Below are 57,671 nucleotides of genomic sequence, written 5' to 3'. Positions count from 1 at the left end.
GCGTGGATTTCCCGACATTCGGACGCCCGACAATCGCCATTTTAATCGGCTGGTCAATCGGGTTGAAATCATCTTCCTCTTCACCGTCTTCCGTTTCTGCTGTCTGAGCCAGGGCTTCCTGCTCTGCCCAGTACGCGGCGTTAGCCTCTTCTTCGGTTAACTCGCGATCATCATCCTCACTTTCCGGCTCGCCGTAGAACGGTACCAGTGCGCGGGTGATCAACTGACTGACACCACGTCCGTGCGAGGCGGCGATAGGCACCACTTCACCCAGACCCAGGCTGTAGAATTCACCCAGCGCCAGATCCTGATCAATACCATCGATTTTGTTCGCCACCACAAAGGTGGTTTTGTTATCGCGGCTGCGCAGATGTTTGGCGATACCGCTGTCCGCCGGCATCAGACCCGCGCGGGCATCCACCATAAACAGCACGATATCGGCTTCTTCAATCGCCAGCAGTGATTGTGCGGCCATATGGGTTTCAACACCCTCTTCCGTGCCGTCAATACCGCCGGTATCGATAATAATAAATTCCTGTCCCTCAACCTCTGCACGACCGTACTTACGATCCCGCGTCAGGCCGGGGAAATCAGCAACCAACGCATCGCGCGTACGCGTTAAGCGGTTGAATAATGTGGACTTCCCGACATTGGGACGCCCGACCAGAGCAACGACAGGTATCATGCTTTTACTGCCTCATAACACTGAAAAAATCCCCTGCACCATACAGGAGATTAAAGACGAAACGGCCCCTGTCATTCAGGAGCCGTTAATGAAACCACCCCGCAGTCAGCTGCCCTGCCGGAGTGATGCCGGAAACAGCGGTTTACTGTCAGCGGCGGAGCAGATACAGGCGTCCGTCACGGGCCTGCACCATCAGTTTATCACCGGCAATCGACGGACGACTGAGAATGCCGGAACTGTTGAGCTTATTCTGTGCCACAAACTGTCCGTTGGACGTATCCAGCCAGTGGAGATAACCTTCGCCGTCACCGACCACCAGATAGCCGTTAAAGAGTTCCGGTGCGGACAGATTGCGGTGCAGCAGTTTATCCTGTGACCACATGGTAACGCCGTCTGCGGCACGCAGACCATAGATGTTATCATTCTGATCAACAACATAGAGGGATTCACCATCCAGCACCAGTTCGTTGACTGAGCCGAAATCACGTTTCCACAGGATTTGGCCGCTGCGCATATCCATCGCCACCAGATTGCCGTTATAGGCGATAGCGTAAACACGACCATCCGCAACAACCGGGGTCATATCCACGTCATTCAGACGGCTGATTTCGGTGGTACCGGTTGTCTGGGAAATACGCTGCTGCCAGATAATCTGACCTTGTCCGAGCATAACCGCACTGACACGGCCATTATCACCACCGACAAATGCCGCGCCCATGGCCACGGCCGGTGCGGATTCACCACGGACTGACAGGCTCGGGGTATCCAGGTTCAGGCTCCAGCGCTGTTCGCCGGACGCAGTATCAAATGCCTGTAACAGGCCGTTACCGGTATGCACCAGCACCAGACCGTCACTGACTTCCGGACGGGACAGCACTTCACCACCGGCGTTAGCGGTCCATGCGATTTCACCGTCATTCGCGTTCAGGGCGATCAGCGTACCGCGCTCTGTACCCACATAAACGTGTTCACCGGAAACGGTCAGGCCGCCGGATAACATCGCCGGGATATTGGCGGATAAGAAGCCGGTTTTTTCCGCCAGATTCACTGACCAGATTTCAACACCGGAGTCGGCATCCAAGGCTTTGACCAGGCCATTGCGGTCAGCCGCATAGACACTGGATCCTTCCCATGCCGGGGAAAGGTGAGAATAATATTTACCGATACCGTCACCGACAGATTTATCCCACACGGTTTCCGGGGTGAACTGACTTGTCACTTCCGGCAGTGGTGACATCACGATAGTATCCTGTTCACTTGAACAGCCGGCCAGCAGCACAGAGGCGACTAATCCTACCAGCAGTGTTTTACGCAGTTGCATTATCGAGAGTCCCCTCACCCGGCTAAGTTATCGAGTTTGAATGTCATAACGGATTTGATAGTCCCGGCACCTTCACTCTGAATACCGGTGGTGTAGGCTTCCTGCGCGCCTTTCACATCCCCTTTCTGTAACAGGGCATCACCGCGGATATCCTGTGCGTAAGCCGCCCAGCCTTTCCCTTTCACTGCCGCAACGGTTGCCAGCGCGGCATCCGGTTTTTTCTGTCCCAGTTGTACACGGGCCAGACGGGTATTAATCAGATCTTTTAAATCTTCATTATCAGTTTTTGTCAGCGCCTGGCTCAGGGCATTTTCTGCCGCCGGAAGGTCGTTGCTGTCAACCGCTTTCATCGCCAGATCAAGACCGGCGATAGCACCGTAATTGTTATTGGCTTCTTTCGCAAACGCCTGCAGACGGGCTGTCTGCTCCGCCGGGGTGCCTTTCGCTGCGATCGCCGTTTCATAGGCAATCGCCGCATCCTGTAATTTGGTGACCTGGTGAGACTGATAGTAGTTCCAGCCGGCAATACCGCCGATACCGATGATCAAACCTGCCGCGATTGCTTTGCCGTTTTCAACAAAGAAATTCTTCAGCGCTGATACCTGTTCATTTTCTGTGGTATAGACTTCCACACGTCTCTCCTTAACCTAAAAGTTCGCTCAGACGAGCGGAAAGCCCGCTCTGTGCCAGCGTCTGCTGCTCACCGCTGGCCAGTTCTTTGACAGTGACTGTCCCGTTGGCAATTTCATCCTCACCTAAAATCAGGGCGATGCGCGCACCGTTTTTATCCGCACGGCTCAGCTGGCGCTTAAAGTTACCGCCGCCGTAGTTGGTCATGATACGCACATCCGGCAGGCTGTCACGGATCTGTTCCGCCAGCATCATTGCCGCGACCTGGCTGCCTTCACCGAAGGAGGCCAGATAAATATCGGTCACTGCGGTTTCGTTCACAAAGTCAGGATTGACGGACTGAACCAGCAGTACCATACGCTCCAGACCCATGGCAAAACCCACCGCCGGGGTATTATGACCGCCGAGCTGTTCAACCAGCCCGTCATAACGGCCGCCCGCGCAGACTGTCCCCTGCGAACCCAGTGCGGTGGTCACCCACTCAAACACGGTGCGGTTATAGTAATCCAGACCACGGACCAGACGCTGGTTGATGCGGTACTGAATACCGGCGGCATCCAGGATGGCGCACAGGCCGTCAAAGTGGACTTTTGATTCTTCATCAAGATAATCAAACAGTGCCGGTGCATCATTCAGGAGTTCCTGAACAACTCTGTCTTTGGAATCCAGCACGCGCAGCGGGTTGGTGTACATCCGGCGTTTGCAGTCTTCATCCAGTTTATCTTTGTGCTGCTCCAGGAAGGCCACCAGCGCTTCGCGGTAGTTTGCGCGCGCCTGTAACGAACCGATTGAGTTCAGTTCCAGCGTGACATGTTCCGCAATGCCCAGCTCACGCCACCAGCGGGCGGTCATCATAATCAGTTCGGCATCGATATCCGGCCCGCTCAGGCCGAAAATTTCCGCACCCAGCTGATGGAACTGACGATAGCGCCCTTTCTGCGGACGCTCGTGGCGGAACATCGGTCCGATATACCAGAGGCGCTGTTCCTGATTATACAGTAAGCCTCTTTCAATCCCGGCACGAACACAGCCCGCTGTTCCTTCCGGCCGCAGTGTTAAACTCACATTTTCTTCGCGGTCCTGAAAAGAGTACATTTCCTTTTCAACAACATCGGTCACTTCGCCGATGGCGCGCTGAAACAGGGGGGTATGCTCGACAATCGGTGTACGGATTTCACTGATCCCGTAGCTTGTCAGAATGCGTTTAAGCGTGTTTTCAATACGCTGCCATACAGCAGTATCAGCCGGCAGATAATCATTCATACCACGAACAGATTGGATTTTTGTCGCCACGTTAATTCTCTTAACTCAATGAAATATGTTTCCGATTATAAAAGCGACCCGGTGCGGGTGCAATATCGGGAGGCGGATATATCGTCCTAAAACCGCATATCCGCCAAAACAGACAATACCGGCCCGTTAATCATGAGCCGGTCCGTGATTATTCTTTCTCAACCAGACTGATATCAATCCGGTTATTCTGATCCAGCATGGCCGCCTTGGCACGGATTTTCGCTTCTAACTGATCGATCATATCCGTGTTATCCAGACGCTCTTTCTGACGGACTCCGTCTTCGTAGAACCCGCTGCGGGTTTTCGCCCCGGTCACGCCCAGTGTGGAAACCTCCGCCTCACCCGGACCGTTGACCACACAGCCGATAATCGACACATCCATCGGTGTGATGATATCTTCCAGCCGCTGTTCCAGCGCATTCACGGTGCCAATCACATCGAACTCCTGACGGGAGCAGGTCGGACAGGCGATAAAGTTAATGCCGCGCGAACGGATACGCAGGGATTTCAGGATATCAAACCCGACTTTCACCTCTTCCACCGGATCAGCCGCCAGCGAGATACGCAGCGTATCACCAATCCCTTCCGACAGCAGCATACCTAACCCGATCGCTGATTTTACAGAACCGGCACGGGCGCCGCCCGCTTCGGTGATCCCCAGATGCAGCGGCTGATCAATTTTCTGCGCCAGCAGACGGTAAGCACCGACCGCCAGGAAGACATCAGACGCTTTAACACTGACTTTAAACTGGTCAAAATTCAGGCGATCGAGAATATCCACATGGCGCATGGCGGATTCCACCAGCGCTTCCGGGGTCGGTTCGCCGTATTTTTCCTGGATATCTTTTTCCAGCGAGCCGCCGTTCACCCCGATACGGATAGGGATATTATAATGACGGGCGCAATCCACTACCTGACGGATGCGCTCCTCACTGCCGATATTGCCCGGGTTGATACGCAGACAATCCACACCGTACTCCGCCACTTTCAGCGCAATACGGTAATCAAAATGAATGTCCGCCACCAGCGGTACAGAGACCTGCTGTTTAATCAGTTTAAAGGCTTCCGCCGCATCCATGGTCGGCACTGACACGCGGACAATATCCACGCCGACACGTTCCAGGGATTTAATTTGTCTGACGGTCGCCTCAACATCCGTTGTCCGGGTGTTTGTCATTGATTGCACGGCGATAGGTGCACCATCACCGACCGGCACATTTCCCACGTAAATTCGGGTGGACTTGCGTCTTTTTATCGGGGATTCATTATGCATATGTCTTTCTCCGGAACATCCTTGTGTCCTTAATCATTGCTGTGTTTATTGTGTAGTAAAGATTTAATTTAAAAACCAATTATTCACCGGCTTTCGGCACACTCAGGTTTGCAACCCGGTTTGCCTTAACAAAATGGCTCAGATCCACACTCTGACCTTTGAACTGCACATCCACGGCAGCCGGTGCGCCGATTTTCAGACGGTAAGGTTCTGCGCCCGCAAATTCCAGGGTATCCCCTTTTTGTTTGGTGCCGCTGAAAATTTTAGTTCCTTTGTTATCGGTCACTTCCAGCCAGCAGGTGTTTTTGAAGGTCAGAACCAGACCATCCTGTGTCTGTGTGGTGGTCGGCAGTGTGCCGCCTTCGCTGTCCACGGCGCGGTTAACAACCGCCGGTACACGATCACTGCCCGGCAGCGGCACAATCTTGCTGCTGTCAATTTCCTGATCCTGCGGGGTGGCTGCCGATAATTCCAGTGCAGCGGTATTGGTATTGCCCGCCGGTACGGCATCCGGTGTTCCTGCCGGGGCATTCAGTGTCTGCGGCGCATCACTGTCTGCCGGATCGGTACCCGGCGCATCTGCCGCGGCATTCACGGTGACATCATTCTGCTGTGCCAGTGAGGCAATATCGGCCTGTTGTGCCTGATACTGCTGCCACCACCACACCCCCACCAGCGCCAGAACCACCAGCAGCACCAGCCAGGTGAATTTCATCAGCCAGCCTTCGCGTTTTTTACGCTGACGGCCGAGCGTCACACTTTTCATCGGCTGGACTTTGGTCATCTGAGCGGGCGCGATGTTATCAAGATAAGGCATGATTGCAGATTCAGGGAGCTGCAGCAGCTTGGCATAGGTGCGGACATAACCGCGGATAAAGGTCGGGTTGGCTTCTTTCAGTGCATCTTCTTCGATTTCACGCACTGTAGTCAGTTTAAGACAAAGTCTGTCGGCGACTGTTTCCCGTGATAACTGAAGTTGTTCCCGACGTTGTGTTAAGAATTGGCCAAGAGTGAGTTGGAGATTATCTTGAGATTGAGAGTTATTCATGAGTTTCAGGACACAAACAGTTCTGGTTACGAGAAAGCGCGGAGATCTGCCTTTCCGCGCACCGAAGTTCCGTATTCCGGCATACAGCATGCCACCCGTAATAATAAAATAACCCTGAAAACAACATCACTTTTATATTGTTTTACAGACTCTTATCCGGCGGACACTCATAAGCCAAAATGTACTTTACCACACTATCACTGCCTGACGGGGAATTCACGGCTAAATTCAGGTATTTTTCCGCAATTTCAGGCTGCTGATCGCATTTTGCACTCAGCGCCGCGCCTGTCAGCGCACCGGTATGCTGCGGCTGTGCTTTCAGTATCCGGTCAAAATGATACCGCGCGGCATCATACTGACCGGCCTGAAGATAAGCCTCACCCAGTGCAAGACGGGTACCGGTCGCAGCCGGTACTGTCTGTGTCACAGGGGCTGTCCGGCATCCTGCCAGCAGCATTACTGCAATTAAGCCCGGGGAATACGTCCTTATCATACTGCCTCCTTGTCTGTAAGGCAGGTATATTAACGTAAAGTGTCACCCGGGAGTGTTACTTAATATTACTGTCAGACTGCTTTGACAGCGATTGGTTCACCGGCCATACGTTTTTTCAGTGTCCGTTTGGTCCGGTCGATAACATCCCCGGCCAGCTGTCCGCAGGCAGCGTCAATATCATCACCCCGTGTCTTGCGGACAATGGTGGTGAAACCGTATTCCATCAGAACCTTGGCAAAGCGGTCAATCCGGCTGTTTGAGCTGCGCCCGTAAGGGGCGCCCGGGAACGGGTTCCACGGGATCAGGTTGATTTTGCTTGGTGTGTCTTTCAGACAGGCCGCCAGCTGATGTGCCTGATCAGTACTGTCATTAATATGATCCAGCATGACGTATTCCACGGTGACACGGCCGCCGTTCGCATTGGATTTTCCGAGATAACGGCGCACAGATGCCAGGAATGTCTCAATGTTGTATTTTTTGTTGATCGGCACGATTTCATCACGCACATCATCGGTCGGTGCGTGCAGGGAAATGGCGAGCGCCACATCGATCATATCGCCGAGTTTATCCAGCGCCGGAACCACGCCGGAGGTGGAAATCGTCACGCGGCGTTTGGAGAGCCCGAAACCGAAGTCATCCAGCATGATTTCCATCGCCGGAACAACATGGGTCAGGTTCAGCAGCGGTTCACCCATCCCCATCATCACCACGTTGGTGATCGGACGGCGGCCGCTGGATTTCAGGGAGCCGATGATTTTCGCGGCACGCCAGACCTGGCCGATAATTTCAGATACCCGCAGGTTGCGGTTAAAGCCCTGCTGCGCGGTTGAGCAGAATTTGCATTCCAGCGCACAACCGACCTGGGAAGAGACACACAGGGTGGCGCGATCTTCTTCCGGGATATAGACAGTTTCCACTTCCTGGTCGCCGACACGGATAGCCCACTTGATGGTGCCGTCCGCAGAACGCTGTTCTTCTGACACTTCAGGGGCACGGATTTCCGCCACCGCTTTCAGTTTGGTGCGCAGCACTTTGTTGATATCGGTCATCAGATCGAAATCATCATAGCAATAGTGGTAAATCCACTTCATCACCTGATCAGCACGGAAAGGTTTCTCACCCATATCGGCGAAAAACTGGCGCATCTCTTTGCGGGTCAGATCGAGTAAATTAATTTTTCCGTTGATTTTTTCAGGAGCAATCGGTGCGGAGCCTGTTGCACAGGCGTCCCGGGTGGTCAGTTCTGACATTGTTAACATTGCCTCGTTGTTACACTTTCGGCGGTGACACGCAGCGCGCATCACAGATACAGGAATAAGGATAGCCGCTGAAACGGACTGCGTCACGGATACGGCGGAAATATAAAAGCCCCGTATCATAACGGGGCGCGGCATTGTACAAATATTAATGGTGATATGGCAAATGAAAAAACCGGATACCGCATTTCAGTAATAAGATAATAAATTATCCCACTCTTTACTGATCCGGGATCGGTTTGAATCCGTTATTTTTTCAAACTGCGGGTCACCGTGGCGGTAGCTTATTTTATAAAAATCACCGCCGATATGACAAACCACGATATTGTTCAGATAACATTGCTGATCTGCCGTTACCGGAATATCCGCAGCGGTTGACACGGCAACATTATCATCGGAAAACAGATATAACGCTCCGGTCTTACTGCCTTTTTTCAGGGTAAAACAGCTGTTATCGTCAACAGCACGGTTCCCCCTTAATACGATCCCGCTCATCACGGTTTTCCAGTTCACTGACACCGGGATAATACGGATATCGGTCAGGTCATCCCATGATTCATCGGCTATTTTCCGGTAATCGAGATACAGATGCTGATTATCGGTGTACAGTTTTTCCGGCAGCTTTTTATCCGGATTGCCCGTGATCACACGGCGGAATGTGGCAGGATCCGCATCGTCCGAACGGTAAAAGCCATTGAAATAAACATGTTCTTTATCATACGCATAATTGTAATAGCGTGTATTTTCGGGGAATAACCTGAAACTGTCCGCGTCCTCACTGACCAGGTCCAGCCGGATATTATATTCACGGATATTATCACCAAACCAGCAACGCGGTGTAACCAGCGGCGTAATTGAAAAATCCCCGCTGCTGCCCTGACAATCCGGGTCACGCAATGTGTCCATCGCGACATGATAAACCTTGCCGTTCTCTGCCAGAAAATGAACCATGGTATTTTCGCTGAAAAAGAAATCGTTTAAATCCGCTTTGTCGTATTTTACTTTTCTGACAGCGTCATTATCCGCAGATTGCCCGGCATTCTGCTCCCACAAAATAACATCTTCTTTCGGTGTGCATATTTTTCTGACGTTATTACCGTAATCTTCAATACAGTCCGGCCCGCCGGTCATCTGTGCGATAAAAAAAATACTGACGAGCAGTATACCGGCAATATAACAATATTTTTTCATACGGGTTCCCTGACAGCATAAAATATCCACATTAATTTTAATGTTTATAACACAGACTCAGCGGAACAAAAATATAAGAGAGGACAGGGACGGGAGCAGCCGGAACCTGCGGGAGGCTCCGGCTGAAATGCGTGATCAGCGCGGGCAGATTTCATCTTCAGTGAAAAAATACGCGATTTCACGGGCGGCGGACGCTTCCGCATCAGAGCCGTGTACGGCGTTTTCAGTGAAGCTGTCGGCGTAATCCGCACGGAGTGTACCGGCCAGGGCGTTATCCGGATTGGTGGCGCCCATCAGGTCACGGTGACGCTGCACGGCATTTTCCCCTTCCAGCACCTGTACCATAATCGGGCCGGAGGTCATAAATTCCACCAGACCATCAAAGAACGGACGGCCTTTGTGCTCAGCGTAGAATCCTTCCGCCTGTTCGCGGGTCAGGTGCAGCATTTTGGCGGCGATAATACGGAAACCGGCGCTTTCAAAACGGTGATAAATGTCCCCGATAGCATTTTTCTTTACGGCGTTTGGCTTGATGATTGAAAATGTGCGTTGTACAGACATGAATTGACCTCATTGTGCGCTTGTGCGCTGTTGTCATTGTTATTTGCGGCTGACGGCAGACCGGTCCACACCTTGTGGTAAGGCGATGATTATACGGGCTCACCTCTGTTTCGCCTACAGTTACGCAACATTTTTGCAAAGTATTCCGCATGACAGATCACAGATTTTCCGTCTGTATCACACTTTTTCCGCTGCTGCTCCCGCCGTTTCTGCTATTTCAGGGTAAAACTGACTGAACTGACCTGTCCGCTGAGATCCAGCACTGTCAGCTGATAACGTCCCGGGGTATCCAGGGTCAGTAACAGCGGGTCACCGGATTCTGTACTGCCGGCCTGGTCACCGTTGAGAAACCACCACTGAGTGCCCTCTCCGCCCTGCGTCACGACCCGCAGATCAAGGGTTTTCGCCAGCGGCAGACGGCGAAGCACATCCCCTTCGCGGATCCCGGAAATCAGCAGCGGCGCGGCTTCCACCCGCAGCGGCGGACAGATTTTACTCACCGGCGGCAGGCGGTGGCTGCGGCGTTCACCCGGCGGCAGCCAGCTCTCCAGTGCAATCGGCCACAGCGCCACGGTTTTCTCCTGTGCATCCGGACAATTCGGAGACACCCGTTCCCCCTGCCCGTTAACCCAGATCACGGCATTGGTGCCGGACAGGCTTTCCTGCCCTGCGGACGGCAGTGTCGGCGGCACAGTATTATCCAGCACCAGCGCTATCCGCTGCTGACGGCAATTCGGATCCTGCTTATCCGCCACCAGTCCTGACGGCCAGCAAATCATTTTACTGCTGACACTGATGGGTTTCGGATCCGGTAATTTTTTGCCACCGCGTGCCCGCAGATAACTGTCCACCTGATACAGAATCGGGATCGCGGTTGCGAACCCGGCCTGTCCGGCCACCGGCGTGCCGTCCGGTCGTCCGACCCACACCCCGATGGTGTAACGGTTATTCACCCCCAGCGCCCAGGCATCACGGTAACCGTAACTGGTGCCGGTTTTCCATGCCAGCGGCACGTCCTGAGCCAGCCGGTCATCCGCCAGCGGCCGCGTCTCTCCGGCCATCACCCGTCGTGTGATCCACGCCGCGCCCGGGGAGATCAGCTGCCGCTCTGCCAGCGGATCCTCCGGACGAAAACGCACCGGTGCCACTTTGCCCTGACGGGCAAACGCGCTGTAGGCGGCGATCAGCTGATCCATCCGTGCCCCTGTCCCGCCCAGGATCAGCGACAGATTCGGATCACTGCCGAGCGGAAAGCGCAGCTCCAGGCCGACATTGCGCAGTTTGGCACTGAACCGTTTCGGACCGTACACATCCAGCAACTGAACCACCGGCAGATTCAGAGAGCGGCGCAGTGCCTCACTGACACTCACCGGCCCGCTGAATCCGGTATCAAAGTTACCCGGCCGGTAATCATTAAAGCGGCGCGGTACATCCTGTAACAGGGATTCACTGTGGATCAGCCCCTCATCCATCGCCAGGGCATATAAAAACGGTTTCAGTGTGGAACCGGGCGAACGCCAGGCGCTGTTCACATCCACATGCCCGAAACGGGTGTCATCAGAGAAATCGATAGAGCCGACATAGCCCTTCACACTCATATCGCGGTTATCCACCACCATAATGCCGAGTGAGGTTTTTTCCGGCAGCTGGTATTTGCGGTTACGGGCCATCTCCTCCAGCTGACGCTGAATGGCGGGATTGACAGTGGTGCGTATCACCGGATCTTTCACCCCCTGCGCCACACGCCGTGCCAGCAGCGGTGCGGAATGCGGCACCTGGCGCGGTGCCAGCCAGATACTCTCCTGCTTTAAATCGTCCACTTTTGCCTGCGGCCACACCTCAAATTCGGCCAGCCGGTCAAGCACCTTATTACGGGCCGCTTCCGCGCGCTGCGGATAACGATCCGGGCGCAGACGGCTCGGTGCCTGCGGCAGGACCGCCAGCAGTGCCGCTTCCCCGGCGGTCAGTTCCGACGGTGGTTTACCGAGATACATCCAGCTCGCCGCACCAATACCTTCTACCGTGCCGCCGTACGGAGCGCGGTTAAGATACATCTCCAGAATATCATCTTTGGAATAGTGCCATTCCAGCTGAATGGTGCGGAAAACCTGTTTCAGTTTGCCGGTCAGCGTGCGGTCATGGGGGTCGAGCAGACGGGCGACCTGCATGGAGAGCGTGCTGCCGCCGGAGACAATGCGTCCGGAGGTCAGATCCTGCAACGCCGCACGGCCGATAGCCACCGGGTTGATGCCCGGGTGCTGATAGAAATAGCGATCTTCGTATGTCAGAAGCGCTTCAATAAATTCCGGTGATACATCCTTCAGTGTGACCGGGTAGCGCCACACACCGTTACTGTCGGCAAAACGCCACAGCGGTGATCCGTCCTCAGCCGTAACCGTACGTGCCATCACCACTTCATCCAGCGGTAACGGCCAGATTTTATCAGCCAGCCAGAGCAGCGGCGGTGTCAGAACAATTGTTATCAGGCCGGTCAGCGCGAGACGTTTAAACCACACTTTCATGTATCAAACCGCATTATCAGAATTCTTAAGATAAGATGCCCTTATAACAGATTATAAGGGCATCAGGTCGTTGACAAACCCGCAGGGATTGGCGACGACCGGCAGGAGTTGTAAAAATAAACCAGGAAAATCAATTTATTGATTTTCGGCTGATAACACAAAGCAGGAAAAACCACGTTTTATCCTGCTTTGTATACAATTTCATGCCCTTATAACAGACTATAAGGGCATAAAACCTATTTTGCTGCCGCAGCCCGGAGGCTGCGGACAACAAGCTGTACTGTTAACGAACCACTTCCAGTGTTGCCGGTGTCACACCGGTGGCGCGCCAGGACGGAATATACATCGATTCCACCTGTGGTGCCGGCACACTGTATTTACCCGGAGTGACCGCGCGGGCCAGATAGACCAGCGTCACCGGACGGTACTCTTCCACCGCCACCTGGGAGACAAAGCGATCATCACGGTATTCGGTATGGCGGATATTGGCCTGCTGCATATCCTGGATAGCTTCGGCCAGGTTCGGCGCGCTGTCCGCCAGACTTGCACTGGCTGCCGCCAGGTTCTGGTTTTCCAGCTCCAGACCGGCCGGTAACAGATCCACCACCAGCGCATCCGGTACGTTGCGGTCAGCCTGAATATCCAGACGGACAGCCACCAGATCACCGCTGCTCAGGCGGTCAATACTGATCGGATTACCGTTCAGATCCATATACGTCCGCTTGATCTTCAGCACTTCCGATGACGGAGCCGGTGCCTGTAACGGATAACCGGTGATATTCACACGACCAAACAGCTCTGCATCCCCGCGGTTCGCGACACTGATGCCGTTATTCAGCTGTGCCGCTGTGAGAGTCTCACGCAGCGCGCTGTCACGGCTGACTGCCGGGGCCTGCCCGTTGATCAGGGCAGACCACGGTTTTTCGCTCTGATTAATGTACTGACGACCTGCCAGATACAGAGCGTTGCTCTCCTGAGTGGAGAAGTAACGGTTATTCTGTATCTCCGCAGAGAGTGCCTGCAACTTCCCGTAACGCTGATCCGCATTGGAATCCGCCTCACTCAGCAGGGCAATAATCATGGCATCATCACGGATAGTGCTGCCGTAATCGCCGGTGTAGACACTGTCACGGTTCTTCATCACACCCAGACGGATGGCTTCATTACCGCGATCCGCATCCCCCATTTTCTTCAGGGCGATACCCAGCTGTACCAGTGCCAGCCCGCTTGCGGCATCGTCACGGCGCTGATAGACCTGACGCAGTGCGCCGAGCGGTGCTTTCTGCTGCTGTGCCAGCACATAACCGGCATACGCCTGTACCGCAAAGCGCATCTGGTCGCTGTTGCCGTAATAGTTGCTGCTGATCACCGAGCGATCCTGCAGATAGCGCAGCAGGCGGTTATTGGCGTTGCTCAGAGCATCCGCCGGAACGTCAAACCCGCGCTGTCCGGCACGGAACAGGAAATCTGTCGCGTAAGCGGTCAGCCACGGCTCTTCCGCGCCGCTGTTATCCCACAGGGAGAAACTGCCGTCACTGCGCTGCATGCCGAGCAGATGCGGGATACCGGTCATCACCGCCTGACGGCGTCCGGCATCAGTCTGGGTTTTAATGCCCAGTTTTTTCAGTTCCGCTTCAGAGGAGTACAGGGACGGATACAGCCCGCTCACCGTCTGTTCCAGACAGCCGTACGGATAGGCATAGAGTTCACGGATGTAACGCGAGATATCCAGCGGCGGACGGCTGGTCAGCGTCATTTCACCGGACACGGTACCGGCATCCAGATAGCCGATCTGATCTGCCGGTAATGCCCATTCCCCGCCATTGCCGAGTGACATCGAGTAAGAAACGGTTTCAGCCGGATACGCCGGACGGACACCGATTTTCCAGCTGTTTTTGTAGGTGTTGCTGCTGTCATCAGGCAGTTTCAGTCCTTTGACCGTCATAAACACCTCGCCCTGACCAAAGCCGTTGGCGGCTTCAACCGGGACATTCACAGAGGTGCGCTGACCTTTCGCCAGGGTGATTTCTTTCTCTGCCGCCCCTTTGAGATGCACCATGCCGTCCGCGCTGAAATTCACGGTCAGATTCTGTGTTTCATCGGTCAGGTTGGTCAGATCCAGTGTCAGCTGCGAACGGTCACCGCCGGCCATAAAGCGCGGCAGCGCCATCTGGCTGATCACCGGTGCGGCAACAATGACTTTATTCTGCGCATGACCGAAATCTTCATCCGTCCAGGCCTGAGCCATCAGGCGCAGTTCGCCGTTGAAATCCGGAATTGACAGAGTCACCGTTCCTTCGCCCTGCGCATTCAGTTCCACCGGTGCCGCCTGCTGTGCGACAATCTGCACTTCGGTCAGCGGTTTCAGGCCGCCGCGATCGAGGTCATCACCGCCGTCGCCCCCGAACCTCAGTGTGCCGAGACGACCACTGCCCTCAATCAGCTGACCATAGACATCATACTGATCCACGCTGTAGCGCTTGCGGCCAAAGAAGGCATCATACGGATCCGGTGTTTTGTAATCGGTGATATTGAGCACACCGGTGTCCACGGCGGAAATCAGTACATTCACTTTTTCCGGTGCCGCTTTGCCGTCCTGTGCTTTCGCGTTGATTTTAACGGTCAGATCCTGATTCGGACGGATGCGGGCCGGGGTATCCAGTGTCACATCAATCTTACGGGCCGGATCAGCCATCGGAATATGCAGAATGCCGACCGCGCGTTTGACGGTAGCCTGACGGGAGCTGTCACCCGGACGGACAACCACCGCTGTCGCATACAGGTCGTGACGTGTCCACTCTTTGTTCAGCGGGATTTCCACATCGGTGCCGCCTTCCGGCACATCCACTTCCTGCCACCATAACGGGCCGTCACTGGATTCCAGCAGCACATAACCTTTACCGGCCTGCGGTGCGGTCACATTCAGTTTTACTTTATCACCGGCGTGATAATTTGGTTTATCCAGTTTCAGTTTCACCTGGTCCGGGCGAACCGCACCGGTGCCACCGGTGTTATCCTGCCAGGAATAACCCGCCCAGAAACGCACACTGCTGGTCAGCCCGGTGGACGGATCCACCACTTCCAGACGGTATGCACCCCAGGAGACCGGGACGGTCACTTTTGCCGTGCCGTCTTTGGCAATACTGATTTTGTCATCAGACATCACGAGGTCTTTCTGATCATACCCGGATGACCAGCCTTCGGAGTCAGACCAGCGCCAGTAATAATCACGGCGCTCATAAATCAGACGCGCATTCAGGTCATCTGCTTTTAACTTATTCCCCTGACGATCGGTATAGACAATTTCAAATTCAGCCAGTGAATCTTCATCCATACTGTACTGCGACACATATTTGTCAGTGCGGTAATCGTAAACCTCTTTTTTGGCGAAGAGCGGACGGATACCGGCCATTTTCGCAGCAGGCCATACCGCAACATCCGCGCGGCGGGTCACCGGACGGCCGCCGGTTTCCATCAGGCTTGCCTGGAGGATCAATTTAAACGGCGATTTCACCTCTTTCCAGTAATCATTACTGATGGTGAATGCCAGCTCGCCGCCGTCATCCATGGTTTCGTCGAACTCATCCAGAGTGCGGGTCAGGCTCGCTTCCTGAATATCACCGAATTCAAAGCCCGGCAGTTTGGCGGACGCTTCGCGATCCGGACGCATAAACAGCTGTCCGGTCAGCTGGTTACCGGCTGCCGGTGCACCATAAAGATAATGACCTTCAATCTCAAAGTCGGCGGACTGCTGTGTGGTGATCGGCTGTTTATCAGTTTTGATTTCCATTGCCATGCGCTCAGGCATGAAATCTTCCACATTGACGCTGTAGAAGCGCGGCGTGTTATCCCCGAGATCAAAACGCAGTGTCAGCTTACCGGTCTCGATATTTTCCGGAATCGCATACTGATACTGATAAAGACCGTTTTCCGGCTGCCAGACGAAAGTGGAGGCCACCTGACCGTCGTTTTTCAGCACATCCACTTTGACAGGCTGATCTTTAACCGGATGACCGTCACCGTCACGCAGCAGGCCGTTGATCACCAGAGTTTCCCCCGGACGGTACAGATCACGCGGACCAAAGACGAAGAATTGTTTTGCATAGCCCTGCGGACCGGCGATATCAAACTCTGCCAGGTCAAGCGCCGGGTTTTTCAGGTCGATCATACTGGTCTGGCCGTTGTTAATCGCCAGTAACAGCGCGGCATCCGCCCCGCGATCCAGTCTGGCATGACCGCTGCTGTCGGTTTCTGCTTTGCTGAGAAGCTGGCCTTTACTGTCGAGTAAACGGATTTCCACGCCTTTCAGCGCGCTGCCTTTCGCCAGCGACTGGGTAAAGACATCCAGCTCATTCAGGTAGCTGTGCATGGACACGCCGATATCACTCAGGGTAAAGAGTGTGGCAGGCATGGTGTAGCTGTAGCGCCCGGCCTGCTGCATCACCGCCAGATACACGCCTTCTTCCTGTAACGGCTTGATATCCTTCAGCGGGATCTGCATATTTTCGCGGGTGTTTTTCTGCGGATTGAGATCAAAACGCCCGGTATAGACCAGATCGGTATTATTCAGCAGATCATCCGAATTCCAGTACTGGAGATTGTTGCCGTACTGCCAGCTTGCGAGGAAAGACGCCAGGGAATCCGGTTTGATGCGGTAGAAATTGACATCAATACTGTCCACGTTCAGCGCGAATACCGGCAGTCCCTGTAAGACATCTGCCGGGAACAGTGAACCGCGGCTGGCAAAGCCGACACTCGGCACCACATCCGCAGTGGTCAGTTTTAAATCGTAACCGTTAACCAGTGTGCGCTCATTGATACCGCGCACGCCGCGATCGATACTCAGCTGCAATTCCCGTGACGGCGGCAGATGGCGCATACGCAGTTCCATCAGATTATCCGACAGCTCCCAGGCCCCTTCCAGCTTACCGTTTTTCACGTCCACCAGACGGGCAAACTGACTGAAATCCTGGTTCGGATCCAGCGGAACGGAGAAGGTCACCACCATCGCATTTGCACCATCAAGCTGGATCTCAGAGGCGTCGATGATAGTCACATCTTTCCCGGCATAGCGCTTGCTCAGCTCTGCCAGTGATGCGGTGTCCTGTGTTTTTTTCGCAGACGGGGAGGAAACAGATGAGGAAGACGGGTTTTCTTTATTATTGGCTGACGCGCTGTCATTACTGCCCGCAGCCGTGGTGTTACTGCCGGTGTCATCACAACCCATGAGCGCCAGCGCTGATGCAAGAAGCACTGCAATGCAGCGTTTTTTGCCGGGAGCCTGTCCTGCAATCGGAGAACGCATAATCAATCCTTTCTGGTGAGCCCGGAAAACGGGCACTTGTTCGGTATTATTTCACGAAGTGTAAACAAAGCCTAAACAAGCGTATAGTGCATTATTCTGAATATCTGCACTATACATATTCACCATCCGGATAAATTGTTGTTATGCTTCTGTTACCGGAATGGCATTGCGCAGCCAGCCACCAAGGCGGCGCTGATAAAATGCCTGAATGTGTTGTGTAAGGAAGTGTGTCAGTCCGTCATTCTCATCCGGATTTAACAGACAAAAATCAATATGTTCCCCGTCAGCGAGGTGATCCATCGCTGCCTCTGCCGCCTGACGGATCACGGTATCCGCGTCCTGTTCTTCACTCAGTTCCAGCACAATCAGCAATACCGGTTCATCCGGGACAGTGTTGTTTTTTTCGGCTGCCATTACCCAAAATGCACGGCGCACCGGTTTGTGCTGTTTAAACACACCGGTCAGCGCATCAAGCACCGCATCCGGTTTGTTCTCCGGCACACTCAGCAGCAGTGCGCTGCCCTGTTCAATCATCACTTCCTGCACCGGGAGTGTATCCGACATTACAGAACTCCTTATTTCAGTCTCTGTCTTCGTAAATGTCACAGAAAAACGGCCACATATGATGTGACCGTTTTACAGCAGAATCAGCAGGGCAATGCCCGGTTACTGTCCGGCTTTTTTCAGCAGCAGTGCCGCCACGGTGCGCACACCATAGCCGGTGGCTCCCGCAGACCATAAGTCTGACGGCGCTTTGCGGTAAGTGGCTGCACAGTCAATGTGCAGCCAGTTTTTGCGGTAATCTTCCACAAAGTGAGACAGGAATGCCGCTGCGGTACTTGCCCCGGCAGTATTCGGTGCCCCGGTGTTGCTCAGATCAGCAAAGGAGGACGGTATCTGACGACGGTGGAATTCTGCCAGCGGCAGGCGCCAGAACATCTCTTTTTCCTGATCAGCGGCTGACATCAGTTCATTGTACAGCGCGTCATCAAAGCTCATCACCGCGTGATAGTCGTTACCGACGGCCGTTTTCGCCGCCCCGGTCAGGGTCGCTGCATCGATGATAAACCCGGCGTTATCTTTGTCCGCTTCAATCAGACCATCGGCCAGTACCAGGCGGCCTTCAGCATCAGTATTCATGATTTCAACAGATTTACCGTTGCTGTAACGGATAATATCACCCAGTTTGAAGGCATTGCCGCTCACCAGGTTATCCGCGATACACAGATACAGTTTGACGCGCTTTTGCAGGCCGCGGCTGATAGCCATTGCCAGTGCGCCGGTCAGGGTGGCAGCGCCGCCCATATCGGATTTCATGGAGTCCATGGAAGAAGACGGTTTCAGGCTGTAGCCGCCGGAATCAAAAGTGATCCCTTTACCGACCAGGCTGGCAAACACCGGTGCGTTTTCCTGTTTGCCCGGATTGTAATCCAGCGCCAGCAGTACCGGCGGACGCACAGAGCCGCGACCGACTGTGTGGATCCCCATATAGCCCTGCTCGCGTAAATCGTCCCCTTTGATGATACGGTAACCGACAGAATTGCAGGAAACGCCGCACAGCAGATCAACCGCACGTTGCGCCAGCTGTTCCGGGCTCAGTTCTTCCGCAGGGGTATTGATGATATCGCGTACCCAGTCGATGATACGGATACGGTGTTCCAGTTCGGTTTTATCCGCTTCCGGTAATTCCGGCCATTCAATCGAGCGTGCGCCTTTCGGACCACGGAAGCCCTGCCAGAATGCCCAGCTGGTTTCCAGATCCCAGTTGCTGCCGCTCAGCACCACATTGCGGATGCCCTGACCGTCGATTTTGCGGCCTGCGCTCTGCACGGCGCACAGCATCCCTTTGCGGCTTAAATGAACGGTCATTCCTTTGTCAGTCGCGCTGACCAGGGCTTTCTCTCCCCACGCCGGAGAAGCAGGTTCATACGATAAGGTTACAGGCATGATGAGTTGCGTCATTTCGTTCTCTCTTTTAACTTTTAGACTGCCGTAACAGTCAGATTTTTTTGAGGAATGCACGGCGTGCCGGTCTGCACAGGAGGCGGTAACAGCATACGCGCATCAGAGACCGCACGCTAACACAATTGTGCGGCCTGATGCGCGTAACAAAAGACATCATTCAAATTCGCTGAGCCAGACTAACAAAATTGCTTCTAACACTTTTTCGTTAGATTTTTCAGGTGCATCGTCAAATTCTTCCAGTTCGCAGATCCACTGGTGCATATCCGTGAAACGCACGGTTTTCGGGTCCGTGTCCGGGTACAGATCATACAGTGCTTCGCCGATTTCACGGCTGTCCTGCCATTTCAGTCCCATTTCAGGCTCCTTTATCAGTGCTCACGCGCGTGGTTGATGGTGTATTTCGGAATTTCCACCACCAGGTCTTCATCCGCGACTTTCGCCTGGCAGCTCAGACGGCTTTCCGGCTCGAGACCCCAGGCTTTGTCCAGCATGTCATCTTCCAGCTCACTGCTCTCTCCGAGGGAGTCAAACCCTTCGCGGACGATACAGTGACAGGTTGTGCAGGCACATGATTTCTCACAGGCATGTTCAATTTCGATACCGTTACGCAGGGCAACATCCAGAATTGACTCACCTTCATTTGCGTCGTATACCGCACCTTCAGGGCATAATGACTCATGCGGTAAAAAAACAATCTTAGGCATAATCTTCCCGTTATATCTCATCCACAGAGTGACCCGCGAGTGCCTTGCGGACAGAATTGTCCATCCGGCGCGCCGCGAATACCTGTGTTTGCTTGTCCAGTTGTTTAATTGCGTTTTCAATGGCGGCTGGTGAGTCGCCTTCAACGCTCTCAATAAGCACACCGACTGCCGCATCAATAGCAGCATTTTCGTCGTCGCTCAGTAAATTGCCATCCTCTGAAAGCGCCTGAGTCAGGCTTTCCAGCAGGCGGGCAGCTTCCACTTTTTGTTCCGCCAGACGGCGGGTGGATAAATCATTTTCTGCGTTTTCGAGCGAATCTTTGATCATCCCTGCGATATCGGTATCGCTCAGGCCGTAAGACGGTTTGATCTGGACGGAGGCCTGCACGCCGGTTGATTTCTCCAGTGCGCTGACACTCAGCAGCCCGTCCGCATCCACCTGGAAGGTGACACGGATATGGGCGTTACCGGCGGCCATCGGCGGGATACCGCGCAGGGTGAAACGCGCCAGGGAACGGCAGTCGCTGACCATTTCCCGCTCGCCCTGCAGCACATGAATGGTCATGGCGGTCTGGCCGTCTTTAAAGGTGGTAAATTCCTGGGCACGGGCTGCCGGAATGGTGGTGTTGCGCGGAATGACTTTTTCCACCAGGCCGCCCATGGTTTCCAGCCCCAGCGAGAGCGGGATCACATCCAGCAGCAGCATGTCGCTGTCCGGTTTGTTACCGGCCAGAATGTCCGCCTGAATCGCGGCACCGATAGCAACCACTTTGTCCGGGTCAATCGAGGTCAGCGGCTCTTTGCTGAAGAACTCACCGACCAGCTCACGCACCAGCGGTACGCGGGTTGATCCGCCGACCATCACCACCTCGCGGACTTCATCCTGATCCGTCCCCGCATCTTTCAGGGCACGGCGGCAGGTCATCAGGGTTTTTCTGACCAGCGGACGAATGAGTTCCTCAAAGGTCTCGCGGGTCAGCACACCCTGCCAGCCATCCAGGGAGAGGGTGGTTTGTGCGGCATCAGACAGTGCGATTTTGGCTTCCGCCGCCGCATTTAATACTTCGCGGTGCTGCGAATGCCCCTGTGACTGAATGCCGCGCTGCTTATAAATCCAGTCTGCAATCAGATTATCGAAATCATCACCGCCAAGCGCGGTATCACCGCCGGTGGCCAGCACTTCAAATACACCACGGCTCAGACGCAGCACAGAGATATCAAACGTACCGCCGCCGAGGTCATAAACCGCAATCACCCCTTCCTGACCGGAATCCAGTCCGTAGGCGATAGCTGCCGCTGTCGGCTCATTCAGCAGACGCAACACGTGTAATCCGGCAAGACGGGCAGCATCTTTGGTGCCCTGACGCTGCGCGTCATCAAAATAGGCAGGGACGGTGATCACCACGCCATCCAGCTCACCGCCGAGGGTTTCCTGCGCGCGCTGTGCCAGCACGGACAGAATATCCGCCGAAACACGGACAGGATCTGTCAATCCGGCTGCGGTGCGGATGATTGGCAGGCCGTTTTCGCCCGCCTGTAACTGATACGGTAAATCAGGGTAGCGCTGCGTGATATCGGTCAGTGAGCGTCCCATCATGCGTTTGACAGAGATAATGGTATTCTGAGGATCTGCCGCTGCGTTTGCACGGGCATCCCAGCCGACCAGGCGGCTGTCCGCACTGTACTGCACCACGGATGGCAGTAAATAACGCCCTTCGTGGTCGGGCAGTACATCGGTTTCACCACTGCGTACAGTGGCGACCAGTGAATGGGTGGTGCCTAAATCAATACCCGCAGCAAGGCGGCGCTGATGCGGGGCGGGAGCCTGTCCCGGTTCGCTGATTTGTAACAGTGCCATATTTTCCCCTAGAAACTGTCGAGCAAACGTTCTTCAAGATTTTCAATTTGTTGCGTCAGTTTACTTAAAAATCGTAATTTACGCACGCTGTCCGCCGCAGCGGCCCACTCTTCGTCATCCAGCTGACGAATCATCTCTGCCATCCGGGTTTTTGTCATTTTAGTGATAGTGGCAGCAAAACCGGCCAGTGCATCACTGTCCTGTTTTTGTTCAATGATATCGAGGGCTTCGCGCAGCTCCAGCTGCTCCATCAGAAATGCGGTATCATGCATTGTATGCTGTTCATTATTGATATCAATATCATGTAACAGCAGCATGTATTCCGCGCGTTTCAGGGGATGTTTCAGGGACTGGTAGGCGTCATTGATGGTCGCGGCCATCGTCAGTGCCTGCGCTTGTTCTTTCGCATCACCGGCAGCAAATCTGTCCGGGTGATACTGGCGCTGCAAATCCTGATAACGACCGGCAAGTACCTGTGTGTCAAGGTCATAACGCACAGGCAGGCTGAACAGGGAAAAATAGTTCATCGTATTCTCTTCGCGGATAAATGGATCAGTTAAACGTGGAAACTCTCGCCGCAGCCGCATTCGCTGTTGACGTTCGGGTTATTGAATTTAAACCCTTCGTTTAACCCTTCCTTCACGAAATCCACTTCCGTACCGTCAAGATACACAATACTTTTTCCGTCGATGATCACTTTTACGCCGTGATCTTCAAAGACGACATCATCTTCATTAATGACATCGGCAAATTCAAGTACGTAAGCCATACCAGAGCAACCGGAGGTTCTCACGCCTAACCGCAGACCTACTCCTTTACCACGGTTTGCCAGAAAACTGGTGACCCGGTTTGCCGCACTTTCTGTAAGAGAAACGGACATTACACACCTCGCTCTATAAACCAGTATGGCGGATGACCGATGAGATCAGTATCCGCCATTATTTTATTGTTTTACCTGCTGCACACCGGCAGCGGCGGGCTATTAGTTGCCCCGGCGTTTACTTTTGTAATCCGCAATTGCTGCTTTGATCGCATCTTCAGCCAGAATCGAGCAGTGAATTTTCACCGGCGGTAATTCCAGTTCTTCCGCAATCGCGGTATTTTTGATGGCTTCCGCTTCATCCAGGGTCTTCCCTTTCATCCACTCAGTCACCAGTGAGCTTGACGCAATCGCCGAGCCGCAGCCGTAGGTTTTGAAACGCGCGTCTTCAATCACGCCGTTGTCATCCACTTTGATCTGTAACTTCATTACGTCACCACAGGCCGGCGCACCCACCATGCCGCTGCCGACAGTCGGATCTTCGTTGTCGAATGAACCGACATTGCGCGGGTTTTCGTAGTGATCGATTACTTTATCGCTATAAGCCATTGTTTATACTCCTGAAACCGTCTGATTAGTGGTGTGACCATTCAATGCTGTTAATATCAACACCTTGCTTGTGCATTTCCCACAGCGGGGAAAGATCGCGCAGGCGGCCAATTGCGTTATGGATAAGTTTGATAGCATAGTCAATCTCTTCCTCCGTCGTGAAACGACCCAGAGAGAAGCGGATTGAGCTGTGCGCCAGTTCGTCGGTCATACCCAGGGCGCGCAGAACATATGACGGCTCCAGGCTGGCAGACGTACAGGCAGAACCGGATGATACCGCGAGATCTTTCAGCGCCATCATCAGGGATTCACCTTCAACATAGTTGAAACTGACGTTAAGAATATTCGGTGCGGAATGCTCCGGGCAACCGTTCAGATAGGTTTCTTCGATATCTTTGATACCGTTCCACAGACGCATACGCAGTGCGGACAGACGCTCAGCTTCCGCTGCCATCTCTTCTTTGGCGATACGGTAAGCTTCACCCATACCGACAATCTGATGCACTGCCAGAGTACCTGAACGCATACCGCGCTCGTGACCACCGCCGTGCATCTGCGCTTCAATGCGGATACGCGGTTTGCGGCGGACATACAGTGCACCGATACCCATCGGGCCGTAAATCTTATGGCCGGAGAAGGACATCAGATCCACTTTCAGTTTGCTTAAATCAACCGGCACTTTACCGACGCTCTGGGTGGCATCCACATGGAAAATGATCCCTTTGCTGCGGCACAGTTCACCGATTGCTTCGATATCCTGAATCACACCGATTTCGTTATTCACATGCATGATGGAAACTAAAATGGTGTCCTCACGCATTGCGGCTTCGAGTTCAGCCAGGTCGATCAGGCCATTACGCTGCGGCGCAAGATAGGTCACTTCAAACCCTTCGCGCTCTAACTGACGGCAGGTATCGAGTACCGCTTTGTGCTCAGTTTTGCAGGTAATAATGTGCTTGCCTTTTTTCTCATAGAATTTGGCTGCACCTTTAATCGCCAGGTTGTCAGACTCGGTGGCACCGGAAGTGAACACGATTTCACGCGGATCAGCACCGACCAGATCAGCAATCTGGTTACGGGCAATATCGACGGCCTCTTCGGCCTGCCAGCCAAAACGGTGGGAACGTGAGGCCGGGTTGCCGAAGATGCCGTCCATTGTGAGGCATTGCATCATTTTTTCAGCAACACGCGGATCAACCGGGGTGGTTGCTGAGTAATCTAAATAAATCGGTAATTTCATCGCTCAATTGCTCCATGAACTACGGTTGCGTTGTTAACGCAGGTTTCTGCTTATGCTTGCAGATTGATAATCGTTTCGTTAATTGCCAGATTATGTGCACGACGTTTATCATCCTGGCGATCAGCAACATCAATCACTTCTTTATGATTTACTAACTCTTCCAGACTGATACTGCTTAAAAAATCAGTAATACGGTCACTCAGGTCACGCCACAGCGCGTGTGTCAGACAGCGGTCACCGCCCTGACAGCCTTCCTGAGTTCCCTGACAGCGGGTCGCATCAACGGATTCATCGACGGCCGAGATGACCTGAGCAATGAAAATCTCACCGGCACCGCGTGCCAGCAGATACCCGCCGCCCGGCCCGCGAACGCTGGAAACCAGCTCGTTTTTACGCAGACGGGAGAAGAGTTGCTCAAGATAAGAGAGGGAGATACCCTGACGTTCAGAAATGTCAGCCAGTGGTACGGGCCCCTCATGGGAGTGCAGCGCTACGTCGAGCATAGCGGTTACCGCATAGCGCCCTTTTGATGTCAGTCTCATAACCGGATCCCCGTGATAAATGGTGAAGAAATTGTGTCATTCCTGAGTAATTTAGTCAACTATTTAACCCAGTAATTTACTCAACTATTTTTTCGCCCATTTCTCAACAGAAGTCAGGATACCACGCAGGATATTCAGCTCCTGTGTTTCCGGATGCGCGCGGGTAAATAAGCGGCGCAGACGGTTCATAATCTGACCCGGGTGTGCTTTGCGGATAAAACCGGATTCATTGAGAACCGATTCCAGATGCGTGTAAAACCGCTCCATATCATCCGCCGGCGGATAGTGTACCTCATCTGCCTCATCATTATTTGCCGGTTCGCTCTCATTCTGAGAGGCAAGAAATGCCATCCGGATCTCATAACTGACCAGCTGCACCGCCATCGCCAGGTTCAGCGAGCCGTATTCCGGGTTGGTCGGGATATAAAGATGATAATTACACTTCTGTAATTCGTCGTTGGTCAGCCCGACACGTTCACGGCCGAAAATAATCGCAACCGGTGCGCTCTGTGCGATTTTAACACTTTTTTCCCCGCATTCACGCGGTTCAACCATCGGCCACGGCAGTGTGCGTGACCGGGCACTGGTGCCGATCACCAGTTCACAACCGGCAATCGCCTCATCCAGGGTACTGACAATCTTTGCATTGCCGATAACGTCACTGGCACCGGCAGACAGCGCGATGGCGTGAGAGTCCGGCTGTACCTGCGGATTGACCAGATAAAGGCTGGATAACCCCATTGTTTTCATCGCCCGCGCAGCGGAGCCCATATTGCCTGTATGTGAGGTTTCCACCAGGACGATTCGGATATTTTCGGACATAACACACTTTCTTTGAGAAATTATCGCAATATCTTAACACAAGAATAGTCAGATTGACGATCACCTGTTATACTCCGCCGCGTTTATTTTCGTTCTTTAACATCCCGGTGGACAACCCCATGCATCCGATGCTTACCATCGCCATACGTGCTGCACGTAAGGCCGGCAACCTGATTGCCAAACACTATGAAATGCCTGACACTGTTGAGACTACTCAGAAAGGTTCCAATGACTTTGTGACCAACGTGGATCGCGAAGCCGAGCAGATGATTATCGAGATCATCCGCAAATCTTATCCGAAGCACACTATTATCTCCGAAGAGTGCGGTGAGTTACCCGGTGAAGAATATGATATGCAATGGGTGATTGATCCCCTGGATGGCACCACCAACTTCGTCAAACGTCTCCCGCACTTCGCGGTATCTATCGCATTCCGTATCAAAGGCCGCACTGAAGTGGCGGTTGTTTACGATCCGATGCGTAACGAATTATTCTCTGCTGTCCGTGGTCAGGGCGCGCAATTAAACGGCTACCGTCTGCGCGGTGCCACCGCCCGTGATCTTGACGGTGCGGTACTGGCGACCGGCTTCCCGTTCAAAGCCAAACACCACGCTGATACCTATATCAAAATGCTCGGCAAACTGTTCACCCGCTGCTCAGATTTCCGCCGTACCGGCTCTGCCGCGCTGGATCTGGCGTATCTCGCTGCCGGCCGTGTGGACGGTTTCTTCGAAATCGGCCTGAAACCGTGGGATTTCCTCGGTGGTGAACTGCTGGTCCGTGAAGCGGGCGGTATCGTCACTGACTTCACCGGTGACCACCGTTATATCGACAGCGGTAACATCGTTGCAGGCAGCCCGCGTGTGGTCCGCGAACTGCTGGCAGAACTGCGTGATGAGCTGACTGAGTCACTGAAACGCTGATTCTGTTCCGCCAGATGTAAAAAAGGGTGATGACTTTCGTCATCACCCTTTTTTATTATGCGTTTTCCGGGGTCTGCGGCCGGACTTTCGGCCTCAGGAACAGAGCCGGAAGCACCGTCAGTGCCATCAGATAAAAGATGCCGCCGTGGATATCCTCATACAGATACCCCGCCACCAGCGTCATCACCGCAATCGCCCCGCCCATTGCCAGCGCGGAATACGCCGCCTGCAACGGAATAATTTCCGCGGATTTGCGGGCACCGATAAAGCGCATCGCCGCCAGATGGCACACGGTATAGGTGCCGCTGTGCAGAATTTGCGCCACAATCAGCACCGGCAGTGCCGCCGACATGCCCAGCAGTGACCAGCGCAGAATACCGCAGATACCGGAAAGCAGTAACAGGCTGGCCGCACTCCAGCGGCGGAACAGTTTATTACTGAAGGTAAAGACAATCACTTCCGCCACCACACCCAGTGACCAGAGATAACCGATCGCGGCATCAGAATACCCCACCTTCTGCCAGTAAATCACACTGAAGCCGTAATAGGCGGCGTGTGCCCCCTGTAACAGACTCACACACAGCAGAAAACGAACAACGGCATTATCTTTCAGCAGAACACGGAAACTCACCTGCGGCCCGCGCTGTTTCATTTCCCCGGACGGCATAATGCGCGGACGCAGCAGCGATGTCAGCAGCAGTGAGCCGGTACTGACCACTAATGCTGCCAGGATCACCTCATGCTTCCAGATATCCATCAGCATCCCGGTAACCGAGGTGGCGATGATAAATGCCACCGATCCCCAGACACGGATCGAGCCGTAATCCATCGGGAACTGTTTTTGCCAGGTTGCGGCAAGGGAATCCCCCAGCGGGATCATCGGCGAGAAAAAGAGGTTGAATCCGGCCATGACAAAAAAGAGCCATAGCCAGTGCGAGCCGAAATAAAACGCCACCGCGAACAGAAAAGCGCAGAGTGCCATCAGTCTCAGGGCAAAAATCAGCCGTGACGGGTCTTTAAACAGCGGCGTGATAAACAGACTGCCGATGAACCGCGCCACCAGCCCCACACTGAGCAACATACCGACCGTTGCCACATCATGCCCTTCACCTTTCAGCCATGCGCCCCAGTAGGGAAGAAAAATCCCGTAGGAAAAGAAATACGTAAAATAATCAAGCGCCAGCCAGAGCGATGACGGAACAAACATCTGCCTCTCCTTTCAGGAATACAAAAAACCCGCTCGCGGCGAACGAAGCGGGTTTTGGTTACATCAGATTGGTAACGCGATTATGCGTAAACCGGATATTTCGCGCAGATAGCCAGAACTTTTTGTTTCACAGCTTCAATGGTCGCTTCATCATTGAGGTTATCTAACACGTCACACATCCAGCCGGCCAGTTCACGGGCTTCTGCTTCTTTGAAGCCGCGGCGGGTAATCGCCGGGGAACCGACACGGATACCGGAGGTCACAAACGGGCTCTTCGGATCGTTCGGCACACTGTTTTTGTTGACAGTGATGTTAGCACGGCCCAGTGCCGCATCCGCATCTTTACCGGTGATGTCTTTATCGACCAGATCCACCAGGAACAGATGGTTCTCAGTACCGCCGGACACCACTTTATAACCACGGTTCAGGAAGACTTCAACCATTGCTTTGGCATTTTTCACAACCTGAACCTGATTTGCTTTAAATTCAGGCTCCATTGCTTCTTTTAACGCCACCGCTTTACCGGCGATAACGTGCATCAGCGGGCCACCCTGGTTGCCCGGGAATACGGCTGAGTTCAGTTTTTTGTACAGATCTTCATCACCGCCTTTCGCGAGGATCATCCCGCCGCGCGGACCCGCCAGGGTTTTGTGCGTGGTGGTGGTGACAACGTGAGCATGCGGAACCGGGTTAGGATAAACACCTGCGGCAACCAGACCGGCAACGTGGGCCATATCAACAAACAGGTAAGCACCGATGCTGTCAGCGATTTCGCGCATTTTCGCCCAGTCAACCACACCGGAGTAAGCAGAGAAGCCGCCGATGATCATTTTCGGCTGATGTTTTTTCGCCTGTTCAGCGACATCGTCATAATCGATTTTACCGGCAGAATCGATACCGTAAGGGACGATATTGTACAGTTTACCGGAGAAGTTTACCGGAGAGCCGTGAGTCAGGTGACCGCCTTCCGCTAAATTCATCCCTAATACGGTATCGCCCGGTGACAGCAGTGCGGAGTACACTGCAACGTTAGCCTGGGAGCCTGAGTGCGGCTGAACGTTGGCATAATCTGCGCCGAACAGTTCTTTTGCACGGTCAATCGCCAGTTGTTCCACGATATCCACATATTCGCAGCCGCCGTAGTAGCGTTTGCCCGGATATCCTTCCGCATATTTGTTGGTGAGCTGGGAGCCCTGAGCTTCCATAACGCGCGGGCTGGTATAGTTTTCAGAGGCAATTAATTCAATGTGCTCTTCCTGACGACGATCTTCGTCTTTCATCGCCTGCCAGAGTTGTGGGTCGTAATCTGCAATATTCATTTCACGCTTTAACATTCGCTTCTCCTGACTCGCCTGATGCCGATAAAAAAACACCCCTTTCCGGGGACGAATGCCCTACAGTGTAAACCCTTTTTCTGAATTGAGATAGCCCCGGAAACAAAAAATACGCAAACGATTGCATGCCGGTAAAATCAGGTAATTACCGCACTTATTATTTCATAAGAATATCCTGTCCATCGGACACAATACCGGATTTGTGATCCCCCCTTACCCACGCTCACTGATCAATTTCGCTATTTTCAGCGGATTTTCAGAAACAGCAGAAAAATTTGCGCTTTACAAATTCTGCCCTGTATTATAAGTTGCATAAAAAATACATGTTATAAATTTCACACTGATGTGATGCTTTTTCAGGAGCCCTGCTATGCTCGATGCACAAACTATCGCCACCGTAAAATCCACTGCCCCGCTGATTGCCGCCACCGGCCCGAAACTGACTGCTCATTTTTATGACCGCATGTTTCGTCAGCATCCGGAATTAAAAGATATCTTCACCATGAGCCACCAGCAGAACGGTGCGCAGCGTGAAGCGTTGTTTAATGCGGTCTGCGCCTATGCCATGAATATTGATAACCTCGGTGCGCTGGGTGCGGCAGTGGAAAAAATTGCCAATAAACATGCCAGTCTGATGATTAGACCTGAGCATTACCCGATTGTCGGGGAAAACCTGCTGGCCACCATTGAAGAGTTGCTCAATCCGGGTGAGGAAGTCCTTACCGCCTGGGGGAAAGCATACGGCGTGCTGGCGGATATCTTTATTCAGCGCGAAGCCGGACTGTATCAGGAAAAAGCGGCGTCACAGGGCGGATGGGAAGGACTGCGTGAATTCCGTGTGATCCGCAAACAGCCGCAGAGTGAACTTATCACCAGTTTTGAACTGGCACCGGTTGATGGCAGGCCTGTCGCGGATTACCGTCCGGGGCAGTATATCAGTGTCTATATCAGTGATGAGGCGCTTGAAAACCAGGAGATCCGCCAGTACTCCCTGACACAGGCACCGGACGGTAAAACCTACCGGATTGCGGTCAAACGTGAGGATAAAGGTACAATTTCCGGCTGGCTGCACGCCAATGTGCAGGAAGGTGATGTGGTCAGACTGACGCCGCCGCTGGGGGATTTCTTCCTGGAGGCAGAAAAAGAAACGCCGGTGGTTCTGATTTCCGCCGGTGTCGGCTTAACACCAATGATGGCTATGCTGCAAACACTCGCAGCGCAACAGCATCCGGCAGACGTGACCTGGCTGCATGCGGCAGAGCACGGCGGTGTGCATGCCTTTGCGGATGAAGTAAACCGGTTTGGTGCTCAGCTGCCGGCGTTCAGCCAGACCGTCTGGTACAGAGAGCCGCGTGCAGATGAAGCGCATCCGCACCTGACCGGGCTGATGGATTTAACCGCTCAGCAGGATGTCCTGCTCAGTAAAACCCGCCATTATTACCTGTGCGGCCCGGTGGCCTTTATGCAGCACATTGCACGTCAGCTGACGGCCATGGGCGTCAGTGCAGACCAGATCCATTATGAATGTTTCGGTCCGCACAAAATTTTATAATCGCGACAGAATAACAATAACAACACGCTGAGTATTCAGCGTATGTGCTGAAGTAAATGCACATTTGAGTAACAGTGACATAACCGCCGAATTTATATCTATCCCATCCTTTCGCCCGGTTTGCTGTTACTCTTTTTTTTGCCCGTCAGTTTTTATACCGCGCCCGGTTCACACATTTTTTGACTGCCTGTGAGAAGTACATCACCTTGGCTGAATGAATACACGTTTCCAGCTCGTCACGTTCTTCTTTATTTAAATTCATTCCGGAAACCTGCGCAAACAGCGCCGGTAATTCATGCTGACCGGGGTCTTTCAGTACTGACTGCAGGATAATAATACCGGCCATAACCAGAATAATCACCACAGCACATACCGCAACGATCCATTGTATTACCCGCACATGTATTGCCCGCACAGTCTTCTCCTTTTACTGACAGATAAAAAAATCCGGCGGTATCAGAAATGACAGCCGCCGGATAAGAATGATTTGCAGGGATGCTCAGCAGGACTCAGATAGCATCTTCATCCTGTTCCCCGGTACGGATCCGGACAACCTGTGCCACATCAAACACAAAGATTTTACCGTCACCGATTTTACCGGTCTGCGCCGTCTGCATAATGGTTTCCACACAGGTTTCGAGAATGTCATCGGCGACAACAATTTCAATTTTCACCTTCGGCAGAAAATCCACCATATATTCCGCGCCGCGGTACAGTTCGGTATGCCCTTTCTGACGACCGAACCCCTTCACTTCTGTTACGGTCATCCCGGTGATCCCCACTTCAGCCAGAGCTTCGCGGACATCATCGAGTTTAAACGGCTTAATAATTGCCTCAATCTTTTTCATTGTCAGATCCTGTTACCAATTTTTGCGGCCAAACCCGGATGTAATCGGGTAACGGCGATCTTTGCCAAAGTTCCGGGCGGTAATGCGCGGTCCCACCGGTGACTGGCGGCGTTTGTATTCATTGATATCCACCAGCCGGATAACCTTGCGGACCACCGCTTCATCAAACCCGGCGGCGATCAGTTCACCGGCGGACATGTCTTTTTCAACATACCCGGCCAGCAGAGCGTCAAGGATGTCATACGGCGGCAGACTGTCCTGATCCAGCTGACCCGGCGCCAGTTCTGCTGACGGCGGACGGGTAATAACCCGCTCCGGAATCGCCGGAGAGAGCGTGTTGCGGTATCTTGCCAGTTCAAACACCATGGTTTTCGGCACATCTTTCAGAACGTTAAAGCCCCCGGCCATATCCCCGTACAGTGTGGAGTAACCCACCGCACACTCGCTTTTATTACTGGTGGTCAGCACAATGCGGCGGCATTTATTGGACATCGCCATCAGGATCACCGCCCGGCAACGCGCCTGTAAATTCTCTTCGGTGGTATCAACCGGCGTTCCGGCGAATTTCGGCGCCAGTTCGTGCATAAAGGCGTCAAACATCGGCTCAATCGACACCACATCAAATTCCACACCCAGCAGCTCTGCCTGCTCACGGGCATCGTGGATACTGATATCCGAGGTGTAACGGAACGGCATCATCACCGCCTGCACTTTGTCTTTACCCAGCGCATCAGCGGCAATGGCGACCGTCAGGCCGGAATCGATCCCGCCGGACAGACCCAGCAGCGCTCCCTGAAAACCATTTTTGCGGACATAATCCCGTGTTGCCAGCACCAGCCCCTGATAAACCTGAGCCAGAACAGACAATGACGGTGCCGGATCCGCCATCGGCGTGATGGTTAAATCGGTAAACTGACACTGCGCAATTTGCTCTGAAAACGCTGCAAGACGATGCGTTACGCTGCCATCTGCGGCGAAAACAGCAGAATCACCATCAAAAATCAGCTCATCCTGCCCGCCGACCTGGTTGAGATAGACCAGCGGCAGCCCGGTACGGCGGCAGTGCGCCTGTATCAGTACATCCCGGGTATCAATTTTATCAGTGGAATACGGTGACGCATTCAGTGTCAGAATGATTTCCGCACCAGCCGCTTTCAGGGCATCCACCGGGCCGTCAGTCCAGATATCCTCACAAATGAGTAACCCGAGGCGATAACCGCGAAAATCAATCACACAGGTTTCTGTCCCTGCCGTAAACCAGCGTTTTTCATCGAACACACCGTAGTTCGGCAGTTCCTGTTTGAAATAGCGGGCGCGGAGTGCCCCTTTCTCAAAGAACGAGAGGGCATTATAGATGTGACCGTTTTCCTGCCACGGGTGCCCCACCAGCACAGCACAGTCACCGCTGGCCTGTTGGATCCGGGTGAGGCTCTGCACTATCCGCTGATGAAAATCAGGACGGAAAACCAGGTCTTCCGGTGAATACCCGGACAATGCCAGTTCGGAAAACATGACCAGATCAGCCCCTGCCGCCTGCTGCTCCGCCATGGTTTTCAGAATACGTTCACCATTGCCTTCGATATCTCCGACCAGAAAATTCAGTTGAGCCAGGGCGATATTAAGTGTACGACGCATAAAATCCTGTTCTCCCGGGATAGATCTCACCGTATGTAAAAATTAATAATAAAACAGCTAATAATGAAGATGATAGCAAAATGTGCCGGTTCGCACCGATTCTTTGCTTATTCTTTAAAGTCGGCCGCATCCAGCTCATGCCGGGACAGTAATTTATAGAACTCTGTCCGGTTACGCCCCGCCAGACGGGCCGCATTGGTCACGTTACCTTTGGTCATCTGGAGAAGTTTACGTAAATAGTTGAGTTCAAACTGGTTACGGGCTTCCGCAAAGGTCGGCAATGCCGTGTTTTCCCCTTCCAGCGCCTGAGCCACCAGCGACTCACTGATCACCGGTACGGTAGACAGCGCCACGCACTGCTCGATAACGTTAAGCAGCTGACGGACGTTGCCCGGCCAGCTCGCACCCATCAGGCATTTCATGGCATCCGGAGAGAAGCTGCGGACAAACGGCTTATGTTTTTTCGCCGCTTCGCGCAGAATATGATTGGCCAGCAGCGGGATATCTTCAGCCCGCTCATGGAGTGTCGGAATTTTCAGGTTAACCACATTGAGGCGGTAGTAGAGATCTTCACGGAATTCGTGTTTTTCCATCGCCTTGGGTAAATCGCGGTGTGTCGCGGAAATGACGCGGACATCAATATCAATGTCGCGGTTACTGCCGAGCGGGCGCACTTTGCGCTCCTGGAGAACACGCAGCAGCTTGACCTGCAGCGGCATCGGCATATCTCCGATTTCGTCGAGGAACAGTGTGCCGCTCTCTGCCGCCTGAAACAGCCCTTCCCGGCTGCTCACCGCACCGGTAAAAGCCCCTTTGGCATGACCGAACAGCTCTGATTCCAGCAGCTGTTCCGGCAGTGCGCCGCAGTTAATGGCAATAAAGGGCTTTTTCGCTCTCGGGCTGGCTTTGTGAATGGCCTGTGCCAGTACCTCTTTCCCGGTACCGCTCTGGCCGTTGATCAGCACACTGACGTCGGATTGCGCCACCATACGTGCCTGCTCCAGCAGACGCAGCATCAGCGGGCTGCGGGTAACAATGCTCTCACACCAGGATTCATCACTGACCGTGGTGGTGGAGAGTGCCAGCGCATCGTCAATCGCTTTATATAACGCATCACGATCCACCGGTTTGGTCAGGAAGCTGAACACCCCCTCACGGGTGGCAGCCACCGCATCCGGAATGGAGCCATGGGCCGTCAGGATGATTACCGGCATACCGGAATGGGTTTTCTGGATCTCGGCAAACAGCGCCATACCGTCCATTTCATCCATCCGCAGGTCACTGATAACCAGATCGATTTTTTCTTTATTGAGTACCTTCAGCGCGTCAGGGCCGCTTTCTGCCGTTGATACCCGGAAACCTTCACTGCTCAGGCGCATCCCCAGCAGTTTCAGTAAGCCCGGATCATCATCAACCAATAATAAGTTTGCGCTGCGGCGTACTGTCATGCCGGGGTTACTCCTTTTTATCCTGTGCCGGTTTGGTTTCTGCGGCTTTCGGTTCTGCCGGTTTGGCTTCTGCCGGTTTAACATCAGCAGGTTTTGCTTCCGCCGGTTTCGGCTCTGCCGTACCTGCTGCCTCTTCTAATGCTTCGCGGCGCTCTTCGAGGGCACTTTCCAGTTCCGTATCGGCTTTGGTCGGTTGTTTACGACCGGCCAGCTGGCGCTCGATGTTGCTCAGATTTTCCAGCTTGCGGGTGGTATTCTGCAGTTCAAACTGCAGCCGGGCATTGACCGCACGCAGCTGATCAATCCGGCCGTCAGTATCACTCTGCAGGCGGCGGTAACGCTGGCGTTCATCACTCAATGTAATCGCCTGTTTCAGCTGAGCACGCCACAGGGTCATCAGCGGGCGCAGTGATACCGGGAACCGGGTACTGTAAGTATTCAGGGTCTCAAGCACCTTACGTTTATCATTGGCCGGGCTGCCGGTGTTATTGAGTAAAATACTCTGGCGCAGCGCGGAATCCCAGCTGTCAGGGGTGATTTTTCCTGCCATAATGCGGGCTGTATCACTGCTGAGCAAATCAGCGCAATCCATCATCCGCAGCCAGTAAAGCGCATTTTCTGTCGCAGCCGCAGAGTTGAGTTCCCAGATAGCGTGACAATCCGCAATCCGGTAATCTGTTGTCCGCTCCTGCGGCAGGACGACAGACGCCAGCGCGGAAAGATCCGGCGGCGTTGCGGTTTTTACACAACCGGCCAGCAACAGCGGGACGGCGGCAATCAGGGACTTAAATGTCATTTTCAAGTTAATGCTGACCTGTTATTCCAGTAAGGTGTGGAACGGAAGCTGAATACGGAAGCACACATCCGCACCTTCAGAACCGACTAATATCAGTTCGCCGCCCATCCGGTTAATACAATCCCGGGCAATACTCAGCCCCAGCCCGCTGCCTTTGACCGCACCTTTGCGCTGCAGAGAACCCTGGTAGAACGGTTCGAAGATCATTTCCTGTTCTTCTTCCGGGATCGGCGTACCGGTATTGGCGACATCTATCTGTATATGCTGACCGGCTTTCCGGCTGGTTATCCGGATCTTACCCGATTCAGCGCCATAGTGTACCGCATTTGAGTACAGATTATCGAGTACACGTGTTAATAAGACCGGTTCAGCCCAGACACTGGTTTCATCCAGCCCGACTTCCGTCGTGATTTCTTTGCTTCTCGCCGGTAAGCTGTGGGCGCTGACCACCTCGTGTACTACCGTATCGAGATTAACCCATTTGGCTTCTGTCGGGCTGTCCACCAGGGTGCGGTTATACTCCAGCAGCTGTTCAATCAGTACCTGTAAATGGCGGCTGCTTTCACTCAGTATAGATACCACCTCTTTCTGATCCGCCGTCAGCGGTCCCGCCACTTCATCTGCCAGCAGTTCAGTACCTTCCCGCATACTGGCCAGCGGTGTTTTCAGTTCATGGGAAATATGGCGCAAAAATTCGTGACGCTGGGATTCCAGCCAGTCAAGACGCTCACTCAGCCAGACAATCCGCAGCGCCAGCGAACGCAGTTCTCTCGGGCCGTTAAAATTATCAAGGCGGTGTATCAGGTTGCGCCCTTCTCCCAGACGGTTAACCATCCGTTCAATCACCTTCACCGGCCCGATAATCATACGGGTAAACAGAATAATCAGTCCGGTGCTCAGAACAAATACCAGCAGGCTCTGCCAGCCGAATGACTGACCTTTGCGCGCGATAGCATTCTGGAGTTCCTCACCGCGCCGGAAATTCGCCTCACGGATAGCCTGCACCAGGTCAGCATTACTGCGGGCAAAGGCTTCCAGGTGGGTGGTCATGGCGGCAACCGGCTCACCATTTTCACACTGCAGGACAGATAACTGTCCGAGACTGCCGGCGATGTCATCAGTATAGCGCGGATCGGGGGTGGATTGTTTCTGGCGGGCGAGATAGTCCTCATAGCGGAGATACTGTTTGTGCCAGACATTTTTCAGGGTTTCATTTCCCAGCACACAATACTGACGGTAGCTGCGCTCCATTTCCAGCGCCAGGCTCGACATTTCCTCACTGCGCCGCGCATCCTGTACGGTTGAGATACTGATTTGCGCCGCCTGATTACTCAGTTCATCAAGACTCTGATACGCCTGCCACGCCAGTCCCAGCAACGGCAGCAATACCAGACAGAATGCCACCACGACCAGCTGACGCAGCGAACGCGGAAATAATCGCCATTTTTTCAAGATTGTCATCTCTTAACCTGTTGTCATGTGCATGATGCTAACCGGTTCCGGGATAAGAGAAAAGTCTCAGCATGCATCAGTGCGAAAAAGAGAACAGAAAAGACGCAGGAAGGTATAAAATGATGACGGGACGACAGTTTCCTGCCGTCCCGTCAGTGAGATTAAGGTGGTGCCTCACTCAACGTGTCGCCCTGTGTCTGATAAAGCTTGCGCAGTTATCGGTATTAACGGACGGTAGGCACCTTACTCTGGCATCATTCCCGGGCTTATGTGGCATGTTTCCGCCTTATTTGCGGGCCGACATAAAAAATTGAATGAGCAACTGAAGAAGATATTGCAACTGCTGTGCCAACTTTTTAAAATAAAAACCAAGACATTGTTATTAAAGTAAAAATATTTTCAAAGATAGCTTTAATCTTTTCAGGATACGGCCATAACCACATAAGAACCCGGCTTTGCCCCTATTTTATGAAAAACCGTCTCTGATTTGCGACAGTCTTTTTTGTTCTTTTTTACCTCTTTAAATATCAATGTGTTGCATGTCTCTTTTTGGCGACATTAAAAATACCGACTGTCGTTATTTTATGACAAAGACGATTTTTTATACCGGAACAGACAAACAAACACGCTGTTTACTTAATAAAATCCACCGTCAGGACAATGCTTTTGTCTAATCCCGGCGGAGGGATCCCCACCGGCTGATATTGACTGACCGCACCGAGGGCAATTTTATCCAGTATCCGGTTCCCCGAACTTCTGATCACCACTGGATCAGAAAGTGCGCCGGTTGCGGAAATACTGACATTAATATCAACAGCCGCGCTGATCTTTCTGATTCTGGCGGGATAATAAATATACCGCAGGATTTCTCTGCGCATTTTTTCCCGGTATAACCACAGCTCGTCGTCACTCTGCTGCCCGGCAACGGTATCGGCTGCTGTCAGGTTATGATTTCCGGCCGACAGAGATGACTGTAAACCGGTATCCGGAACCTCTGCCGGTTTATGCGCATCGTTATCATGCCGCGGTGCGGTAACCGGCTTTTTAATTTTCTGCCGCGGTTTATTCCCGCGTTTTTTTCTGTTTTTTTCCGCCTGCCATTCTGATTTTTTATCCGCTGCCGGGCTTATCACCGGTAACGGACTTTCCGTGCTCTGTTCCGGTATATCCGGAGAATGTTCATCCGCCTTTTCCGGCGCAGGCAGCAATAACATGGCATTGCGGTTATCTGTCCGGATATTGCCGTTCTCCGCGTAATCAGGCTGGCTCACAGAGAATAAAAAAATAAGCAGTCCGCCGTGAAGACACAGAGAAAAGAATAAACCGGCCGGGTTGCAGCGATTCATTGATTACTCCGCAGGCAGTAATACCGCATGGAATTTTCCGGCATGACGTAAAAAGTCCTGTAAAACGACTTCAGTCTCTTCCGGTGAGGCCTTTTCATTTGCCCGCAGTGAAGCACCGATTAATAACGGCCCCCCGGTCAGCATATAACTGCGTTCAATATCTTCCAGTATGCCGGTCACCGAATTACCGGTTCGTTCAAGAATATCGCGGCTCTGAACGATTTTATTTCTGAATACCTGCCGATCAATTCCTTTCTGCTCAAATTCCGTCAGCACACGTTCACTCAGGGTAATCAGTTCATCCACCCGTTCCGGCGCACAGGTGAACATGATCCGTCCCTCATCCTGTATTTCAGACGGGTTGTGCCAGAACCATGCGGTGACACTGTAGACACCCGATGCCTCCTCACGTAATTTTTCACGCAGTTTTTCCTGAATCAGCTCGCCGCCGATCTCCAGATAATAGGCATTATCCGGCCGCCAGCCATTTTTGCGGACAAGATAAATTTCCACCTCTGCCCTCGGCTCCTGCAATCCTCTGACAATTAATGGTGTTTCCGGTGTTCCGGCTTCAATTGCAACGGGTTCTCTGCCATCATTTTTTACATCAACAGATGCCAGATATTTCTCTGCGATTTTTTCCGCATCGCGGGGCTGAATATCACCGGCAATGAAATAGGTAAAATCGGTTTTATTACTGATATAACGTTCATACAATTGCGTCAGTTTTTCCGCACTCAGTGTATCAAGATCCTGCCGGGTGACATCATATATGGTATGTTTTTCCGGATAACGCAGTGATGATATTTTCTGCATAAAGAGATGCTGACTGTCTTTATTATTCTCCGCCAGCTGTTTATCCATTTCTGATTTATATTTACGCCATACTTTTTCCGTTACCCGGCTTTCATTTAATTTCAAATGAAAAAGCGTCAGAATTTTTTCAAGATTATCCGCCTCTGCCCAGCCGGAAAAACCCTGCTGATGCTCATCCAGTAATGTTGACATCACCACCGGACTTTTATTAAAAACAGCCTGTAACGCGGACAGCGGATAACGGCCAAAACCGGTTTCATCCGTCAGGCTGACAGCAATCCGCAGCGCATGATAATCGTCATCCGGTACTGACCGTAATCCGCCGGGTGTCAGCGCTTTAAAGAACACTTTTCCCGGATTATCATTATTGTACTGATAGATTAACCGGCTGCCGTTACTCAGCTGATATTCCCTGATATTATATTCTTCAACCGTTCTGATAAGTTTCACACTGCCGGCCGTGACATTAATATCCGGTAGTTCTGTTATTTGTTCTGCGGCCGGGTCCCATTTTTTCTGTGGTAACCTGTGGCTTTCAATCCAGTTTTTTTCCAGTGTTGCCGTATCCATGACCTGCGGCTGTATTTTCTCCGGATGCGTTATCATCACCAGCCGGGATTTTACGGCAGTCATCGTATGAAATGCGCTGTTCACATCGGCTAAGGTAATATTTTTCAGGTAATAGCGATTGAGCAGAAATTTATCATTCTGCCCTGCAAGGAGCTGATGGCTGGCTGCTGCCGTCATCATGTCCGCCGCAAGATCAATACTGTAAATGGTTTTATCTTTCTGCTTTTCATTAAGCCGGGTTAACCGCTCAAGCTCTTCATCCAGCTCAGCCTGCGTAAAACCCTGCTGCTCAGCAGCGGCAAGAAAATTAAAAATACTCAGCGTGGCTTCATCATATTTTTCATCGGATAATTGCAGGGAAAATACCGATTGTATGGTTTCCCTTCCGGTCGCTGAAGAGTAATAATTTGCGGTACTGATAAATTCATCATTCTCTTTTTCCAGATACTGTAACCGGATATTTATCAGCCGGGTCATAATCTGATTAACCAGATCATCCTTATAACGGGTCAGTGAATAATCTTCCTGATAAGGGCTGAAAAAACTGATTTCCACCGCCGGTGTCCGGATTTCATCCTCATGAACAAAAGCCGCGCGCCAGTGTTCCGGCAACGGTACTGAATAATCAATCATCTCAGGCGGATCTTTTCTGACCGGAAGCATTGTTAATTTTGTTTTCAGCAGAGACAGAATGTGTTGTTTATTAATATCCCCGGCAACCACCAGCGACATATTATCCGGTCTGTACCAGCGATAATAAAAATCAGCCACCCGTTTACGGCTGACATATTGTATTGTTTCCGCATCCCCGATAGGGTCGCGTAATGCATAACGCGATCCCGCCATCTCAATGGCGCTCTTTTTATCTCCCAGCCGCAGCATTGCACCCAGTCTGGCGCGCCACTCTTCCAGAACAACACCCCTTTCTGCATCCAGATCCGCCTGACTGATGGTGACCCGCCCTGCCCAGTCAGCAACAATATCCAGTGCAAGGTTAATTTTTGCCGGATCATTATCCGGCAGATTTAATGTGTAGACGGTATTTTCAAAGTCCGTGAATGCATTAATATCAATACCGAATTTTAATCCCGCTTTTTCCAGGTCACGGATCAGCTGATTACCGGGGAAATGTGTTGTGCCGTTAAATGCCATATGTTCGACAATATGCGCGACACCTCTCTGGTCATCATCCTCATTCATTGACCCGGCATTAACAACCAGCCGGATATACACTTTTTTCTCCGGTGTGCTGTTTTCGGCCAGAAAATAACGGAATCCGTTATTCAGCGTGCCGGTTTCTATTGCCGGGTCATACCGAAGTGTTTTCATTTTCAGCAGATCATTAACCTGTGTCTGCTGACCGGAACAGGCGGCAAGAATAAATAACATACCGGTTAGCAGTAGTATTCTTTTCATAAAATCAACCCGGGCTTATCATTTCTCACGTCTTCCCTGTGAGATATTTCAATAATATGACTGTGAGCCAGTTTTTCCCTGAGTAACCGGCTCAGTGTTTTATAATTTTCCTCATCGAGTTCAGATAAAGCCTCATCAAGAAACAGCCAGTCCGGTTTTTGTATCAGACACCGTGCCAACATTATTTTCTGGAGTTCTCCGCCGGATAATGTGTGCTGCCAGTTTTTCCCGGTATCCAGTTCAGGAATAAAATGGCTGAGTCCCACATCTGTTAATGCACCGGCCAGCAATGCATCGTCATATTCCCCGTGAATATGGGGATATATTAAAATTTCCCGCAATGTGGCTTCCGGTAAATACGGTTTCTGGGGAATAAACATGCAGTTATTATCCGGAGGCATGGATAATGAACCTTTATAATGCGGCCATAACCCGGCGAGTGTGCGCAGGAATGTACTTTTTCCGCATCCCGACGGGCCTGTAATTGCGCTGCTGTCCGGAAAGGTGCCGGACATATTTTCCTGAACCGGGCGGTTATCCGGTAAAAATACCGATAACTCAGACCATTCGGGAGAATCAGACTGACGGATTGTGCCGCTGCCGGTAATCGAATCCAGCTGCGCGCTGAATGTCACCAGACGCCCGGTGACTGCCCGCCAGTTTGCCACTGACTCATAAGAATCGACAAACCAGCTGAATGCTTCCTGTACCCGGTAAAATCCGGTTGCGGTCTGCATCATATCCCCGAGCTGCAGACTGCCGCTCATCAGTCGCGGCGATGCCACCAGATACGGGAAAATGCGGGCGACCTCATTATATCCGCTGTTAAAGGCCTGATATTTCATTTTCATTCCGGTCAGATATTGCCAGTTCTGCCATATTTTTCCGAATAACCGTTTTGATGAGGATAATTCCGCCTTTTCACCGCGCAGAAAACTGATCGACTCCGCGTATTCTTTTACCCGCATCAGGTGAAAACGAAAGTCGGCTTCGCATTTTTCCTGCTGAAATGTCAGCGGGATCAGTTTTCTGGTAATTTTATGGGTGAGCCATGTACCGATAACGGAATACAGTATTGCCACCCACACCATATATCCCGGTATTACCCATGTCATTCCGCCCAGCTCAAATGTCAGTGTTCCGGAAAGATTCCATAAAATAACGGTAAAAGACACCAGGCTGGTGACTGTCCGCAGTAATCCCAGCCCCAGCTGTAATGTCTGGTCACAAAATTCTTTTATATCCTGAGCAATACGCTGATCCGGGTTATCACTCTCTTTATACAAAAGCGGATGCCGGTAAATACGCTTATGGCTCAGCCACTGCGTAAGAAACCGCTCTGTCAGCCAGCCCCGCCAGCGGATACGTAATGTCCGGCGCAAATACTCTTCAATTAGATCGACTGAAGAATAAACCGCCATAATCAGAACAAACTGACTCAGCATCGGCCAGAAATTATCCCAGTCCTTATTTTGCATCAGATTAAAGAAATCACGGTTCCAGTCGCTGTATTTCACCGCAATTTCAACAACAATATAATTAAGTGCAATGACAGACATAATCAGCGGCCAGGCTATTTTCCATTCCCGGCTTTTCCAGTACGGACAGGCCAGACTCCAGACCTGTTTGATAAATTTATTCTTATTTAATTCTGATTCACTATTCATACAATTATTTGCCATTGACCTGCCGGCAGAAAACAACATTTTCCGCCGGCAGTTGCTTATGTCTTAATTAAAATTCATAACCGACTTCAAGCCAGAATTCACGTCCCGGGGTGTAAATTCCGTATTCATTTGAACTGTACCCTTTATTCTCCATTTTCCTGACCTGATTCAGTACATTAAGCACTTCAGCACGGAAATAGAGCTGATGTGAACCGTAAATAGCCGGCTGCCAGCTCAGGCTGGTATCCCACTGAGTATGTGTTCCGAAGTTTTGTGTTTTATAAACAGTGATATCATCCGTACTGTTGGTTTCTGCGTAAGAATGGATCGGTGCTTTAATATAAAATTTATTCGACCAGGTAATGTTATTATCCGGGATCTTCATATCAACCCCCAGACGTACCATCCACTCCTCTTCATTATTATTGACTTCTTTTTCCATCTGAGCGCGGGACATCAGACGACCATCGAGAATAACCGCCTCATCCGGATCTAATGTTTTTTCAAGATCCGCCCTGCCGGTATTCAGCCAGTCAGCACCTAATGTGGTATTCCACTCTGTTGCACCAAGAGTCCACGGTGTTTTATTGGTTATTTGCAGTGTATAAATCTGCGCATTAAAATCATCGCCGTTGGTGAATGAATCAACTTTCTTATCATCCTGAGTACTGCGCTTAACCACAATCCGCTGTTTATACTTTCTGTATGTATAATCCGCGGAAATACGCCAGTTATTCCAGTCCTGATTAACCCCGAAGTTTAATTCATCTGAATGCGGCGTACTTAAATGTGTCAGTGAACGGTAATCACGGGTACGATCCTGATTCAGTTCCAGTATTTTCCCGGATAACTTCATCGTGGCAAATGAACGTCCGTAATAACGGTTAAGTCCGAACGTAAACCGGGTATCCGGTAATGCCTGCCAGTAAGCCGTAAAACGGGGAGCAATATTTGTGTTACTTAAATAATTATCCCGTTCCAGACGTAAACCCGGGCGGAATGTGAAATCACCGGTTTTAATCGTGTCCTGAGCATAAAGTGCATAATTCTGATAAGAGGTATTTACGGTTCCTTTTGACGCGGTCAGTTCACTTAAAAGAACATCCCGGCCGCTGCTGTCAATCAATGATACCGTTGAGTGAACATCGTCATCCCGCTTAAACGCATATGCCGTATGCCGGTAATCGGCCCCGGTATTGAAAACGTGCTCTGTATTTCCGAAGAAGACGGGGTCAGCATTATAATCGATAATTAAATTGATATTTTCCTGCGTCAGCTGGCTGTTACCATAGCCGCCTTCCTCGAAATCAAGGCCGGTATCCAGGTCAGTCACCACACTGGCTTCGGTACTGTTGGAACGGCGTTTATCGGAAAACTTATCATACGCCGCCGTTGATGTCAGTTTACCGCCCGGCACAGACTGAATATACCGGATTGTTGTACCGTAGGCCTGATGGGTATCATTGACGTTATTATCAATATTATTGGCGTAAAATTTACCCTCTTTATAATCTGACATGCGGAACCCGGCTTCCAGCGTCCGGCCGGTATCCGGTGTCCAGTTAAAATTGGCCAGCATATTGTCGGAGCGGCGGGTGTGATTACGGTTATCTGTCTCTCCTTCCGGATTCAGCATCCGGGTCTGACGGATATCAGAATCACGGCGGCTGAAGCCGAATACCATACCGGTATTCTCCGTTAATCCGTATTCTGCCGTCAGATTAAAAAATTCTTTTTTATAAACGGGCTGAAATTCCGCATTCATCCCGTTGGGAACTTTTTTGTCCAGCGCTTCTTTTACGGCTTCATCCGCTTTTAATGATGCCCAGGAAGACCGGGTGGTACGGTAGCTGACTGATGCACGATTTTCCCCGCTGTACTGACGGGTTTCCGCCACAACTGCCCCGCCGGTAAATCCGCCCAGATTTGCCGGAACGTTATTACTGTAAACCGTTATTCCCGAAAGTAATTTCGCATCAAAGAAATAGGCCTGTTCTGAACTCTTATTCGGATTGACGCCCATGGTGCCATCAAACAAAGCGGATGCCGGGTCGATATCATTATTAATATTCACCCCGTCTATCATATAGGCCGTCTGTTCTGAAGGCGCACCGTTAATAGAAACAGAAAGCGGTTTAATTTCACCATTGGTAAATCCTGTTTCTGATTTGCTCTCCACACGGGCACCCGGGACAGCTTTCAAATAATCACTCAGGTTACTGTTAGATGATGGTGAATCCTTTATTTCCTGCTCTGTTATTGTTTTAGCCGATAAAGGATCGTCTGTCTCTGAATGTGCATCCGATTTAACCGCAACCTTAATATGGTTATCGGGGTTATATTGAGCTGCATGTGTATAAAAACTACAAAATGAACTGCCGGTAATGGCGGCAATAAGTAACTTATCTCTGTTTTTCATTGGGTTAACTTTACCTGAAAGCTAATGATATTTATTCGCATTATCATTATTGTTTGCAGATGCTAGCATGATGAAACTGCGTATTCAACGAAAATAATAATAATGAAATCATGTTTCATCACATTATTGATAAAGTAATTATTGAATAATATTGGATGGTAATACCGATACAGCGGAATTTAAAACTGGCCAAGATAAGATTTTCAAAAAAATTATCTTAATATTTGTGTTTGTATTCAGACAGGAACTCATTAATAACAATTATCAATGTTGTTCAGCAACTGACAGAAGCAGAAAGGATTTATTATTGCAGCAATATTATTGTGGTAAGTAAAAAAAGCGGGCAGAACTAAAAAGTCATACCCGCGTATTTATCAGCCGAATTGTTGACGGGCATTGCGGAAGATCCGCAGCCACGGTCCGTCCTCGCCCCAGTTTTCCGGATGCCATGAGTTGCTGACCGTACGGAAGACACGCTCCGGATGCGGCATCATAATGGTCGCGCGTCCGTCATCGGTGGTGACTGCCGTGATACCGGCCGGTGAACCGTTCGGGTTGGCCGGATAACGTTCGGTGATCTGCCCGTAGTTATCCACATATTGCAACGCGACCAGGCCGCGTTCCGTCAGCGCCTGCTGATGTGCCGCATCACGGAATTCCGCCAGCCCTTCGCCGTGAGACACCGCAATCGGCATCCGCGAACCGGCCATGCCCCCCAGCAGCAGTGACGGGCTTTGTGCCACTTCGACCAGACTGAAACGCGCTTCAAAACGTTCAGAGCGGTTGCGGGTAAAGCGCGGCCATAAATCCGCCCCCGGGATCAGATCCCGCAGGTTTGACATCATCTGACAGCCGTTACAGACCCCGAGTGATAAGGTGTCCGGGCGCGCAAAGAACTGTGCAAATTCATCCCGTACCTGCGGATTGAACAGAATCGATTTCGCCCAGCCTTCACCGGCACCCAGCACGTCTCCGTAAGAGAAGCCGCCGCAGGCAACCAGCGCCTGAAAATTGTCCAGCGGAAGATGCCCGTTCAGCAGATCACTCATATGCACATCAATAGCATCAAAACCGGCACGGTGGAAAGCAGCCGCCATTTCCACATGGGAGTTAACCCCCTGCTCACGCAGCACCGCGATACGCGGACGCACGCCTTTTGCAATATACGGCGCAGCGATATCCTCATTCTGATCGAACGTCAGTACAACGTTGAGGCCCGGGTCTGTCAGATCCTGTTTCGCTTCGTGCTCTTCATCGGCACAGGCCGGGTTATCACGCTGACGCTGCATCTGCCAGGTGGTTTCCGCCCACATGATCCGCAGTTCACGGCAGGACTGGTGATAGACTTCAGTATTATGGCTGCGGACAATGAAATCATCCCCCGGCACAGCTTCACCGAGAACATGCAGCATATCTGCCAGCCCGGCATCGGTGAAGGCCTGCACTACGCCATCCAGATCCGCTTCACGCACCTGAAGCACCGCGCCCGGCTCTTCGGTAAACAGTGCGCCGAGGATATCCTCATCAAATGCACTGATATCCGCATTCACACCACAATGTCCGGCAAACGCCATTTCCGCCAGGGTGACAAACAGACCGCCGTCCGAGCGGTCATGATACGCCAGCAGTTTTTCATCCCGTACCAGCGTCTGCATGGTATCAAAGAATGCACGCAGCGCCTGCGGATTGCGCAGATCTGCCCCTTTTTGTCCCAGCTGACGATACACCTGAGCCAGCGCAGTCGCACCGAGGGTATTACGTCCCTCTCCCAGATCCACCAGCAGCAGACGGTTCGGCACATCCGCACGCAGTTGCGGTGTGACAGTCCGGCGTACATCATCCACGCGGGCAAACGCGGTGATCACCAGCGACAGCGGCGAGGTCATCTCACGCTCTTCGCCCTGCTCATTCCAGCGGGTTTTCATCGACATCGAGTCTTTACCGACCGGGATAGTCAGGCCGAGCGCCGGACATAACTCCTCACCCACCGCTTTCACCGCCGCATATAACCCGGCATCTTCGCCCGGATGTCCGGCGGCAGCCATCCAGTTAGCGGATAATTTAATCCGCTTAATATCACCAATCTGCACACCGGCAATGTTCAGCAGCGCTTCCGCCACCGCCATCCGCGCTGAAGCGGCAAAATCAAGCAGTGCGACCGGCGCACGTTCACCGATGGACATTGCCTCACCGTAATAGCTGTCGAGGCTGGCAGTAGTCACCGCACAATCCGCCACCGGGATCTGCCACGGGCCGACCATCTGATCACGGGAAACCATGCCGGTCACCGTGCGGTCACCAATGGTGATCAGGAAGGTTTTTTCCGCCACCGCCGGTAAGTGCAGCACACGTTTTACCGCTTCATGCAGATTGATATCACGGCGGTCAATCGGTGTGCCTTCCGCAGTCAGTGTAGTGACATCACGGCGCATTTTCGGGGTTTTACCCAGCAGGATATCCAGCGGCATATCAATCGGCTGATTATCAAAATGGCGGTCATTCAGGATCAGGTCACGTTTTTCTGTCGCCTCACCAATCACCGCATACGGCGCGCGCTCGCGCTGACAGAGTGCTTCAAACAACGGCAGCTGTTCAGGCGAAACTGCCAGCACATAACGTTCCTGGGATTCGTTACACCAGATTTCCAGCGGACTCATGCCCGGCTCGTCACTGAGAATATCACGCAGCTCAAAACGTCCGCCGCGCCCGCCGTCACTGACCAGCTCCGGCATGGCGTTGGAGAGGCCGCCTGCGCCGACATCGTGGATAAACAGAATCGGGTTGTTATCCCCCAGCTGCCAGCAGGCATCGATCACTTCCTGGCAGCGGCGTTCCATTTCCGGGTTATCACGCTGCACAGAGGCAAAATCCAGATCCGCATCCGACTGACCGGATGTCATGGAGGAAGCCGCACCGCCGCCCAGACCGATATTCATCGACGGGCCGCCTAATACAATCAGTTTCGCGCCCGGCGGGATCTCCCCTTTCTGCACGTGGTCAGCACGGATATTACCGATACCGCCCGCCAGCATAATCGGTTTATGGTAACCGCGCAGTTCCCCGCCGTTGTGGCTGCTGACTTTCTCTTCATAGGTCCGGAAATAGCCGAGCAGTGCCGGGCGGCCGAATTCGTTATTAAATGCCGCGCCGCCGAGCGGGCCTTCGGTCATGATGTCATACGCGCTGACAATGCGATCCGGTCTGCCGAAATCCTGCTCCCACGGCTGGGTAAAGCCCGGGATGCGCAGATTGGAGACAGAAAACCCGGTTAATCCCGCCTTCGGTTTGGCACCGCGCCCGGTCGCACCTTCGTCACGGATTTCACCGCCGGAACCGGTTGCCGCACCCGGCCACGGGGAAATGGCGGTCGGGTGGTTGTGGGTTTCCACTTTCATCAGGATATGGGTCTCTTCCTGATGATACTGATAACTGCGCGCTTCCCCTTCAGGGAAAAAACGCCCGGCAGAAGAACCTTCCATCACCGCTGCGTTATCTTTATAGGCAGACAGTACATGATCCGGTGTCTGTTCAAAGGTGTTTTTAATCATCTTAAACAGGGATTTCGGCTGCTCTTCGCCGTCAATCACCCAGTCGGCATTAAAAATCTTGTGGCGGCAGTGTTCAGAGTTTGCCTGGGCAAACATATAGAGTTCCGCATCGGACGGATTACGGCCGAGTCTGGTGAATGCATCCGCCAGATAATCGATTTCATCTTCCGCCAGCGCCAGCCCCAGCGAAATATTGGCTTTTTCCAGTGCCGCACGTCCCTGACCGGACAGATCGATCACGGTCAGCGGTGCCGGTTCATGTCGGGCAAACAGCGCCTGAGCCTGTGACAGCTCACTGAAAACTGTTTCTGTCATGCGGTCATGCAGCAGCACACTCAGTTGCTGTCGTTCATTCTCTGTCAGCCCCGTGGCAGTGATATAGTAGGCGATCCCCCGCTCCAGCCGGGTAACGGCTGACAGACCGCAGTTATGCGCGATATCCGTGGCTTTCGATGACCAGGGAGACAGTGTCCCCGGGCGCGGCGTGACAAGAAACAGGATCCCTTCCGGCGCATGTTCCGCCAGCGACGGACCGTAGCGGAGCAGCTGCTGTAATTTGGTGTGCTCATCGTCGGTCAGGGGTGCGGAAAGATCAGCAAAATGCACATATTCCGCATAGATGTTGGTCACCGGCAGGTGGTGTTCAGTGAACGCGCTGATAAATTTTGATACGCGAAACGCAGATAACACAGGTGAGCCACGCAAAATTTCCATAGTTGTCAGTTCTCTCTTTTTAACACGCAGAGCCATCGGCCCGGAGGGGAAACGGGCACATTATAGAGCAATACTGGCGCCGACGAAACCGTTTGCGTGACGTTTTTTCCCGGCGGGATTTTTTCCGGATTTCCGCCCCTGAAAACGGAATAAAGTTGCACAGCGACAAAATGTTGAGCAAAATGTCCGATTACTGGAAATATAACCATGGTAATTTATGCCTCAGAATGAATTTTTTTTGTGTAACCGGTGAGACACGCCTTTGGTACATAAAAAACTAAATTACGTCGTCATCGTCGTCGTCGCGCTGTTCGCTGCGGCGCTGATCGCTATCAATATCAGCTGGCCATCACAGCAGCCGCAGCTCAACCGTATTCTCGCGCGGGGGGAGCTGCGTGTCAGCGCGATGGCATCACCGCTTATCAGCTTTAATAAGCAGGGACAGGCCAGCGGGTTTGATTACGAACTAGCGCAGCGTTTCGCGGACTATCTCGGTGTAAAACTGGTGGTGCGGGAACGCAGCGGCGTTAATGATCTGTTCAGCGACCTTGACAATAACGATGCCGACCTGCTCGCCGCCGGGCTTATCTATAATGAAGACCGCCTGGACACTGCGCTGAGCGGCCCGACTTACTACACCGTGGCACAGCAGCTTCTCTACCGCATGGGTAACAAACGTCCGCGGGATTTGGGCGATCTCGGCTCCCCGGTCTGGGTCACGGCCGGCAGTGCTCACGCGCGTCTGCTCCGCCAGCTTAAAGCAGATAAATATCCGGATCTGGACATCCGCGAGGTTACCGATAAAAACAGCAGCCACCTGCTCCAGCGGCTGGCAAAAGGTGAAATTGATTATGTCGTCAGCGATTCTGTCAGCGTGGCGCAGGAGCAGCATATTCACCCGAATGTCACGGTCGCCTTTGAGATCACCGAAAATCAGCCGCTGACCTGGTATCTGAAACGCAGCGAAGACAGCAGCCTGAACGCTGCCCTGCTCGATTTTTTCAACCAGACACGGGAAACCGACACTCTGGCACGCCTGGAAGAGAAGTATTTCAGCCACATGAACCAGTTTAATTATGTGGATACCAAAACCTTTATTAATGCCATCAATACCCAGCTGGCGACTTACCGTCCGCTGTTTGAAAAGTACGCCGGAAAAATGGACTGGCAGATCCTGGCGGCGATTGCCTGGCAGGAATCACACTGGAACCCGACCGCCACCTCACCGACCGGCGTGCGCGGCATTATGATGCTGACACGACCGACTGCGGATTTCTTCGGGATTGAGGATCGCCTTGACCCCGAACAGAGCATCAAGGGCGGCGGAACGTATATTAATTATCTGATGGATAAACTGCCGGACTCTATCCCGGAGGATGAAAAAATCTGGTTTGCCCTGGCGGCTTATAATATGGGCTACGGCCATATGCTGGATGTCCGCAAACTGACCGAAATGCAGGGAGCGAACCCGGACAGCTGGCTGGATGTGAAATCCCGTCTGCCGCTGCTGAGCAAAAAAGCCTATTATCAGTCTCTGCCATACGGCTATGCGCGCGGTCATGAAGCTTACCGCTATGTGGAAGGGGTACGCCGTTACCAGCTCAGTTTGCAGGGCTATCTCGATTTACATCAGGAAGAGCTGCGGTTACAGCAGCCGCAGGAAGAAACGGCAGAGATTCTGACCTCTGCCGCACCATACTGATCACTCACCTTCTGTCTGCGGATTGTCCGTATTCTGTTTTTTCAGGGCTTTTTTCTCCGCACGGCGGCGGCGGAAAAATTCACTGAGCATTGCCGAACACTCCTCCCCCAGCACGCCTCCCGTCACTTCCATATAATGATTGAGACGCGGTAAGGTCAGCAAATCAATAAATGACCCCGCAGCGCCTGTTTTCGGCTCTGCCGCGCCGTACACCAGACGTTTGATCCGGCTGTGAATCAGCGCTCCGGCACACATCATGCAGGGTTCGAGGGTGACATACAGTGTGGCATCGGTCAGCCGGTAATTTTCCAGCACCGCCCCGGCCCCGCGCAGCGTGACAATTTCAGCGTGGGCAGTCGGGTCATGGCTGAGGATCGGCTGATTAAAGCCACCGGCAATGCGCTGATTATCTTTTACCAGCACCGCCCCGACCGGGATCTCCCCGGCCAGTGCCGCCTCTTCCGCCAGCGCCAGCGCCTGCCTCATCCAGAATTCATCATTATTATAAGGTGTTGTACTGTCAGTCACGTGAATACCTGCTTGTTTAAAATCAGGCACAGTATAGCGTCACTTTTAGCAGACAGGCAGTGTCTTTACGCCGTAAACAGCGCCAGTTTGGCGGCAAATCCCATGAAAAACAGCCCGATGGTACTGTTACCCGCTTTTGCCGCCTGTTTTTTGTGGCGGAAAAACTGCGATAACTTAGTGCCGCTGTAAATTAAAAAGGAGAGATACAAAAAGCTGACCGTTTCCAGAATCAGCGCCAGTACGCCATAGCTCACCGCCGGATGGGTATAATTAAAATCAATAAACTGGATAAAGAAAGAGACATAAAACAGAATTGCTTTCGGGTTTGTCAGGCTCAGGATCAGCGCTTTATTAAAGGCATTTTCCGCTTTCAGCGGTTTATCCTCATGACGCCCCTTCTTCTGCATAAACGTGGCATAGAGGATTTTCAGTCCCAGATACAATAAATACGCGGCACCGAGGTAACGCACGGCGGTAAATAATGCCGGAGAGGCTTTAATCACTGAGGCCACGCCCAGAAATGACAACATGATCAGTACCGCATCACCGGTAAATACGCCCAGTGCAGCCTGGTAACCCTTTTTGTACCCGAATGTCGCGCTGGATTTAAGGACATACAGTGAGTTCGGCCCCGGCACAAGGATAATAAAAATAACACCGATAATATACGTGCCGATATTCAGTATGCCCAGATTTTCAAACATAACGCCTCCGTGGTGTGTGCCTATTTACAGCTGTTTTTTATTATTTTGAGTTCAGATTAATAAATCACAAAATACACGCCACGGATATACCCTCTCTGTTATAAGGTTATTTTCCCGTTTTCCTGCGGCATTTTGCGGCGGCGGGGATAAAATATCAGGATAAATACCCATACTGCCGATAATGCTGCGCCTGCCATTGCCAGATTAAACCCGCCCGCAAAGGCTTCATAAACCGTATTCTGCACTGTGGCTGTCAGTTCTCCGCTCTGTACGCCGGTGATAAGCTGCTCTGCTGACGGCAGCTGACGGTGCTGCGCAATACGGACCGCCCGCTGTATCATCAGGGTGCCGAGCAGTGCCACCCCCAGCGTCATACCGGTCTGGCGCATCATATTCAGTGTCGCCGATGCCACACCGGAACGCGCCGGGTCAGCGGCATGCATAATCAGCGCCCCGGTGGCGGGAATCGATAACCCCATACCGGTACCGAGCATAAACAGCATCAGCCCTGTCAGCGGATACGGCGTATACGGCGTCAGCAGTGTCATCAGCCCGCAGGCTGCCGCCGTCAGCAGCAGACCGGTACCGAGGATCAGCCGGATACTCAGTTTGCGGGCGATCCGCCCGAAAGAGAATGCAAACAGCGCCATGGCGATAAATTCCGGCGACATCCGCCATCCTGCTTCAAGGGCATTCCAGCCCTGTGCTTTCTGTAAAAACAGGGCAATAAAAAACACATTAGTGTAGGCCGCAAAACCGATTACAAACGAGGCCAGATTATAGTGCAGATACTCGCGGCGCCTGAAATCCGCCAGCGGCAACAGCGGTTTTGTCACCCGGTTTTCGGTGTACAGAAATAATAAAAGAAAAATAATCCCGCCAGTGACAGTGAACAGCGTCAGCGGATGCAGCCAGCCATAAATACCCGCCTCTGTCAGCCCGTACGTCACACACCCCAGTGCTGCGATACTCAGCAGCTGCCCTGCCGGGTCAAATGCCGCTTTCTCCGGGTCGGCACTTTCGCGGATACCATACTGCCCGAGCAAGAACGTGATTATACCGACCGGAATATTGATCAGAAAAATGCCTTCCCAGCCGGTGGTATGCACCAGCACGCCGCCGAGGATCGGCCCGGTAATCAGTGACAGCGCACTGACCGATGACCAGATACCAATCACCCGGATACGCTGCTGATTATCCGCAAAGGTATGTGTGATCAGCGACAATGCGCCGGGGATCAGCAGCGCCGCCGCGATTCCCTGTACCACCCGCCCCGCCAGCAACAGCGGCAGCGTGTCCGCCAGGGCACAAAGCAATGAGCCGAGGGTAAAAATCAGCACACCCGCCAGCCACATCTTTTTGCGCCCGTAACGATCACTCAGCGGACCGGCGGACAGGATAAGGGCAGATAAACACAAGGCATAAGCATCTATCAGCCACTGCAATGACACCATCGGTGCATCCAAATCATGCTGAATGGCCGGCAGTGCCACATTCACAATACTGATATCCAGCGTTGCCATAAAAGTACCCAGGCAAATCGCGGTGGTAACGGCAAAATAACGAAGTCTGTTCATCGTGTTCTCCTTTCATAACGGCAGAATACACACTGACCGACCGACGGTCAATCGAAGTGAGAACGTATTTCATTTGCGCGTTTTTTTCGCCTTCCTGCCCCGTAAATGGCATAATCAGGGTTTTCCGTTATACAAGGCGCGTTTATGACTCAGTCAGCAGAACACAAACCCCGTTTTAAACCTGCCGATGTCCGGATCAATGAACTGATGGATGCCGCCGAATCACTGTTTCTCGAAAAGGGATTTGATGCCACCACCGTCAGTGACATTGTGGCGCGGGCCGGTGTCGCCAAAGGAACCTATTATCACTACTTTGCCGCCAAACCGGATATTTACGAGGCATTGCGACACCGCTATATGGACTGGTTCCTGTCACAGACTCAGCAGGCAATGGATGCCTGTGCGGCAGGTGATGCGGATGCCAGACTGGCAGCCTGGTGTGACCGTTCTGTCACCGCTTATACAGAGAAACAGGAGCTGCATGATGTCCTGTTCCATCAGGGGTTTCACCAGCAGGGTAATGACCATGAAAATGCCGTGCTGAATCAGCTGCTTGCCCTGATTGCGGAAGGTGAGAAGCACAGTCACTGGCAGGTGGCACATCCGGATATCACGGCAATGATTATTTATCACGGCATGCATGCGGCGGTGGATACGCTGCCGCAGTCCGGACACCACACCGCACAAACGCTGGGCGGCGTACTGTATGAACAGTTTCTGCGCTTTGTCAAAGGCTGACCAGCCCTGACAAAAAAAGCCCGGTCGCAGCCGGGCTTTTCACACTCTGTTGTTTATACAGACAAAAATCAGCGTAATGTTTCATCCGCACGCAGAGTTAACACTTCATAGCCGGTCGCAGTCACCAGAATGGTGTGCTCGGACTGTGCGGATAATTTTTTATCCCGCGTCACCACTGTCCAGCCATCTTTTTTGGTTTTGATTTTCGCACCGCCCTGGTTAATCATCGGCTCGATGGTGAAGGTCATCCCCTCTTTCAGTTCCGTCCCTTTACCGCGCACACCATAGTGCAGCACCTGCGGGGCTTCATGCATCTCACGGCCGATGCCGTGACCACAATACTCACGCACCACGCTGTAACCGCGTGACTCGGCATAATGCTGAATAGCAGAGCCGATATCGCCCAGCGTCGCGCCCGGTTTCACCTGCTGAATACCTTCCCACATGGCGTCATAGGTGGTTTTCACCAGTTTACGTGCCAGCGGGGATGCTTCCGGCATCACATACATTTTACTGGAATCCGCAATAAAGCCGTTCTTTTCCAGTGTGATATCCACGTTAATGATATCTTTGTCTTTCACCAGTTCGTCCGCTTTCGGGACACCGTGGCACACCACTTCATTCAGCGAGGTATTCAGCACATACTGAAACCCGTACTGCCCTTTACTGGCAGGACGTGACTGAAGGGTATTCACAATATAATCTTCAACTTTGTCATTAATCGCCAGCGTGGACACGCCCGGTTTAATGAAGTCGTCCAGCATGGCAAAAACGCTTGCCAGCAGACGGCCTGATTCCCGCATCAGCTCAATTTCTTCCGGTTTTTTTATAACGATACTACTCATGCTGTTCTCCTTTCCGGCTGACAGATTCTTTTTCCAGCATTTCGCTGACAAGCATTGTGAAGGTTTTATCCGGATTCATTTCAGCCTGCATTCCGATTTTGATCCAGAATTCTGCCTGAGCATTGATAGAGCGCGACATCACTGTACTCGCACGGCGCAGATATTCATGTAATTCATCGGAGATTTTAACAATACCCACGTAAAATCCTTAACTGATAAACCATATATAAAACAGATATGGTTCGTATAATAGACCTCACGCAAACGGGAATCAATCGCATCCTGCCAAATCCGCATGTTCTGTCAATCAGAAGAGCAATAACCCCATTCCCCGTTTCACCCGATCTAGCGTCTGCTGTGTCACTTCCCGCGCTTTTTCTGTTCCGCTGCGGATCACCGAGAGCAGATAAGGTTTATCCGCCATCAGCCGCGCCCGCTCCTCACGGACAGGTGCCAGCAGCGCCTGCAGGCACTCATTCAGCACGGCTTTGCACTCTCTGTCCCCTAACCCGCCCGCCTGATAACGGGCTTTCATCTCAGCAACAAGAGTCGTATCCGGATGAAACGCATCCAGATACGCAAACACCACATTGCCCTCAATCCGGCCGGGGTCGGACACCCGCAGGTGCTGCGGATCGGTAAACATTGCATTAACGGCGCGCGTCAGTTCATCGGCACTGACAGAGAGATTAATCGCATTGCCCAGTGATTTTGACATTTTCCCGTTACCGTCAATCCCCGGCAGGCGTCCGGTTTTACCGACTTCAGCACGACAATGAACCAGTAATTCCTGCCCGGTAATATGATTGATTTTGCTGACAATCTCATTAGTCTGTTCAATCATCGGCAGCTGATCTTCCCCGACCGGTACCAGATCAGCGTTAAACGCGGTGATATCTGCCGCCTGGCTGACCGGATAAATCAGAAACCCGGCAGGCAGTGTACGGGAGAACTGCTTCTGAATGATTTCCTGTTTAACCGTCGGATTACGCTCCAGCCGGGAAACGGTCACCAGATTAAGATACAGCAGCGTCAGTTCAGCCAGTGCAGGCAGCGCAGATTGCAGACAAATCACTGAACGGGCAGGATCGATACCTGCCGCCAGGTAATCCGCCGCCACATCATAAAAATAACGGTTTACGTTTTCCGGTTGCGCGCCGTTATCCGTCAGTCCCTGCATATCCGCCATCAGAATATACTGCACGGCAGAATGCTGAAGTCTGACCCGCTGCTGCAGCGAGCCGGTATAGTGCCCGAGGTGCAGCGGCCCGGTGATACGGTCACCGGTCAGAATAACGGATTGCGTGTGATGAACAGACATAGGATTTCCTCTTTTATTATGATCAGAGGCCGCCGGGGTGAATGCAATATGTCTGAAATGAAATCGCCGCACTCCGGCGGCGATTTTTGCAATTAAAACTGAATAACAAAACCGGCGCCGCACGTTGTGCGCCACCAGAAAGCATGGTGTGATAAGCAGACTGCCATTTTATTATTCATCATGCTGACAATGTACAACCTTTATGGTTTATTACCACTCTTTTTTTGGCTGCGACGGATAGATGATCTTTCTGAACGCGAATAAGGCAATCACATGATTTCGGCTTCGATGTAATCAGGGTAGTTTGTCAATCTGGATATCACTGAGTCATAGGGTAAGTAAATATGTCTTTGGTTATAGGTAACGGTTGCTTTCCGTGTATTATTGATATTTATAAAGTCTTAGATGCATTTAAGTATACTGCTCACCCTACCCTGAGTATCTGGGAGAAAATTAAGGAGTTTTTCTGCCGTACTCATCAGACAGA

47 protein-coding genes (2 of these 47 cut by a window edge) are annotated in these 57,671 nt (G+C 52.3%); 5 read left to right on the top strand and 42 right to left on the bottom strand.

What is annotated here, in order from left to right; genetic code table 11:
* The 23 genes from der to trmJ all read right to left on the bottom strand — a co-directional run.
* Positions 1-685, bottom strand: the beginning of a protein-coding gene (gene der / locus U868_RS0103735) for a ribosome biogenesis GTPase Der (protein WP_025152116.1). It extends 821 nt beyond the left edge of the window; the window shows 685 of its 1,506 coding nt (coding positions 1-685); its start codon is at positions 683-685; its stop codon lies off the left edge, out of view.
* 148 nt (positions 686-833) lie between these two features.
* Entirely contained in the window at positions 834-2,006 is a 1,173-nt protein-coding gene (bamB, locus tag U868_RS0103730; RefSeq protein WP_025152115.1) for an outer membrane protein assembly factor BamB, read from the bottom strand.
* A 14-nt stretch (positions 2,007-2,020) separates the two neighbouring features.
* On the bottom strand, positions 2,021-2,638 hold the full coding sequence (locus U868_RS0103725; RefSeq protein ID WP_025152114.1) for a YfgM family protein: 618 nt from the start codon (positions 2,636-2,638) through the stop codon (positions 2,021-2,023).
* A gap of 10 nt (positions 2,639-2,648) precedes the next feature.
* Positions 2,649-3,929 (bottom strand): histidine--tRNA ligase, encoded by a 1,281-nt coding sequence (gene hisS, locus U868_RS0103720; protein WP_025152113.1) that lies wholly within the window; start codon positions 3,927-3,929, stop codon positions 2,649-2,651.
* Between the two features lie 148 nt (positions 3,930-4,077).
* Positions 4,078-5,202, bottom strand: coding sequence for a flavodoxin-dependent (E)-4-hydroxy-3-methylbut-2-enyl-diphosphate synthase (ispG, locus tag U868_RS0103715; RefSeq protein WP_024473931.1), 1,125 nt, complete (start codon positions 5,200-5,202; stop codon positions 4,078-4,080).
* Positions 5,203-5,281: 79 nt separating this feature from the next.
* The gene (rodZ, locus tag U868_RS0103710) at positions 5,282-6,250 is read right to left on the bottom strand and encodes a cytoskeleton protein RodZ (RefSeq protein ID WP_025152112.1); all 969 of its coding nucleotides are present in this window, start codon (positions 6,248-6,250) and stop codon (positions 5,282-5,284) included.
* Positions 6,251-6,392: 142 nt separating this feature from the next.
* Positions 6,393-6,743, bottom strand: coding sequence for a tetratricopeptide repeat protein (locus U868_RS0103705; protein WP_025152111.1), 351 nt, complete (start codon positions 6,741-6,743; stop codon positions 6,393-6,395).
* A gap of 71 nt (positions 6,744-6,814) precedes the next feature.
* Positions 6,815-7,993, bottom strand: coding sequence for a bifunctional tRNA (adenosine(37)-C2)-methyltransferase TrmG/ribosomal RNA large subunit methyltransferase RlmN (locus U868_RS0103700; protein ID WP_025152110.1), 1,179 nt, complete (start codon positions 7,991-7,993; stop codon positions 6,815-6,817).
* 195 nt (positions 7,994-8,188) lie between these two features.
* Positions 8,189-9,190 carry a hypothetical protein gene (locus U868_RS0103690; RefSeq protein ID WP_025152109.1) on the bottom strand — a complete coding sequence of 334 codons (1,002 nt, stop codon included), beginning with the start codon at positions 9,188-9,190 and terminating at the stop codon, positions 8,189-8,191.
* A 135-nt stretch (positions 9,191-9,325) separates the two neighbouring features.
* Positions 9,326-9,751, bottom strand: coding sequence for a nucleoside-diphosphate kinase (gene ndk, locus U868_RS0103685; protein ID WP_025152108.1), 426 nt, complete (start codon positions 9,749-9,751; stop codon positions 9,326-9,328).
* A 212-nt stretch (positions 9,752-9,963) separates the two neighbouring features.
* Positions 9,964-12,273: a peptidoglycan glycosyltransferase PbpC gene (pbpC, locus tag U868_RS0103680; protein WP_025152107.1), complete on the bottom strand. Its 2,310-nt coding sequence runs from the start codon at positions 12,271-12,273 to the stop codon at positions 9,964-9,966.
* A gap of 283 nt (positions 12,274-12,556) precedes the next feature.
* Positions 12,557-17,578, bottom strand: coding sequence for an alpha-2-macroglobulin family protein (locus U868_RS0103675; RefSeq protein WP_025152106.1), 5,022 nt, complete (start codon positions 17,576-17,578; stop codon positions 12,557-12,559).
* 141 nt (positions 17,579-17,719) lie between these two features.
* Complete coding sequence (locus tag U868_RS0103670) at positions 17,720-18,142, bottom strand: enhanced serine sensitivity protein SseB C-terminal domain-containing protein (RefSeq protein WP_025152105.1); 423 nt, start codon at positions 18,140-18,142, stop codon at positions 17,720-17,722.
* 102 nt (positions 18,143-18,244) lie between these two features.
* Positions 18,245-19,540: an aminopeptidase PepB gene (pepB, locus tag U868_RS0103665; RefSeq protein WP_025152104.1), complete on the bottom strand. Its 1,296-nt coding sequence runs from the start codon at positions 19,538-19,540 to the stop codon at positions 18,245-18,247.
* Between the two features lie 156 nt (positions 19,541-19,696).
* The gene (iscX, locus tag U868_RS0103660) at positions 19,697-19,897 is read right to left on the bottom strand and encodes a Fe-S cluster assembly protein IscX (protein ID WP_025152103.1); all 201 of its coding nucleotides are present in this window, start codon (positions 19,895-19,897) and stop codon (positions 19,697-19,699) included.
* Positions 19,898-19,911: 14 nt separating this feature from the next.
* Complete coding sequence (fdx, locus tag U868_RS0103655) at positions 19,912-20,247, bottom strand: ISC system 2Fe-2S type ferredoxin (RefSeq protein WP_004236932.1); 336 nt, start codon at positions 20,245-20,247, stop codon at positions 19,912-19,914.
* Positions 20,248-20,257: 10 nt separating this feature from the next.
* Complete coding sequence (gene hscA, locus U868_RS0103650; RefSeq protein WP_025152102.1) at positions 20,258-22,105, bottom strand: Fe-S protein assembly chaperone HscA; 1,848 nt, start codon at positions 22,103-22,105, stop codon at positions 20,258-20,260.
* Positions 22,106-22,113: 8 nt separating this feature from the next.
* A complete protein-coding gene (gene hscB, locus U868_RS0103645) occupies positions 22,114-22,632 on the bottom strand; it encodes a co-chaperone HscB (RefSeq protein ID WP_025152101.1) in 519 nt (172 codons plus the stop codon).
* Between the two features lie 29 nt (positions 22,633-22,661).
* On the bottom strand, positions 22,662-22,985 hold the full coding sequence (gene iscA / locus U868_RS0103640) for an iron-sulfur cluster assembly protein IscA (RefSeq protein WP_004236935.1): 324 nt from the start codon (positions 22,983-22,985) through the stop codon (positions 22,662-22,664).
* Between the two features lie 102 nt (positions 22,986-23,087).
* Complete coding sequence (gene iscU / locus U868_RS0103635; RefSeq protein ID WP_004236936.1) at positions 23,088-23,474, bottom strand: Fe-S cluster assembly scaffold IscU; 387 nt, start codon at positions 23,472-23,474, stop codon at positions 23,088-23,090.
* 25 nt (positions 23,475-23,499) lie between these two features.
* The gene (locus U868_RS0103630; protein WP_025152100.1) at positions 23,500-24,714 is read right to left on the bottom strand and encodes an IscS subfamily cysteine desulfurase; all 1,215 of its coding nucleotides are present in this window, start codon (positions 24,712-24,714) and stop codon (positions 23,500-23,502) included.
* A 50-nt stretch (positions 24,715-24,764) separates the two neighbouring features.
* Positions 24,765-25,256, bottom strand: a complete 492-nt coding sequence (iscR, locus tag U868_RS0103625; protein WP_004236939.1) for a Fe-S cluster assembly transcriptional regulator IscR — start codon at positions 25,254-25,256, stop codon at positions 24,765-24,767.
* Positions 25,257-25,340: 84 nt separating this feature from the next.
* Positions 25,341-26,078, bottom strand: coding sequence for a tRNA (cytosine(32)/uridine(32)-2'-O)-methyltransferase TrmJ (gene trmJ / locus U868_RS0103620; protein WP_025152099.1), 738 nt, complete (start codon positions 26,076-26,078; stop codon positions 25,341-25,343).
* Between the two features lie 119 nt (positions 26,079-26,197).
* Between trmJ and suhB the strand changes: the two genes are divergently transcribed.
* A complete protein-coding gene (suhB, locus tag U868_RS0103615) occupies positions 26,198-27,001 on the top strand; it encodes an inositol-1-monophosphatase (RefSeq protein WP_025152098.1) in 804 nt (267 codons plus the stop codon).
* Positions 27,002-27,056: 55 nt separating this feature from the next.
* Here the strand turns inward: suhB and U868_RS0103610 are convergent, their stop codons facing one another.
* Positions 27,057-28,208: a 3-phenylpropionate MFS transporter gene (locus U868_RS0103610; protein ID WP_025152097.1), complete on the bottom strand. Its 1,152-nt coding sequence runs from the start codon at positions 28,206-28,208 to the stop codon at positions 27,057-27,059.
* An 80-nt stretch (positions 28,209-28,288) separates the two neighbouring features.
* Positions 28,289-29,542, bottom strand: a complete 1,254-nt coding sequence (gene glyA, locus U868_RS0103605) for a serine hydroxymethyltransferase (protein ID WP_004236943.1) — start codon at positions 29,540-29,542, stop codon at positions 28,289-28,291.
* Between the two features lie 370 nt (positions 29,543-29,912).
* On the opposite strand from glyA, the gene hmpA reads away from it, so the two are divergent.
* On the top strand, positions 29,913-31,094 hold the full coding sequence (hmpA, locus tag U868_RS0103600) for an NO-inducible flavohemoprotein (RefSeq protein WP_025152096.1): 1,182 nt from the start codon (positions 29,913-29,915) through the stop codon (positions 31,092-31,094).
* A gap of 145 nt (positions 31,095-31,239) precedes the next feature.
* On the opposite strand, the gene U868_RS0103595 is transcribed toward hmpA, so the two are convergent.
* The 11 genes from U868_RS0103595 to purL form a co-directional block, all read right to left on the bottom strand.
* Positions 31,240-31,509 (bottom strand): hypothetical protein, encoded by a 270-nt coding sequence (locus U868_RS0103595; RefSeq protein WP_162817205.1) that lies wholly within the window; start codon positions 31,507-31,509, stop codon positions 31,240-31,242.
* 94 nt (positions 31,510-31,603) lie between these two features.
* Positions 31,604-31,942: a nitrogen regulatory protein P-II gene (glnB, locus tag U868_RS0103590; protein ID WP_004236946.1), complete on the bottom strand. Its 339-nt coding sequence runs from the start codon at positions 31,940-31,942 to the stop codon at positions 31,604-31,606.
* 12 nt (positions 31,943-31,954) lie between these two features.
* Entirely contained in the window at positions 31,955-33,577 is a 1,623-nt protein-coding gene (locus U868_RS0103585) for an NAD+ synthase (RefSeq protein ID WP_025152094.1), read from the bottom strand.
* 107 nt (positions 33,578-33,684) lie between these two features.
* Positions 33,685-35,025, bottom strand: coding sequence for a two-component system response regulator GlrR (gene glrR / locus U868_RS0103580; RefSeq protein WP_025152093.1), 1,341 nt, complete (start codon positions 35,023-35,025; stop codon positions 33,685-33,687).
* A 7-nt stretch (positions 35,026-35,032) separates the two neighbouring features.
* A complete protein-coding gene (gene qseG, locus U868_RS0103575) occupies positions 35,033-35,821 on the bottom strand; it encodes a two-component system QseEF-associated lipoprotein QseG (protein ID WP_025152092.1) in 789 nt (262 codons plus the stop codon).
* A gap of 21 nt (positions 35,822-35,842) precedes the next feature.
* Positions 35,843-37,282 (bottom strand): sensor histidine kinase, encoded by a 1,440-nt coding sequence (locus tag U868_RS0103570; RefSeq protein ID WP_025152091.1) that lies wholly within the window; start codon positions 37,280-37,282, stop codon positions 35,843-35,845.
* 623 nt (positions 37,283-37,905) lie between these two features.
* Entirely contained in the window at positions 37,906-38,619 is a 714-nt protein-coding gene (locus U868_RS0103565) for a cell envelope integrity protein TolA (protein ID WP_025152090.1), read from the bottom strand.
* A 3-nt stretch (positions 38,620-38,622) separates the two neighbouring features.
* A complete protein-coding gene (locus U868_RS0103560; protein ID WP_025152089.1) occupies positions 38,623-41,421 on the bottom strand; it encodes a M16 family metallopeptidase in 2,799 nt (932 codons plus the stop codon).
* Positions 41,418-43,088, bottom strand: a complete 1,671-nt coding sequence (locus U868_RS0103555; protein ID WP_025152088.1) for an ABC transporter ATP-binding protein/permease — start codon at positions 43,086-43,088, stop codon at positions 41,418-41,420. Before U868_RS0103555 ends, U868_RS0103560 begins: the two co-directional genes overlap by 4 nt.
* 67 nt (positions 43,089-43,155) lie before the next feature.
* Positions 43,156-45,507 carry a TonB-dependent receptor plug domain-containing protein gene (locus tag U868_RS0103550; RefSeq protein WP_025152087.1) on the bottom strand — a complete coding sequence of 784 codons (2,352 nt, stop codon included), beginning with the start codon at positions 45,505-45,507 and terminating at the stop codon, positions 43,156-43,158.
* Between the two features lie 374 nt (positions 45,508-45,881).
* A complete protein-coding gene (purL, locus tag U868_RS0103545) occupies positions 45,882-49,769 on the bottom strand; it encodes a phosphoribosylformylglycinamidine synthase (protein ID WP_025152086.1) in 3,888 nt (1,295 codons plus the stop codon).
* 262 nt (positions 49,770-50,031) lie between these two features.
* Between purL and mltF the strand changes: the two genes are divergently transcribed.
* Complete coding sequence (gene mltF / locus U868_RS0103540) at positions 50,032-51,471, top strand: membrane-bound lytic murein transglycosylase MltF (RefSeq protein WP_025152085.1); 1,440 nt, start codon at positions 50,032-50,034, stop codon at positions 51,469-51,471.
* On the opposite strand, the gene tadA is transcribed toward mltF, so the two are convergent.
* The 3 genes from tadA to U868_RS0103525 all read right to left on the bottom strand — a co-directional run bounded on the left by tadA (position 51,472) and on the right by U868_RS0103525 (position 54,280).
* The gene (gene tadA, locus U868_RS0103535) at positions 51,472-51,999 is read right to left on the bottom strand and encodes a tRNA adenosine(34) deaminase TadA (protein WP_025152084.1); all 528 of its coding nucleotides are present in this window, start codon (positions 51,997-51,999) and stop codon (positions 51,472-51,474) included.
* 65 nt (positions 52,000-52,064) lie between these two features.
* The gene (gene leuE / locus U868_RS0103530; protein ID WP_025152083.1) at positions 52,065-52,703 is read right to left on the bottom strand and encodes a leucine efflux protein LeuE; all 639 of its coding nucleotides are present in this window, start codon (positions 52,701-52,703) and stop codon (positions 52,065-52,067) included.
* A 98-nt stretch (positions 52,704-52,801) separates the two neighbouring features.
* Positions 52,802-54,280 carry an MFS transporter gene (locus U868_RS0103525; RefSeq protein WP_025152082.1) on the bottom strand — a complete coding sequence of 493 codons (1,479 nt, stop codon included), beginning with the start codon at positions 54,278-54,280 and terminating at the stop codon, positions 52,802-52,804.
* A 144-nt stretch (positions 54,281-54,424) separates the two neighbouring features.
* Between U868_RS0103525 and U868_RS0103520 the strand changes: the two genes are divergently transcribed.
* A complete protein-coding gene (locus U868_RS0103520) occupies positions 54,425-55,018 on the top strand; it encodes a TetR/AcrR family transcriptional regulator (RefSeq protein ID WP_025152081.1) in 594 nt (197 codons plus the stop codon).
* Between the two features lie 68 nt (positions 55,019-55,086).
* On the opposite strand, the gene map is transcribed toward U868_RS0103520, so the two are convergent.
* The 3 genes from map to trpS all read right to left on the bottom strand — a co-directional run bounded on the left by map (position 55,087) and on the right by trpS (position 57,184).
* Entirely contained in the window at positions 55,087-55,863 is a 777-nt protein-coding gene (map, locus tag U868_RS0103515; protein ID WP_025152080.1) for a type I methionyl aminopeptidase, read from the bottom strand.
* A complete protein-coding gene (locus U868_RS0103510; RefSeq protein ID WP_004241949.1) occupies positions 55,856-56,062 on the bottom strand; it encodes a ParD-like family protein in 207 nt (68 codons plus the stop codon). The genes map and U868_RS0103510 overlap by 8 nt, the downstream gene beginning before the upstream one ends.
* Before the next feature lie 108 nt (positions 56,063-56,170).
* Positions 56,171-57,184, bottom strand: a complete 1,014-nt coding sequence (gene trpS / locus U868_RS0103505; protein WP_025152079.1) for a tryptophan--tRNA ligase — start codon at positions 57,182-57,184, stop codon at positions 56,171-56,173.
* A 344-nt stretch (positions 57,185-57,528) separates the two neighbouring features.
* On the opposite strand from trpS, the gene U868_RS0103500 reads away from it, so the two are divergent.
* Positions 57,529-57,671, top strand: the start of a protein-coding gene (locus U868_RS0103500) for a hypothetical protein (RefSeq protein WP_025152078.1). Its footprint extends 265 nt past the window's final position; only the first 143 of its 408 coding nucleotides appear in the window; the start codon lies at positions 57,529-57,531; the stop codon falls past the right edge of the window.

Origin of the sequence: Morganella morganii H1r (assembly GCF_000633515.1) — a bacterium.
Lineage (GTDB): Bacteria > Pseudomonadota > Gammaproteobacteria > Enterobacterales > Enterobacteriaceae > Morganella > Morganella morganii_B.
Note: the sequence above shows the minus strand (reverse complement) of the source record. Positions and strands in the feature narration are given on the sequence as shown.

Excerpts from the sequence above, each read along its gene's own strand:
- map (WP_025152080.1), bottom strand. The coding sequence starts at position 55,863 with ATGAGTAGTATCGTTATAAAAAAACCGGAAGAAATTGAGCTGATGCGG.
- fdx (WP_004236932.1), bottom strand. The coding sequence starts at position 20,247 with ATGCCTAAGATTGTTTTTTTACCGCATGAGTCATTATGCCCTGAAGGT.
- U868_RS0103565 (WP_025152090.1), bottom strand. The coding sequence starts at position 38,619 with ATGAATCGCTGCAACCCGGCCGGTTTATTCTTTTCTCTGTGTCTTCAC.
- qseG (WP_025152092.1), bottom strand. The coding sequence starts at position 35,821 with ATGACATTTAAGTCCCTGATTGCCGCCGTCCCGCTGTTGCTGGCCGGT.
- suhB (WP_025152098.1), top strand. The coding sequence starts at position 26,198 with ATGCATCCGATGCTTACCATCGCCATACGTGCTGCACGTAAGGCCGGC.
- U868_RS0103525 (WP_025152082.1), bottom strand. The coding sequence starts at position 54,280 with ATGAACAGACTTCGTTATTTTGCCGTTACCACCGCGATTTGCCTGGGT.
- purL (WP_025152086.1), bottom strand. The coding sequence starts at position 49,769 with ATGGAAATTTTGCGTGGCTCACCTGTGTTATCTGCGTTTCGCGTATCA.
- U868_RS0103610 (WP_025152097.1), bottom strand. The coding sequence starts at position 28,208 with ATGTTTGTTCCGTCATCGCTCTGGCTGGCGCTTGATTATTTTACGTAT.
- bamB (WP_025152115.1), bottom strand. The coding sequence starts at position 2,006 with ATGCAACTGCGTAAAACACTGCTGGTAGGATTAGTCGCCTCTGTGCTG.
- pepB (WP_025152104.1), bottom strand. The coding sequence starts at position 19,540 with ATGACGCAACTCATCATGCCTGTAACCTTATCGTATGAACCTGCTTCT.
- glnB (WP_004236946.1), bottom strand. The coding sequence starts at position 31,942 with ATGAAAAAGATTGAGGCAATTATTAAGCCGTTTAAACTCGATGATGTC.
- U868_RS0103630 (WP_025152100.1), bottom strand. The coding sequence starts at position 24,714 with ATGAAATTACCGATTTATTTAGATTACTCAGCAACCACCCCGGTTGAT.
- iscX (WP_025152103.1), bottom strand. The coding sequence starts at position 19,897 with ATGGGACTGAAATGGCAGGACAGCCGTGAAATCGGCGAAGCACTGTAT.
- iscU (WP_004236936.1), bottom strand. The coding sequence starts at position 23,474 with ATGGCTTATAGCGATAAAGTAATCGATCACTACGAAAACCCGCGCAAT.
- ispG (WP_024473931.1), bottom strand. The coding sequence starts at position 5,202 with ATGCATAATGAATCCCCGATAAAAAGACGCAAGTCCACCCGAATTTAC.
- U868_RS0103705 (WP_025152111.1), bottom strand. The coding sequence starts at position 6,743 with ATGATAAGGACGTATTCCCCGGGCTTAATTGCAGTAATGCTGCTGGCA.
- iscR (WP_004236939.1), bottom strand. The coding sequence starts at position 25,256 with ATGAGACTGACATCAAAAGGGCGCTATGCGGTAACCGCTATGCTCGAC.
- U868_RS0103670 (WP_025152105.1), bottom strand. The coding sequence starts at position 18,142 with ATGTCGGATACACTCCCGGTGCAGGAAGTGATGATTGAACAGGGCAGC.
- U868_RS0103560 (WP_025152089.1), bottom strand. The coding sequence starts at position 41,421 with ATGAAAAGAATACTACTGCTAACCGGTATGTTATTTATTCTTGCCGCC.
- U868_RS0103550 (WP_025152087.1), bottom strand. The coding sequence starts at position 45,507 with ATGAAAAACAGAGATAAGTTACTTATTGCCGCCATTACCGGCAGTTCA.
- U868_RS0103690 (WP_025152109.1), bottom strand. The coding sequence starts at position 9,190 with ATGAAAAAATATTGTTATATTGCCGGTATACTGCTCGTCAGTATTTTT.
- rodZ (WP_025152112.1), bottom strand. The coding sequence starts at position 6,250 with ATGAATAACTCTCAATCTCAAGATAATCTCCAACTCACTCTTGGCCAA.
- pbpC (WP_025152107.1), bottom strand. The coding sequence starts at position 12,273 with ATGAAAGTGTGGTTTAAACGTCTCGCGCTGACCGGCCTGATAACAATT.
- trpS (WP_025152079.1), bottom strand. The coding sequence starts at position 57,184 with ATGTCTGTTCATCACACGCAATCCGTTATTCTGACCGGTGACCGTATC.
- U868_RS0103675 (WP_025152106.1), bottom strand. The coding sequence starts at position 17,578 with ATGCGTTCTCCGATTGCAGGACAGGCTCCCGGCAAAAAACGCTGCATT.
- glrR (WP_025152093.1), bottom strand. The coding sequence starts at position 35,025 with ATGACAGTACGCCGCAGCGCAAACTTATTATTGGTTGATGATGATCCG.
- hscA (WP_025152102.1), bottom strand. The coding sequence starts at position 22,105 with ATGGCACTGTTACAAATCAGCGAACCGGGACAGGCTCCCGCCCCGCAT.
- hmpA (WP_025152096.1), top strand. The coding sequence starts at position 29,913 with ATGCTCGATGCACAAACTATCGCCACCGTAAAATCCACTGCCCCGCTG.
- U868_RS0103520 (WP_025152081.1), top strand. The coding sequence starts at position 54,425 with ATGACTCAGTCAGCAGAACACAAACCCCGTTTTAAACCTGCCGATGTC.
- U868_RS0103555 (WP_025152088.1), bottom strand. The coding sequence starts at position 43,088 with ATGAATAGTGAATCAGAATTAAATAAGAATAAATTTATCAAACAGGTC.
- U868_RS0103570 (WP_025152091.1), bottom strand. The coding sequence starts at position 37,282 with ATGACAATCTTGAAAAAATGGCGATTATTTCCGCGTTCGCTGCGTCAG.
- trmJ (WP_025152099.1), bottom strand. The coding sequence starts at position 26,078 with ATGTCCGAAAATATCCGAATCGTCCTGGTGGAAACCTCACATACAGGC.
- U868_RS0103700 (WP_025152110.1), bottom strand. The coding sequence starts at position 7,993 with ATGTCAGAACTGACCACCCGGGACGCCTGTGCAACAGGCTCCGCACCG.
- leuE (WP_025152083.1), bottom strand. The coding sequence starts at position 52,703 with ATGTTTGAAAATCTGGGCATACTGAATATCGGCACGTATATTATCGGT.
- U868_RS0103585 (WP_025152094.1), bottom strand. The coding sequence starts at position 33,577 with ATGCGTCGTACACTTAATATCGCCCTGGCTCAACTGAATTTTCTGGTC.
- hscB (WP_025152101.1), bottom strand. The coding sequence starts at position 22,632 with ATGAACTATTTTTCCCTGTTCAGCCTGCCTGTGCGTTATGACCTTGAC.
- iscA (WP_004236935.1), bottom strand. The coding sequence starts at position 22,985 with ATGTCCGTTTCTCTTACAGAAAGTGCGGCAAACCGGGTCACCAGTTTT.
- glyA (WP_004236943.1), bottom strand. The coding sequence starts at position 29,542 with ATGTTAAAGCGTGAAATGAATATTGCAGATTACGACCCACAACTCTGG.
- ndk (WP_025152108.1), bottom strand. The coding sequence starts at position 9,751 with ATGTCTGTACAACGCACATTTTCAATCATCAAGCCAAACGCCGTAAAG.